The organism is Rhizobium atlanticum (assembly GCF_030182485.1).
In the GTDB taxonomy this organism is placed as follows: Bacteria; Pseudomonadota; Alphaproteobacteria; order Rhizobiales; family Rhizobiaceae; genus Rhizobium.
Map to the genome: position 1 here is coordinate 507,795 of NZ_JAQJCJ010000002.1, position 56,849 is coordinate 564,643.

The 56,849-nt window shown below is 61.6% G+C and carries 53 protein-coding genes and 1 tRNA gene (2 of these 54 cut by a window edge); 26 read left to right on the forward strand and 28 right to left on the reverse strand.

Annotation, left to right across the window (positions count from 1 at the left end; translation table 11 throughout):
* Positions 1-62: the final stretch of a lytic murein transglycosylase gene (locus PH551_RS04960; protein ID WP_285192077.1), read on the forward strand. Its footprint begins 1,177 nt before the window's first position; only the last 62 of its 1,239 coding nucleotides appear in the window; its start codon lies beyond the left edge, outside the window; its stop codon occupies positions 60-62.
* A gap of 6 nt (positions 63-68) precedes the next feature.
* Here PH551_RS04960 and PH551_RS04965 read toward each other — a convergent pair whose 3' ends face one another.
* Complete coding sequence (locus tag PH551_RS04965; RefSeq protein ID WP_285192078.1) at positions 69-524, reverse strand: GNAT family N-acetyltransferase; 456 nt, start codon at positions 522-524, stop codon at positions 69-71.
* Positions 525-532: 8 nt separating this feature from the next.
* Positions 533-2,212, reverse strand: a complete 1,680-nt coding sequence (locus PH551_RS04970) for an MFS transporter (RefSeq protein WP_285192079.1) — start codon at positions 2,210-2,212, stop codon at positions 533-535.
* A 196-nt stretch (positions 2,213-2,408) separates the two neighbouring features.
* Here PH551_RS04970 and rimP point away from each other — a divergent pair, with 196 nt between their 5' ends.
* The 10 genes from rimP to PH551_RS05020 all read left to right on the forward strand — a co-directional run bounded on the left by rimP (position 2,409) and on the right by PH551_RS05020 (position 14,674).
* Positions 2,409-3,014: a ribosome maturation factor RimP gene (rimP, locus tag PH551_RS04975; RefSeq protein ID WP_041678513.1), complete on the forward strand. Its 606-nt coding sequence runs from the start codon at positions 2,409-2,411 to the stop codon at positions 3,012-3,014.
* A 60-nt stretch (positions 3,015-3,074) separates the two neighbouring features.
* On the forward strand, positions 3,075-4,676 hold the full coding sequence (nusA, locus tag PH551_RS04980; protein WP_064800221.1) for a transcription termination factor NusA: 1,602 nt from the start codon (positions 3,075-3,077) through the stop codon (positions 4,674-4,676).
* A complete protein-coding gene (locus tag PH551_RS04985; RefSeq protein ID WP_176536342.1) occupies positions 4,673-5,365 on the forward strand; it encodes an RNA-binding protein in 693 nt (230 codons plus the stop codon). Before nusA ends, PH551_RS04985 begins: the two co-directional genes overlap by 4 nt.
* Before the next feature lie 102 nt (positions 5,366-5,467).
* A complete protein-coding gene (gene infB, locus PH551_RS04990) occupies positions 5,468-8,224 on the forward strand; it encodes a translation initiation factor IF-2 (protein ID WP_285192080.1) in 2,757 nt (918 codons plus the stop codon).
* A 150-nt stretch (positions 8,225-8,374) separates the two neighbouring features.
* The gene (gene rbfA, locus PH551_RS04995) at positions 8,375-8,779 is read left to right on the forward strand and encodes a 30S ribosome-binding factor RbfA (RefSeq protein ID WP_009993666.1); all 405 of its coding nucleotides are present in this window, start codon (positions 8,375-8,377) and stop codon (positions 8,777-8,779) included.
* A 12-nt stretch (positions 8,780-8,791) separates the two neighbouring features.
* A complete protein-coding gene (truB, locus tag PH551_RS05000; protein WP_285192081.1) occupies positions 8,792-9,724 on the forward strand; it encodes a tRNA pseudouridine(55) synthase TruB in 933 nt (310 codons plus the stop codon).
* A 99-nt stretch (positions 9,725-9,823) separates the two neighbouring features.
* Positions 9,824-10,675 (forward strand): alpha/beta fold hydrolase, encoded by an 852-nt coding sequence (locus PH551_RS05005; RefSeq protein ID WP_285192082.1) that lies wholly within the window; start codon positions 9,824-9,826, stop codon positions 10,673-10,675.
* A 150-nt stretch (positions 10,676-10,825) separates the two neighbouring features.
* Positions 10,826-11,095 (forward strand): 30S ribosomal protein S15, encoded by a 270-nt coding sequence (gene rpsO, locus PH551_RS05010; protein WP_009997779.1) that lies wholly within the window; start codon positions 10,826-10,828, stop codon positions 11,093-11,095.
* Positions 11,096-11,444: 349 nt separating this feature from the next.
* Positions 11,445-13,583, forward strand: coding sequence for a polyribonucleotide nucleotidyltransferase (gene pnp / locus PH551_RS05015; RefSeq protein WP_011423507.1), 2,139 nt, complete (start codon positions 11,445-11,447; stop codon positions 13,581-13,583).
* A gap of 74 nt (positions 13,584-13,657) precedes the next feature.
* The gene (locus tag PH551_RS05020) at positions 13,658-14,674 is read left to right on the forward strand and encodes a class I SAM-dependent methyltransferase (protein ID WP_285192083.1); all 1,017 of its coding nucleotides are present in this window, start codon (positions 13,658-13,660) and stop codon (positions 14,672-14,674) included.
* 91 nt (positions 14,675-14,765) lie between these two features.
* Here the strand turns inward: PH551_RS05020 and fabI are convergent, their stop codons facing one another.
* The 3 genes from fabI to fabA are packed head-to-tail and all read right to left on the reverse strand — an operon-like array spanning position 14,766 to position 17,371.
* Positions 14,766-15,572, reverse strand: coding sequence for an enoyl-ACP reductase FabI (gene fabI, locus PH551_RS05025; RefSeq protein WP_285192084.1), 807 nt, complete (start codon positions 15,570-15,572; stop codon positions 14,766-14,768).
* Between the two features lie 4 nt (positions 15,573-15,576).
* A complete protein-coding gene (fabB, locus tag PH551_RS05030; RefSeq protein ID WP_085776507.1) occupies positions 15,577-16,812 on the reverse strand; it encodes a beta-ketoacyl-ACP synthase I in 1,236 nt (411 codons plus the stop codon).
* A 43-nt stretch (positions 16,813-16,855) separates the two neighbouring features.
* Positions 16,856-17,371: a 3-hydroxyacyl-[acyl-carrier-protein] dehydratase FabA gene (gene fabA, locus PH551_RS05035; RefSeq protein ID WP_285192085.1), complete on the reverse strand. Its 516-nt coding sequence runs from the start codon at positions 17,369-17,371 to the stop codon at positions 16,856-16,858.
* 301 nt (positions 17,372-17,672) lie between these two features.
* On the opposite strand from fabA, the gene irrA reads away from it, so the two are divergent.
* Positions 17,673-18,092, forward strand: coding sequence for an iron response transcriptional regulator IrrA (gene irrA, locus PH551_RS05040; protein ID WP_085776506.1), 420 nt, complete (start codon positions 17,673-17,675; stop codon positions 18,090-18,092).
* Positions 18,093-18,107: 15 nt separating this feature from the next.
* On the opposite strand, the gene PH551_RS05045 is transcribed toward irrA, so the two are convergent.
* Positions 18,108-18,743, reverse strand: coding sequence for a trimeric intracellular cation channel family protein (locus PH551_RS05045; RefSeq protein WP_064805816.1), 636 nt, complete (start codon positions 18,741-18,743; stop codon positions 18,108-18,110).
* 178 nt (positions 18,744-18,921) lie between these two features.
* On the opposite strand from PH551_RS05045, the gene PH551_RS05050 reads away from it, so the two are divergent.
* The gene (locus PH551_RS05050) at positions 18,922-19,395 is read left to right on the forward strand and encodes a hypothetical protein (protein WP_285192086.1); all 474 of its coding nucleotides are present in this window, start codon (positions 18,922-18,924) and stop codon (positions 19,393-19,395) included.
* A gap of 2 nt (positions 19,396-19,397) precedes the next feature.
* Here PH551_RS05050 and PH551_RS05055 read toward each other — a convergent pair whose 3' ends face one another.
* Together PH551_RS05055 and PH551_RS05060 are read right to left on the reverse strand one after the other, a co-directional pair.
* A complete protein-coding gene (locus PH551_RS05055) occupies positions 19,398-20,186 on the reverse strand; it encodes a YdcF family protein (protein ID WP_285192087.1) in 789 nt (262 codons plus the stop codon).
* A 76-nt stretch (positions 20,187-20,262) separates the two neighbouring features.
* Positions 20,263-20,979: a YoaK family protein gene (locus PH551_RS05060; RefSeq protein WP_285192088.1), complete on the reverse strand. Its 717-nt coding sequence runs from the start codon at positions 20,977-20,979 to the stop codon at positions 20,263-20,265.
* Positions 20,980-21,204: 225 nt separating this feature from the next.
* On the opposite strand from PH551_RS05060, the gene PH551_RS05065 reads away from it, so the two are divergent.
* Positions 21,205-21,441: a DUF2798 domain-containing protein gene (locus PH551_RS05065; RefSeq protein WP_285192089.1), complete on the forward strand. Its 237-nt coding sequence runs from the start codon at positions 21,205-21,207 to the stop codon at positions 21,439-21,441.
* A 157-nt stretch (positions 21,442-21,598) separates the two neighbouring features.
* Here the strand turns inward: PH551_RS05065 and PH551_RS05070 are convergent, their stop codons facing one another.
* From PH551_RS05070 to PH551_RS05080, 3 genes are all read right to left on the reverse strand, one after another.
* Positions 21,599-21,862, reverse strand: coding sequence for a GIY-YIG nuclease family protein (locus PH551_RS05070; RefSeq protein WP_285192090.1), 264 nt, complete (start codon positions 21,860-21,862; stop codon positions 21,599-21,601).
* 101 nt (positions 21,863-21,963) lie between these two features.
* A tRNA-Ala gene (locus PH551_RS05075) sits at positions 21,964-22,039 on the reverse strand.
* A gap of 148 nt (positions 22,040-22,187) precedes the next feature.
* Complete coding sequence (locus PH551_RS05080) at positions 22,188-22,571, reverse strand: TIGR02300 family protein (protein ID WP_085776500.1); 384 nt, start codon at positions 22,569-22,571, stop codon at positions 22,188-22,190.
* Positions 22,572-22,958: 387 nt separating this feature from the next.
* On the opposite strand from PH551_RS05080, the gene cmk reads away from it, so the two are divergent.
* Both cmk and rpsA read left to right on the forward strand, forming a co-directional pair.
* A complete protein-coding gene (gene cmk / locus PH551_RS05085; protein ID WP_285192091.1) occupies positions 22,959-23,606 on the forward strand; it encodes a (d)CMP kinase in 648 nt (215 codons plus the stop codon).
* A 175-nt stretch (positions 23,607-23,781) separates the two neighbouring features.
* Complete coding sequence (gene rpsA, locus PH551_RS05090) at positions 23,782-25,485, forward strand: 30S ribosomal protein S1 (protein ID WP_285192092.1); 1,704 nt, start codon at positions 23,782-23,784, stop codon at positions 25,483-25,485.
* Between the two features lie 77 nt (positions 25,486-25,562).
* Here rpsA and PH551_RS05095 read toward each other — a convergent pair whose 3' ends face one another.
* The 3 genes from PH551_RS05095 to PH551_RS05105 form a co-directional block, all read right to left on the reverse strand.
* The gene (locus PH551_RS05095; protein WP_285192093.1) at positions 25,563-27,080 is read right to left on the reverse strand and encodes a hypothetical protein; all 1,518 of its coding nucleotides are present in this window, start codon (positions 27,078-27,080) and stop codon (positions 25,563-25,565) included.
* Between the two features lie 225 nt (positions 27,081-27,305).
* On the reverse strand, positions 27,306-27,932 hold the full coding sequence (locus tag PH551_RS05100) for a ribonuclease D (RefSeq protein WP_285192094.1): 627 nt from the start codon (positions 27,930-27,932) through the stop codon (positions 27,306-27,308).
* 84 nt (positions 27,933-28,016) lie between these two features.
* A complete protein-coding gene (locus tag PH551_RS05105) occupies positions 28,017-28,826 on the reverse strand; it encodes a MerR family transcriptional regulator (RefSeq protein WP_285192095.1) in 810 nt (269 codons plus the stop codon).
* 163 nt (positions 28,827-28,989) lie between these two features.
* Here PH551_RS05105 and PH551_RS05110 point away from each other — a divergent pair, with 163 nt between their 5' ends.
* A complete protein-coding gene (locus PH551_RS05110) occupies positions 28,990-30,270 on the forward strand; it encodes a 4-aminobutyrate--2-oxoglutarate transaminase (protein WP_285192096.1) in 1,281 nt (426 codons plus the stop codon).
* 40 nt (positions 30,271-30,310) lie between these two features.
* Positions 30,311-31,792, forward strand: coding sequence for an NAD-dependent succinate-semialdehyde dehydrogenase (locus tag PH551_RS05115; protein ID WP_184459816.1), 1,482 nt, complete (start codon positions 30,311-30,313; stop codon positions 31,790-31,792).
* Positions 31,793-31,838: 46 nt separating this feature from the next.
* Here the strand turns inward: PH551_RS05115 and PH551_RS05120 are convergent, their stop codons facing one another.
* A complete protein-coding gene (locus tag PH551_RS05120; RefSeq protein ID WP_285192097.1) occupies positions 31,839-32,048 on the reverse strand; it encodes a SlyX family protein in 210 nt (69 codons plus the stop codon).
* Between the two features lie 180 nt (positions 32,049-32,228).
* Here PH551_RS05120 and uxaC point away from each other — a divergent pair, with 180 nt between their 5' ends.
* Together uxaC and PH551_RS05130 are read left to right on the forward strand one after the other, a co-directional pair.
* On the forward strand, positions 32,229-33,644 hold the full coding sequence (gene uxaC / locus PH551_RS05125) for a glucuronate isomerase (RefSeq protein ID WP_285192098.1): 1,416 nt from the start codon (positions 32,229-32,231) through the stop codon (positions 33,642-33,644).
* The gene (locus PH551_RS05130; protein ID WP_285192099.1) at positions 33,641-35,098 is read left to right on the forward strand and encodes a mannitol dehydrogenase family protein; all 1,458 of its coding nucleotides are present in this window, start codon (positions 33,641-33,643) and stop codon (positions 35,096-35,098) included. The genes uxaC and PH551_RS05130 overlap by 4 nt, the downstream gene beginning before the upstream one ends.
* Before the next feature lie 263 nt (positions 35,099-35,361).
* Here PH551_RS05130 and PH551_RS05135 read toward each other — a convergent pair whose 3' ends face one another.
* From PH551_RS05135 to PH551_RS05165, 7 genes are all read right to left on the reverse strand, one after another.
* Positions 35,362-37,812, reverse strand: a complete 2,451-nt coding sequence (locus PH551_RS05135; protein WP_285192100.1) for a GcvT family protein — start codon at positions 37,810-37,812, stop codon at positions 35,362-35,364.
* Entirely contained in the window at positions 37,813-38,688 is an 876-nt protein-coding gene (locus PH551_RS05140) for a phosphotransferase (RefSeq protein WP_285192101.1), read from the reverse strand.
* Positions 38,689-38,801: 113 nt separating this feature from the next.
* Positions 38,802-39,878 carry an ABC transporter ATP-binding protein gene (locus tag PH551_RS05145; protein ID WP_085776487.1) on the reverse strand — a complete coding sequence of 359 codons (1,077 nt, stop codon included), beginning with the start codon at positions 39,876-39,878 and terminating at the stop codon, positions 38,802-38,804.
* A gap of 27 nt (positions 39,879-39,905) precedes the next feature.
* Complete coding sequence (locus tag PH551_RS05150) at positions 39,906-41,003, reverse strand: Gfo/Idh/MocA family protein (RefSeq protein ID WP_285192102.1); 1,098 nt, start codon at positions 41,001-41,003, stop codon at positions 39,906-39,908.
* Positions 41,003-41,890 carry a carbohydrate ABC transporter permease gene (locus tag PH551_RS05155; RefSeq protein WP_285192103.1) on the reverse strand — a complete coding sequence of 296 codons (888 nt, stop codon included), beginning with the start codon at positions 41,888-41,890 and terminating at the stop codon, positions 41,003-41,005. Before PH551_RS05155 ends, PH551_RS05150 begins: the two co-directional genes overlap by 1 nt.
* Entirely contained in the window at positions 41,883-42,842 is a 960-nt protein-coding gene (locus PH551_RS05160) for a carbohydrate ABC transporter permease (protein ID WP_285192104.1), read from the reverse strand. Before PH551_RS05160 ends, PH551_RS05155 begins: the two co-directional genes overlap by 8 nt.
* A 6-nt stretch (positions 42,843-42,848) precedes the next feature.
* Positions 42,849-44,135, reverse strand: coding sequence for an ABC transporter substrate-binding protein (locus PH551_RS05165; RefSeq protein ID WP_085776485.1), 1,287 nt, complete (start codon positions 44,133-44,135; stop codon positions 42,849-42,851).
* A 262-nt stretch (positions 44,136-44,397) separates the two neighbouring features.
* Here PH551_RS05165 and PH551_RS05170 point away from each other — a divergent pair, with 262 nt between their 5' ends.
* The 5 genes from PH551_RS05170 to PH551_RS05190 all read left to right on the forward strand — a co-directional run bounded on the left by PH551_RS05170 (position 44,398) and on the right by PH551_RS05190 (position 49,809).
* Positions 44,398-45,075 (forward strand): TetR/AcrR family transcriptional regulator, encoded by a 678-nt coding sequence (locus PH551_RS05170; RefSeq protein ID WP_097600476.1) that lies wholly within the window; start codon positions 44,398-44,400, stop codon positions 45,073-45,075.
* A gap of 130 nt (positions 45,076-45,205) precedes the next feature.
* Entirely contained in the window at positions 45,206-46,354 is a 1,149-nt protein-coding gene (locus tag PH551_RS05175) for a Gfo/Idh/MocA family protein (RefSeq protein WP_221113858.1), read from the forward strand.
* Positions 46,355-46,357: 3 nt separating this feature from the next.
* Positions 46,358-47,521: a dihydrodipicolinate synthase family protein gene (locus PH551_RS05180; protein ID WP_285192105.1), complete on the forward strand. Its 1,164-nt coding sequence runs from the start codon at positions 46,358-46,360 to the stop codon at positions 47,519-47,521.
* A gap of 30 nt (positions 47,522-47,551) precedes the next feature.
* Complete coding sequence (locus PH551_RS05185; protein ID WP_285192106.1) at positions 47,552-48,382, forward strand: sugar phosphate isomerase/epimerase family protein; 831 nt, start codon at positions 47,552-47,554, stop codon at positions 48,380-48,382.
* Between the two features lie 149 nt (positions 48,383-48,531).
* Complete coding sequence (locus PH551_RS05190; RefSeq protein WP_285192107.1) at positions 48,532-49,809, forward strand: Gfo/Idh/MocA family protein; 1,278 nt, start codon at positions 48,532-48,534, stop codon at positions 49,807-49,809.
* Between the two features lie 26 nt (positions 49,810-49,835).
* On the opposite strand, the gene PH551_RS05195 is transcribed toward PH551_RS05190, so the two are convergent.
* Genes PH551_RS05195 through PH551_RS05205 form a run of 3 tightly spaced genes read right to left on the reverse strand, consistent with a single transcriptional unit; the run spans position 49,836 to position 53,737 of the window.
* On the reverse strand, positions 49,836-50,846 hold the full coding sequence (locus PH551_RS05195; RefSeq protein ID WP_285192108.1) for a hydroxyacid dehydrogenase: 1,011 nt from the start codon (positions 50,844-50,846) through the stop codon (positions 49,836-49,838).
* On the reverse strand, positions 50,843-52,699 hold the full coding sequence (locus PH551_RS05200; protein WP_285192109.1) for a DUF2264 domain-containing protein: 1,857 nt from the start codon (positions 52,697-52,699) through the stop codon (positions 50,843-50,845). Before PH551_RS05200 ends, PH551_RS05195 begins: the two co-directional genes overlap by 4 nt.
* Positions 52,700-52,708: 9 nt before the next feature.
* A complete protein-coding gene (locus PH551_RS05205; protein WP_285192110.1) occupies positions 52,709-53,737 on the reverse strand; it encodes a LacI family DNA-binding transcriptional regulator in 1,029 nt (342 codons plus the stop codon).
* 146 nt (positions 53,738-53,883) lie between these two features.
* Here PH551_RS05205 and PH551_RS05210 point away from each other — a divergent pair, with 146 nt between their 5' ends.
* Positions 53,884-55,170, forward strand: coding sequence for an ABC transporter substrate-binding protein (locus tag PH551_RS05210; RefSeq protein ID WP_097600484.1), 1,287 nt, complete (start codon positions 53,884-53,886; stop codon positions 55,168-55,170).
* A gap of 146 nt (positions 55,171-55,316) precedes the next feature.
* Here the strand turns inward: PH551_RS05210 and PH551_RS05215 are convergent, their stop codons facing one another.
* The 3 genes in view from PH551_RS05215 to PH551_RS05225 are tightly spaced (at most 32 nt apart) and all read right to left on the reverse strand, a layout consistent with a single transcriptional unit that may run on beyond the window.
* Positions 55,317-56,288, reverse strand: a complete 972-nt coding sequence (locus tag PH551_RS05215; RefSeq protein WP_285192111.1) for a glycoside hydrolase family 26 protein — start codon at positions 56,286-56,288, stop codon at positions 55,317-55,319.
* A 3-nt stretch (positions 56,289-56,291) separates the two neighbouring features.
* On the reverse strand, positions 56,292-56,813 hold the full coding sequence (locus tag PH551_RS05220; RefSeq protein WP_285192112.1) for a DUF995 domain-containing protein: 522 nt from the start codon (positions 56,811-56,813) through the stop codon (positions 56,292-56,294).
* A 32-nt stretch (positions 56,814-56,845) separates the two neighbouring features.
* Positions 56,846-56,849 carry the final stretch of a glycosyltransferase family 2 protein gene (locus tag PH551_RS05225; RefSeq protein ID WP_285192113.1) on the reverse strand. 1,859 nt of this gene lie beyond the right edge of the window, so 4 of the gene's 1,863 nt are visible here — the last part of the coding sequence; its start codon lies beyond the right edge, outside the window; its stop codon occupies positions 56,846-56,848.

Genomic DNA, 56,849 nt, shown 5'->3' on the forward strand with positions numbered 1-56,849 from the left:
CAAAGAACGGCATGAAACCGACATGCTTTCCCGAAGCCGGCATGAAGGGCAAGCTGAAGTAGACGGATTCACAGGTTGCGCTTCAGTCCTTCGTGGCTGGCGACAAAACCGAGCTTCTCGTAGAAGCGGATCGAGTCTTTCCGTGTCTTGTCCGATGTCAGCTGCACGAGGCCGCAACCGCGCTCGACGCATTGGGCGACCGCCCATTCGATGAATTGCGCGCCGAGGCCGGCTGCCCGAAACTCTCTTGCGATACGCACGCTTTCGATCTGCCCGCGCCACATACCGGTTCGGGAGAGGCCGGGAAGAAAGCTCAGCTGCAGGCAGCCGACGACCTGGTCGGAGGCGTCGGTTGCGACAGCCAGCAACTGGTTGGCGTCCGCCTCGATCGCCGCGAAGGCCGAAAGATAACGCGCATCGACGGGATCGGAGACGATTTCCCTGGCGGCGCCGAGATCGTCATCGGCGAGAAGCCTTACGATGGCTGCGAGATCGGATAGACGGGCGAGCCTGAAACTGTACATGGCTGCTCTCAATGATGCAGATCGATCGGCGCTTTATGGAAGACATCATCGCCTGGCGGGATGGCCTGGCGCTCGATCATGCGGTGGACATGGGGCGGACCTTCGCCGCGATGGAGCGCGCGCAGCCTGTCGATGTTTTCAGCATCGGCCTGCGTGCGCCGCTGGTTGTGTCTGATGTACTCGACCCAGGTCGGCGTATGGTAGCTTTCCGTCCAGAGGCCAGGATTTTCGAGATCGCGCATCAGCGCCCAATGCCGGGCGCCGTCGCGGATGCGGATGCGGCGGCGCTCGCCCATCAGCGCCATGAATTCCGCCAGATCGTCGTCGGCGATCTCGTAATCGACCTGAATGACGATCGGGCCGCTGCGCGGGGTGATGTCGAGGCTTAAGGCCGGCGCGGTGAAGCGGTTCAGCGGATCGAGATTGAGCGAGGCGAAGGCCGGCATCGAAAACCGCAGCCCGATCGCAATGCCGAGCAGCAGTACGACCGACGCCATCAGCAGCGCATCGGCGACCCCATAGCGGTCCGCCGCAACACCCCAGAGCCAACTGCCACCGGCAATGCCGCCGAAGGTGACGGTCTGATAAAGCGACAGCGCGCGCCCGACCACCCAGCGCGGCGTCGACAGTTGGACGATGGTGTTGAAGAGCGAAAGTGCGGAGACCCAACAGGCGCCCGAAATGAGCAGCCCGGCTGATGTGAGGACGGCGCTCGGACTGATGGCGGCGATGACGGCGCTCAGCGCAAAGCCGGCAAAGGCGAGGCGGATGATCGTCTCGCTGGACAGCGCCTGGCGAATTCTTGCACTCAGCACCGCACCGCCGATCGCGCCGATACCGAAGGCGCCGAGCATGAAGCCATAAGTCAGCGGACCGCCAGCAACGAGATCAAGCGCGACGACCGGCAGCAGCGCCAGGATCGAGCTCGCGCCGACGCCGAAAACCAGTCCTCGCACGAGGACCTTTTCGAGATTGGGCGACATCGAGACGTAGCGCAGGCCGGCAAAGATGGCGCTGCCGAGCGCCTCCCTCGGCAGAGTCGAGACCGGTGTGCTCGGCCGCCAGCGCAGCAGGGCGTAGATCAGAGCGAGGTAACTCAGGGTGTTGACCGCGAAGGCCGCGGCAGCACCCGCAGCCGCCACAATGACGCCGCCGATCGCCGGGCCGACGCTGCGGGTGATGTTGAAACCCATGCTGTTCAGCGTGACCGCACCCGGCAGATCGGCGCGCGGCACCATATCGCCGACGGAGGCCTGCCAGGAGGGATTGTTAAGCGCTGTGCCGCAGCCGATCAGGAAGGTGAAGAAGAGCAGCAGCCAGGGCGTGATCCAGCCGAGAAGGGCTGACGCCGTAAGCAAGGCCGAAACCGTCAGCATCATGCACTGCGCCGTCAGCATGACCCGGCGGCGATCAAAATTATCGGCCAACGCCCCCGATACCAGCGAAAACAGCATGATCGGCAACGCCGTCGAGGTCTGCACCAGCGCGACCATATCCTCCGAAGCGGTGATCGTCGTCATCATCCAGGCAGCACCCACCGCCTGGATGAGGCCGCCAAAATTCGAGGAAAGGCTGGCAAACCAGATGGCACGGTAGGTATCGTGCCGCAACGGCGCCAGTGTCGCTGAGGTGTAGGCCACGATTTCTCCCGCTTTTGTTTTTGAGCCCCACAGGCAATATATGCGCAAGACGTTCGCTGGCCATAGGCTCGTTCGCCTTGCCGGAAGCGAAATCGCGGAATCGGTCGCAGACCTTGCAATTTCGGAAAAACCCGACTATATGGCTCTCAAATTCTTGATCGCTTGATGAAGAGTGGGCCGCAAGGACCCGCTCTTTTTTATTAGCTCGATCGCCCGAACAGCTTGAAATTGCGAGGAGCGCCGCTTGTCGGACATGACAAACGCAGACAACGAACTTGAGCCGCGGCTGATTACCGAAACCGGGCTCGACCAGCGTCTTGCCGATATCATCGAACCCGTTCTCGTCGGCATGGGCTTCCGGCTCATCCGCGTGCGCATGCTGAACCAGAACGGCGCGACGATGCAGGTGATGGCCGAGCGCAATGACGGCACGATGACGGTTCAGGACTGCGAAGAAGTCTCGATGGCGATTTCTCCCGTCCTCGATGTGGAAGATCCGATCGATAAAGAGTATCATCTTGAGGTGTCTTCGCCCGGCATCGACCGTCCGATGGTGCGGAAATCCGATTTCGTCCGCTGGCAAGGCCACCTTGTAAAGTGCGAGACGTCGATCATGATCGGCAACCGCAAACGCTTCCGCGGCAAGATCGTCGAAGCAGACGCCGATGGATTCACGCTCGAGCGTGACCAGGTCGCCTACGGGGAAGAGCAGAAGGTCATCATTCCCTTCACGGCGCTTAGCGATGCGAAGCTCATTCTGACCGACGATCTGATCCGCGATGCGCTGCGCGCCGACAAGCTGGCGAAAGCGCAGGCCGCCAACCAGAACGAAGCAGACGACCAGGAATAACCGATCAACAGACCGCTCCCAGGGACGGGAACCCTGGAGTAAAGACGGAGAAACAAGACAATGGCAGTCAGTGCGAACCGGCTCGAACTTCTGCAGATCGCAGATGCAGTGGCGCGCGAAAAAGTTATCGACCGGGAGATCGTGCTTGCCGCAATGGCCGATGCCATCCAGAAGGCGGCGCGCTCCCGTTACGGCACCGAATCCAACATCCGGGCCGACATCAATCCGAAGACCGGTGAAATCCGTCTGCAGCGCCTGCTCGAAGTGGTCGACAAGGCGGAGGATTATTCGACGCAGATCCCGCTGGAGCTTGCCCGCGACCGCAATCCGGACGCAGCCCTCGGGGATTTCATCGCCGATCCGCTGCCGCCGATGGATTTCGGCCGCATCGCCGCACAATCCGCCAAGCAGGTGATCGTGCAAAAGGTGCGTGAAGCCGAGCGCGACCGCCAGTTCGACGAATTCAAGGATCGCGTCGGCGAAATCGTCAACGGCACCGTCAAGCGCGTCGAATACGGCAACGTCATCGTCGATCTCGGCCGTGGTGAAGGCATCATCCGCCGCGACGAAATGATCCCGCGGGAGAACGTGCGCTATGGCGATCGCGTGCGTGCATACGTATATGATGTTCGTCGGGAGCAGCGTGGTCCGCAGATTTTCCTGTCTCGCACGCATCCGCAGTTCATGGTGAAGCTCTTCACCATGGAAGTGCCTGAGATCTACGACGGCATCATCCAGGTGAAGTCGGTCGCCCGTGATCCGGGCTCGCGCGCCAAGATCGCGGTGATTTCGAACGACTCGTCGATCGATCCGGTCGGCGCCTGCGTCGGTATGCGCGGCTCGCGCGTCCAGGCCGTCGTCGGCGAACTCCAGGGTGAGAAGATCGACATCATCCCCTGGAGCCAGGACCCGGCGACCTTCGTGGTCAACGCCCTGCAGCCGGCCGAAGTGGCCAAGGTCGTTCTCGACGAGGACGCCGAGCGCATCGAAGTCGTCGTTCCCGACGAGCAGCTGTCGCTTGCGATCGGCCGCCGCGGCCAGAACGTCCGCCTTGCTTCGCAGCTGACCGGCTGGGATATCGACATCATGACGGAGGCCGAGGAATCGGAACGCCGTCAGAAGGAATTCAACGAACGCACCAACCTGTTCATGGATTCGCTCGACGTCGACGAAATGGTCGGCCAGGTTCTGGCGTCCGAAGGCTTTGCCGCCGTCGAAGAACTGGCCTATGTCGATCTCGACGAGATTTCCTCGATCGACGGTTTCGACGAAGAGACCGCGCAGGAAATTCAGCAGCGCGCCCGCGAATTCCTCGAGCGTCTCGAAGCCGAGATGGACGAGAAGCGCAAGGCGCTCGGCGTTGAAGACGAACTGCGCCAGATCGACGGCATGACCGCCCAGATGATGGTGGCGCTCGGCGAGGACGGGATCAAGACGATCGAGGATTTCGCCGGTTGTGCGGCCGATGATCTCGTCGGCTGGAGCGAACGGAAGAACGGCGAAACGAAGAAGTTCGAAGGCCTGTTCTCGAAGTTCGATGTCTCGCGTGTCGAGGCCGAGCAAATGATCGTCCAGGCCCGCCTCGCGGCTGGCTGGATCACCGAAGAGGACCTGGCGAAGGGGACCGAAGAAGAGGTCACCGAAGCCGAACAGGAAGCATGATGACCGCGCATGAGCCGAACGTTCTTCCCGAGGACGACGATCTTGCAGGGTATGACGTGAACGGACGCATGTGCATCGTGACGCGCGAAAGCGGATCGCCGGAAGAGCTGATCCGCTTCGTCGCGGCTCCCGACGGAACCGTCGTCGCCGACCTGAAGCGCGAGCTTCCGGGACGCGGCTGCTGGGTGAAGGCCGACCGGTCGCTGGTCGACAGGGCGGTGGCGAAAAAGCTGTTCGCCCGGGCGCTGAAAGCGGAAGTGAAAGCGGCGGACGATCTCGGCGCAAGCGTCGACCGGCTGCTGGCTGCGCAATTGATGCAGATGATGAACATGGCGCGCAAGGCCGGCCAGTTCGTCAGCGGCGCCTCGAAAGTGGATGCCGCGGTCAGAAGTGGAGCAGCCCTTGCGGTGTTCCACGCAACTGACGCAGCGGATGATGGAGTGCGAAAAATCGACCAGGCCCGCAAGGCCTGGCACCTCGGAATGGAGACCGAGGAGGAGATACCTTCCTACCGTTTCTTCTCGGAGAGCGAAATGGAAGGCCTGATGGGCCAGAATGCTTTTATCCATGCCGCAGTGCTTGCAGGGCAGGCGGGTGAGGGTGTAGTGAAGCGCGCAAAGATGCTCGAACAGTACCGTATTGGCGGTCAGTCCCGGGCAGCGGGCGGCGCTGGCCGGCAAAAACAATGAGGCGGTCACCGGCATCGGCCGGTTTCATTCTCATTGATCGACAGTATTTGAACGACAGGGTCTGATCTAGTCATCGCTCCCTGTCCGAAGGAACGGGAACGAATGACCGATAGTAACGACGACAAGACACTCAGCGTAACGGGCAAGAAGACGCTCACCCTGAAACCATCGGGGATGAGCCAGGGTACCGTTCGCCAGGATATGGGTCGGGGTCGCACCAAGGCGGTCGTGGTCGAGACCCGCAAGCGGCGCCCGATGCGCCCGGAAGACGAAAAGCCGATCACGCCTGCGGCCCCCGCAGCCCCGGTTCGCGCAGCCGAACCGGCGCCGGCACCTGCTCAGGCGCGTCCGCAGCAGTCGACGCCGGCACCCCGGATTCATCAGCCCGGTGGCGGCCAAGCCAACCAGCGTCCGCAGCAGTCCTATCAGCAGCCGCGTCCGAACGATCGCCCGCGCCCTGTCGTGCTGAACCATCTGTCGCCTGAGGAAATGGATGCGCGCCGCCGTGCGCTCGCCGAATCCCAGGCGCGTGACGCCCAGGATGCGATCCGCCGCGCCGAGGAAGACAAGCGCCGCGCCGCCGAAGAGGCTGTCCGCAAGGCAGCCGAAGCGGAGGATGCCGCACGCAGGGCGGCCGAAGAGGCAGCCCGGCAGGCCGAAGCGGCTGCTGCTGCCGCCGAACCGGCAGCCGCTGCAGCCGCGCCGGCTCCGGCAGTGACCGAAGCCCGTCCGAGCACGCCGCGGCCGGCATCATCGGCTCCGGCTGCCCGCCGGCCTGATGGAGCAGCGCCCGCTGGCGCCCGTCCGACCCCCGGCGCCGCCACACCGGTCGGCGCCCGTGGCCGCCGCGATGATGATGGCGACGACGATCGGGGCGCCGCGCGCGGCGGTCCGGCCCGTGGCCGCATCGTCCGTCCGGAACCCGCAAAGCCGGTAACCACGCGTCCGAAGACGGATGACGAGCGCCGCCGCGGCAAGCTGACGATCACCACTGCCGATGTGGACGGCGAGGACGCCGGCCGCAGCCGTTCGCTTTCGGCGATGCGCCGCCGGCAGGAGAAGTTCCGCCGCAGCCAGATGCAGGAGACTCGCGAGAAGATTTCCCGCGAAGTCGTCCTGCCTGAGACCATCACCATTCAGGAACTGTCGCAGCGCATGTCCGAACGCGCCGTCGACGTCATCAAGTACCTGATGAAAGAAGGCCAGATGATGAAGCCGGGCGACGTCATCGACGCCGACCTTGCCGAACTCATCGCCGGCGAATTCGGCCATACCGTCAAGCGTGTCTCTGAATCCGACGTCGAACTCGGCATCTTTGACATCGCCGACGTTGAAGGCGACCGCGTTTCGCGTCCGCCCGTCGTCACCATCATGGGCCACGTCGACCACGGCAAGACCTCGCTGCTCGACGCCATCCGCCATGCCAACGTGGTTGCCGGCGAAGCCGGCGGCATCACGCAGCATATCGGCGCCTATCAGGTGGAGCAGAACGGCCAGAAGATCACCTTCATCGACACCCCCGGCCACGCCGCCTTCACGGCGATGCGTGCCCGCGGCGCGCAGGCGACCGACATCGCGATCCTCGTCGTGGCAGCTGACGACAGCGTCATGCCGCAGACGATCGAATCGATCAATCACGCCAAGGCAGCCGGTGTTCCGATCATCGTGGCGATCAACAAGATCGACAAGCACGAAGCCGATCCGCAGAAGGTGCGCAACCAGCTTCTGCAGCACGAAGTCTTCGTGGAATCGATGGGCGGCGAAACACTTGACGTCGAAGTGTCGGCCAAAACAGGCAAGAACCTCGACAAGCTGCTCGAAGCCGTTCTGCTGCAGGCGGAAATCCTTGACCTCAAGGCCAATCCGAACCGCACCGCGGAAGGCACCGTCATCGAAGCCCAGCTCGACCGCGGCCGCGGCTCGGTTGCCACGGTTCTCGTTCAGAACGGTACGCTGAAGCCCGGCCAGATCATCGTCGCAGGCGACGTCTGGGGCCGTGTGCGCGCCCTCGTCAACGACAAGGGCGAGCATATGAAGGAAGCGCCGCCGGCGATGCCCGTCGAAGTGCTTGGCCTTTCCGGCACGCCGCAGGCGGGTGACAAGTTCGCCGTGGTCGAGAGCGAAAGCCGCGCCCGCGAAATCTCGGAATACCGCCAGCGTCTTGCCCGGGACAAGGCGGCCGCCCGCCAGTCGGGACAGCGCGGTTCGCTGGAACAGATGATGACGCAGATGCAGAGCACCGGCATCAAGGAGTTCCCGCTCGTCATCAAGGGCGACGTGCAGGGTTCGATCGAAGCGATTGCCGGCGCGCTGGAAAAGCTTGGCACCGACGAGGTCCGTGCCCGCATCGTCCATTCGGGCGCAGGCGGCATCACGGAGTCGGATATTTCGCTCGCCGAAGCCTCGAACGCGGCCATCATCGGCTTCAACGTTCGCGCCAATGCGCAGGCGCGCCAGTTCGCCGAACGCCAGGGCATCGAGATCCGCTACTACAACATCATCTACGACCTCGTGGATGACGTGAAGGCAGCGATGTCGGGCCTGCTGTCGCCGGAACGGCGCGAGACCTTCATCGGCAATGCCGAGATCCTGGAGGTGTTCAACATCACCAAGGTCGGCAAGGTCGCAGGCTGCCGTGTCGTCGAAGGCAAGGTCGAGCGCGGGGCGGGCGTCCGCCTTATCCGCAACGACGTTGTCGTTCACGAAGGCAAGCTCAAGACCCTCAAGCGCTTCAAGGACGAAGTCTCCGAAGTGCCGATGGGCCAGGAGTGCGGCATGGCCTTCGAAAACTACGAAGACATGCGCGTCGGCGACGTCATCGAGTGCTTCCGCGTCGAACATATCACGCGCACGCTCTAATCCTCTGCGTTCCAGCAGCTTGACAAAAGCCATCCGCTCTCCGGCGGGTGGCTTTTCTACCTGCCGGCTTGACCTTTTCAGCCAAAAGAGTCATGGACGCTCTCCTTTGACGGGTTCGATTCCCAGCCGCATCGGCAAACAGAGATAACAATGACCAGACCAACATCCTCCGCGCCTTCGCAGCGCATGCTGCGCGTTGGCGAACAGGTCCGCGCCGCGATCACCCAGGTGCTGCAGCGCGGCGAAGTGCGTGACGACATCATCGAGGCGACCGTGATTTCGATCTCCGAAGTGCGCATGTCGCCCGATCTCAAGATAGCCACGGCTTATGTGACACCGCTCGGCGTTTCCGACCACAGCATCGTCATCGAGGCATTGAACCGCCATGCGAAGTTCATCCGCGGCCGGCTCGGGCCGCAGCTTCGGCAGATGAAATACATGCCGGAGGTGCGCTTCCGGGACGACACCAGCTTCGACAACTACAAGAAGATCGACGAGCTCTTGCGTTCGCCCGAGGTGAGCCGAGATCTCGACGGCGACAACGACGAACAATAATAGAAGAGACTGATGTCCAAACCACGCAAACCCAAGGGCCGGCCGATTTCCGGCTGGCTGATTCTCGACAAGCCGGTGGATTTCGGCTCGACGGAAGCCGTTTCCAAGATCAAGTGGCTCTACAAGGCGCAGAAGGCCGGCCATGCCGGCACGCTCGATCCGCTCGCCTCCGGCATGCTGCCGATCGCGCTCGGCGACGCGACCAAGACGGTTCCCTATGTAATGGACGGCCGCAAGATCTATGAATTCACGGTGAGCTGGGGAGAGGAGCGCGCGACCGACGACCTCGAAGGCGAGGTCACGCAGACATCCGACAAGCGTCCGACCGAACAGCAGATCCGCGACATCCTGCCAAAATATATTGGCACGATCAGCCAGGTCCCGCCGCAGTTTTCCGCCATCAAGATAGCGGGTGAACGCGCATACGACCTGGCGCGCGAAGGGGAAACCGTCGAGATCCCCTCGCGCGAGGTGGAGATCTTCCGGCTGACCCTGCTTGCCTGCCCGGACGCCAATACCGCGCATTTCGAAGTGGAATGCGGCAAGGGCACCTATGTCAGGGCGCTGGCCCGCGATTTCGGCCGCGAGCTCGGCTGCTACGGCCATATATCAGGGCTGCGGCGCACCTTTGTCGCGCCCTTTTCGGAAGACGCCATGGTGCCGCTCGCAAACCTCGTGGCACTCGAAGCGATCGAGGATATGGACGAGCGGCTTGCCGCCCTCGACGCGCTGCTCATCGACACCTGCGAAGCATTGTCGGCCCTGCCTCATCTCGTCATCAACGAAGATCAGGCGCACCGGCTGAAGATGGGCAATCCGATCCTGGTGCGCGGCCGCGATGCGCCGATTGCTGAAAGCGAAGCCTATGCGACGGCACGCGGCAGGCTGATCGCGATCGGCGAAATCGGCCAGGGCGAGTTTCGACCGAAGCGGGTTTTCGCCTGAGTCCGTTACCACTGACGATTGTCAGGCGCTAGCGATGCGATATCTTCCTTTCGGGCCATAGCGCCCGAGGGGCCATGGTGGCCCGACAAGGGGATGAAAATGCGCGCAACCGCTATCGGAGTACTGACGTTCTTTTCGATGTTCCTGACCATCGCCGGCGCTCAATCCGCCGAGCGCTGGGCCGAGCTGCCGGCCTTTCCTTCGATGCCCGCGGCGACGACGAGCGGCGTGGCCGATGTGAACGACATCAAGATGTATTATGCCGAATATGGTGAAGGCGAACCGATCCTCTTCATCCATGGCGGCCTTGGAAATGCCGACGTCTGGGGTCACCAGATCGCCGATTTCGCCAGGGATCACCTGGTCATCGTCGCCGACAGCCGCGGCCATGGCCGCTCGACGCGCAGCCAGCAGCCTTTCGGCTACGATCTGATGACATCGGATTACGTGGCCCTTCTCGACCATCTGAAGATCGGCAAGGTGACGCTGGTGGGATGGTCGGACGGCGGCATCATCGGCATCGACATGGCAATGAAACATCCGGAGAAACTGACTCGCGTCATCGCCCAGGCGGCCAACGTCACGACCGATGGCGTCAAGGCCGACGTCTTGAAGAACAAGACCTTCAGCCACTACATCGAGGTTGCCGGTGACCAGTACAGAAAGCTTTCGCCGACGCCGACCGAATACAAAGCCTTCTTCAGACAGATCTCCAAGATGTGGGAGACCCAGCCGGCCTGGACAGCCGCCGATCTTGCGAAGATCTCGGTTCCAGTCACGCTTGCGATTGGCGATCACGATGAAGCCGTCAAGCTCGACCACACGGAAATGATGGCAAAGGAGATACCGGGCGCCAAACTTGTGATCCTTAGGGATGCGAGCCATTTCGCCATGCTGCAGGATCCTGCCGGTTACAACGGGATGATCCGGGATGCGATGGCCGGCCGTTGAAGCCGCCGGGAATACTCCCTCTTTCCATCGCTGCGTATTTGGTTTATAGGCAGCGCCAGCGTCAGGTCCGCCTGCTCGCATTCACGGCCAAAGCTGGACGGCATCCCGGCTTTTGGCGACCTCTTCTCCTCTCATAGAAAGGAACATCCGATGTCGATCACTGCTGAGCGCAAGGCTGCGCTGATCAAGGAATATGCGACTGCCGAAGGCGATACCGGTTCTCCGGAAGTCCAGGTCGCAATCCTGACCGAACGCATCAACAACCTGACCGAACACTTCAAGGACCACAAGAAGGATAACCATTCCCGCCGTGGCCTGCTGACGATGGTTTCGAGCCGCCGCTCGCTTCTTGATTATCTCAAGAAGAAGGATGAAGGCCGTTATTCCAAGCTGATCAACAGCCTGGGTATCCGCCGCTAAAATTGTCCGGCGGGCGCTTTTAAGCGTCCGCCGGATCTGTTTCGGGACGACGTTCCCGATGAAATGTTCCGCCCGCACCCTATCTCAAGCGGTGGAACGACCGGCAGGCCCGGATGGGCCGGTTCTGCCAAACCAACCGCTGACCTGTCATGGGGCAGGATTGCCGGATGCTTTCGGCCAAAGCTCTCCAGGCTTTGGCCCAAGTTTCTCAGGAACTCTCAAGTTCGGGAAACTGCCGATGAAAAGCCTCCCGTTGTCTTGCCCGTGATACGTCACATTGATTGCGGTCGACTGTGCGCTGCGCCCTGATATCGGCGATGGCGCGCGCTCCCGCATTGAAGGACAAGATATGTTTGATACACACACAGTGGAAATCGAGTGGGCCGGCCGCCCGTTGAAGCTCGAAACCGGCAAGATCGCCCGTCAGGCCGACGGTGCGGTTCTCGCCACTTATGGCGAGACCGTCGTTCTTGCCACCGTCGTCTCGGCCAAGGCGCCGAAGCCCGGGCAGGACTTCTTTCCGCTGACCGTCAACTACCAGGAAAAGACCTACGCGGCCGGCAAGATTCCCGGCGGCTATTTCAAGCGTGAAGGCCGTCCGAGCGAAAACGAAACGCTCGTCTCCCGCCTGATCGACCGCCCGATCCGCCCGCTCTTCCCGGAAGGCTACAAGAACGACACGCAGGTCGTCGTCACCGTCGTCCAACACGACCTTGAAAACAATCCCGACATCTTGTCCATGATCGCCTCTTCGGCGGCGCTGACGCTTTCGGGCGTTCCTTTCATGGGCCCGGTCGGCGGCGCGCGCGTCGGCTACATCAATGGCGAATATGTTCTCAACCCGCATCTCGACGAGATGGATGAGTCGAGCCTCGACCTGGTCGTCGCCGGCACCTACGACGCCGTGCTGATGGTCGAGTCCGAAGCCAAGGAACTGCCCGAAGACGTCATGCTCGGCGCCGTCATGTTCGGCCACAAGGGCTTCCAGCCGGTTCTCGACGCGATCATCAAACTCGCCGAAGTCGCCGCCAAGGAGCCGCGCGACTTCCAGCCGGAAGACTATTCCGAGCTCGAAGGCGAGATGCTGAAGCATTTCGAAGCAGAACTCCGCGAAGCTTACAAGATCACCCAGAAGGCCGATCGCTACGCCGCCGTCGACGCCGTCAAGGCAAAGGTCAAGGCGCATTTCCTCCCCGAGGAAGGCGAAGCCAAGTATACGGCCGAGGAAGTCGGCGCGATCTTCAAGCACCTGCAGGCCAAGATCGTCCGCTGGAACATTCTGGACACCAAGAGCCGCATCGACGGCCGCGATCTTGAAACCGTTCGTCCGATCGTTTCCGAAGTCGGCCTTCTGCCGCGCACGCACGGTTCGGCGCTCTTCACGCGCGGCGAAACGCAGGCGATCGTGGTTGCCACGCTCGGCACCGGCGAAGATGAGCAGTATGTCGACAGCCTGACCGGCATGTACAAGGAGCGCTTCCTGCTCCATTACAACTTCCCCCCCTTCTCGGTTGGTGAGACCGGGCGCATGGGCTCCCCAGGTCGCCGCGAGATCGGCCACGGCAAGCTCGCATGGCGCGCGATCCGTCCGATGCTGCCGTCGGCTGAGCAGTTCCCCTACACGCTGCGCGTGGTTTCCGAGATCACCGAATCCAACGGCTCGTCGTCGATGGCAACCGTCTGCGGCACGTCGCTGGCGCTGATGGATGCAGGCGTCCCGCTCGCCAAGCCGGTTGCCGGTATCGCCATGGGCCTGATCCTCGAGGGCGATCGCTTCGCCGTCCTCTCCGACATTCTCGGTGATGAAGACCACCTCGGCGACATGGACTTCAAGGTTGCCGGCACGGCCGATGGCATCACTTCGCTGCAGATGGACATCAAGATCGCAGGCATCACCGAAGAGATCATGAAGGTCGCTCTCGGCCAGGCCAAGGGCGGTCGCGCCCATATCCTCGGCGAAATGGCCAAGGCCATCACCGAAAGCCGCGGCCAGCTCGGCGAATTCGCTCCGCGCATCGAAGTCATGAACATCCCGGTCGACAAGATCCGCGAAGTCATCGGCTCCGGTGGCAAGGTCATCCGCGAAATCGTCGAAAAGACCGGCGCGAAGATCAACATCGAGGACGACGGCACCGTCAAGATCGCCTCCTCTTCCGGCAAGGAGATCGAAGCGGCCCGCAAGTGGATCCACTCGATCGTCGCCGAGCCTGAAATCGGCCAGATCTACGAAGGCACTGTCGTCAAGACCGCCGACTTTGGCGCTTTCGTCAACTTCTTCGGCGCCCGCGACGGCCTCGTCCACATCTCGCAGCTCGCTTCCGAGCGCGTCGCCAAGACGACTGATGTCGTCAAGGAAGGCGACAAGGTCTGGGTCAAGCTGCTCGGCTTCGACGAACGCGGCAAGGTTCGCCTGTCGATGAAGGTCGTCGACCAGGCTACTGGCCAGGAGATTCCGAACGAGAAGAAGAAGGAAGAAGCGGCCGAATAAGCCGCCTCTGCCAGCTTCAATTCCGGGCGCGGAATCTTCCGCGCCCTTTTTCTATTCTAAATGAGACGATATCCATGAGCCGCGAAACGCTGAAGACCCTTTTCCATCCCTTTGCCAGCGGCACAATCGCGGCGCCCGGCGAAGGCGAGCGTGTGCTCTTCCTCGGCGCCGAGGCCGGGTTTGCGCTGCCGGAAGGCTTCGCCGCCTCGCTCAGCGCCGTCCAGGGCTTCCGGCCGCTCTACCGCCAGCTGCTGGCGCAGCGGATCGAAGCGACGCCTGAAATCAACGGCGAGGATTATGACGCAGCACTCGTGCTCTGCACCAAGCACAAGGGCGAGAACGAGGCCAACCTCGCCGCCGCAATCGCCCGCACGCGAGCCGGCGGGCTGATCGTCGTCGCCGGCGCCAAGGAAGACGGCATCCAGCCGTTGCGCAAGCGGATGGAAGGTTTCGGCTTCGCCATCGACCATATGCCGAAATATCATGGCGTCGCCTTCTGGTTCGGCCGGCCGGCCAATGCCGACGACGTCATCTCGAAACTGGCAAAGGCGCCGGTGCGCGTCGACAATCGCTTCCATGCGACGGCCGGCATGTTCTCGCACGACCGGATCGATGCCGGATCGGAACTGCTCGCTTCGCGCCTGCCGCAGGATTTTGCCGGCGACGTTGCCGATTTCGGCGCCGGATGGGGTTATCTCTCGGTCGAGATGGCGCAGAGATCGCGCGGACTGGCCCGCCTTGACCTCTACGAGGCCAATCACGCGGCCCTGGAGGCCGCGCGGGATAATCTGGCGGAGAACTGCCCGAACGCGCCGGTGCGCTTCTTCTGGCATGATCTGGCGGGCGAGCCGATCAAGGACAAGTACGATCTCGTGATCATGAACCCGCCCTTCCACGAGGGCCATGCGGCCGAGCCATCGCTTGGCCAGGCGATGATCAAGACAGCCGCCTCCGCCCTTCGCGGCGGCGGCCGGCTGATGCTCGTCGCCAATCGCGGCCTGCCCTATGAGCCGGTTCTGGCGGCGAACTTCAGGGAAAGCGGCGAAACCTGCCGCAATGCACGTTTCAAGGTGCTGTGGGCGAAGAAATAAGGCTCAAGCCGCATTTGAGCCGACTTGCAGGGAAAACAAAAAGGCCGTGCGCAGGATCTGCACCCGGCCTTCGAATTTCAATCAGCTGCGTTTATTCCACGTCCGCCGTACGCAGGGCATCCAGTGTCGGCATCGAGGTGATGTTGAAGCCGGCATCGACGAAGTGGATTTCGCCGGTGACGCCGGCTGAGAGATCGGAGAGCAGGTAGAGCGCCGAACTGCCGACCTGATCGATGGTCACGGTCTTGCGCAGCGGCGCATTACGCTGGTTCCAGGACAGGATCGCGCGTGCGTCCGATATGCCGGCGCCGGCAAGCGTGCGGATCGGGCCCGCGGAAATTGCGTTGACGCGGATGCCGCGCGGGCCGTAGTCGGCAGCGAGATAACGCACCGAAGCCTCGAGCGCCGCCTTGGCGACGCCCATGACATTGTAATTCGGAATGACGCGCGTCGAGCCGTTATAGGTCAGCGTCAGCATCGCGCCACTGCCTTCCATCAGCGGGGCGCAGCGCTTGGCGATCTCGGTGAAGGAGAAGCAGGAGATGACCATGGTGCGGCTGAAATTCTCCCGCGTCGTATCGGCGTAGAGGCCCTTCAGCTCGTTCTTGTCGGAGAAGCCGATGGCATGGACGATAAAATCGAGCTTGCCCCAGCGCTCGCCGAGTGCGTCTACGACGGCATCGACGGACGCAATGTCCTCGACGTCGCAAGGCAGCACGAAATCCGAGCCGACTTCGGCGGCCAGCGGCCGGACGCGCTTGCCGAGCGCATCGCCCTGATAGGTGAAGGCGAGGTCCGCACCCTGCGCGGCGAGCGCTTTTGAAATCCCCCAGGCAATCGAATGGTTGTTTGCGACGCCCATGATGAGGCCGCGCTTACCCTGCATGATTCCAGTCATGTTGTTATCCGTTGTAGCGCTGGAAGACGAGCGTGGCGTTCGTCCCGCCGAAGCCGAAGGAATTAGAGAGAGCGATATCGATCTTCGCATCGTCGATACGCTTGCGCACGATCGGCACGCCTTCGAATTCGGGATCGAGCTCGGTGATATGGGCGCTTTCGCCGATGAAGCCTTGCTGCATCATCAGCAGGGAATAGATCGATTCCTGCACGCCGGCCGCACCCAGCGAATGGCCGGTCAGCGATTTGGTCGATTGGATATGGGGGATCTTGGCGCCGCCGAATACCTCGCGGATGGCGCCGATTTCCTTGCTGTCGCCGACCGGAGTCGAGGTGCCGTGAGTGTTGATATAGTCAACATCGCCTTTGACGGTGGAAAGCGCCTGGCGCATGCAGCGGATAGCGCCCTCGCCCGAGGGCGCGACCATGTCGTAACCATCGGAGGTCGCGCCGTAGCCGACGATTTCGGCATAAATTTTGGCGCCGCGGGCCTTGGCGCGCTCCAGCTCCTCCAGCACCAGCACACCGGCGCCGCCGGCGATGACGAAACCGTCGCGGTTGACGTCATAGGCGCGCGAGGCAGTCTCGGGCGTATCGTTATATTTGGAGGACATGGCGCCCATGGCATCGAAGAGATTGGACATCGTCCAGTCGAGATCCTCGTGGCCGCCGGCAAACATCACGTCCTGCTTGCCCCACTGGATCATTTCAGTGGCGTTGCCGATGCAATGGGCGGAGGTCGAGCAGGCCGACGAGATCGAATAATTGACGCCGTGGATCTTGAACCAGGTGGCAAGTGTGGCCGAAGCGGTGGAGGACATCGCCTTCGGCACGGCGAAGGGACCAATGCGCTTCGGGCTGTTGTTCTTGGTGGTGATCTCGGCCGCCTCGATCAACGTGCGGGTGGACGGTCCGCCGGATCCCATGATGATGCCGGTGCGCTCGTTCTGGGCATAGTCCTTCTCTTCCAGGCCGGAATCGGCGATCGCCTGCTTCATGGCGACATGGTTCCAGGCGCCGCCCTGCGACAGGAAGCGCATGGCGCGGCGATCGACCAGTTCGGCAAGTTCCGCCGGGCCGAGCTTCGGGCTGCCCCAGACTTGGCACTTGAAGCCGTGTTCGGCGAAATCGTTGGAAAAGGAAATGCCCGACTTTGCCTGGCGCAAGGATTCGGTGACTTCGGCCGCATCGCTTCCGATCGAGGAAACGATACCCAGACCCGTGACAACTACCCGTCTCATCTGATCAAACCTTTGTTGTTTTCGTCAGCCGCTCGAAATGCCGTCAGGCGGTCTTGTCTTTCGATAGACCGACGCGAAGGTCGGACGCCTGGTATATGGTCTCGCCATCCGCCTTCAGCCAGCCGTCGGCCGTGCCGAGCACGAGGCGACCGCGCATGACGCGCTTGAAGTCGATGCCGTATTCGATCAGCTTGGTATGCGGCCGGACCATGCCCTTGAATTTCACTTCGCCGGTTGAAAGCGCCATGCCGCGACCTTCCTCGCCGAGCCAGCCCAGAAAGAAACCGGTCAGCTGCCACATGCCGTCGAGGCCGAGGCAGCCCGGCATAATCGGATTGCCTTCGAAATGGCAGGGAAAATACCAGTCGTCGGGGCGTACGTCGTATTCGGCCCTGAGATAACCCTTGTCGAAGGCGCCGCCTGTTTCGGAGATGTCCGTGATGCGGTGAACCATCAGCATGGGCGGCAGCGGCAGCTGCGCATTACCGGGTCCGAACAGCTCGCCATGGGCGCAAGCGATGAGTTCTTCATACGAGAAGCTGGACTGTCTGGTGTTCATAAAATTTCTTTTTCCCCCCGCGTGAAGCCGATGGATGTGAACGTGTAGTCCAAGTTCTTCAGAAAATGAAGCACAAGCAAGGCAGCTTCATTCATCGGTTTGGACCAGGCTTACGCCATTATTTGGTGGTCGCATACAGGAAGGCCAGAGCTGCGACCAGACCTATTTGCATCAAAAGCCCGTTTTTGCCGCGTTTATCAGGCTCCTGTCCCCACTGAACTATTGAAAGGCTCCGATGCAAAAGTTATACCGCTTGAAGAAACATGATTGCTTTATGCAGGAATAATCGGAGTTCGTGTTGATGACGGGTACACTCCCGATCGCAATAGAGGTAAGGCTGCGCGGCGCGGGCCTGCGCCCTACACGCCAGCGCGTCGCGCTCGGCGACCTCCTGTTTGCCAAGGGCGACCGGCATTTGACCGTCGAGGAACTGCATGAGGAGGCGGTTGCCGCTGGCGTGCCGGTTTCGCTGGCGACCGTCTACAATACGCTGCACCAGTTCACCGAAGCCGGTCTCATCCGCGTTCTCGCCGTCGAGAGCGCCAAGACCTATTTCGACACCAATGTTTCCGACCACCATCATTTCTTCATCGAAGGCCATAATGAGGTGCTCGACATTCCCGTCAGCAACCTGACGATCGGCAATCTGCCGGAGCCGCCCGAAGGCATGGAGATCGCTCATGTCGACGTGGTGATCCGCCTGCGGGCCAAGCAAGGCTGACGGCACCTAAAAGATTCACATCACATCGTCTGGATGCCGACCGGGCTTATGTTTGTAGATCGGGAAGGTCCAACCGAACCAAAGAGCGCCGCCGCGAACAGCAAAGGCCGCCACGACACCGCAGCCCGAGGCCAGATAGAGCGGCATCCCCAGCGCGTTGGCGAGCGTAAACACGCCGGCGCCGATCAGCGCCGCCGTCACATAGATTTCCGGCCGCAACAGCACCGAAGGCTCGTTTGCCATCAGATCGCGCAGGATGCCGCCGAAGGTTGCCGTCAATGTACCGGTGACGATCGCGATGGTCGGCGAGCCGGTGGCGGCAAGGCCCTTGGCCGCGCCGAGCACGCAATAGGCGGCAAGACCGATCGCATCCAGCCAGATCAGCAGGCGATAACGCGATTCCAGCAGGTGGGCGGTGAAGAAGACAATCACGCCCATGATGCAGCAGACGAGGATATAGGCGGGGTTCAATACCCAGAAGACCGGCACGCGGCCGAGCACGATGTCGCGCACCGTGCCGCCGCCGGTTCCCGTCACCATGGCGAAAAACAGAAAGCCGATCAGATCGAGCTGCTTGCGTGAAGCGGCGAGCGCGCCTGTCGCGGCAAACAGCGCAATACCGGCATAATCGAGATAGACAAGCAAGGACATGCGGACCCCGGGACCGGCGAACAGTTTCCGGAAAGAACCATGGCGGCAAGGGCGGCGCAAGGCGGCGCGGCCATAAAGCATCGGTCTTTATTCGATGCATGTCACTATCCAGAAACTGCTGCACAGTTTTGGGCGGCATGCATGGACTACGGAGCCTTTGTCCAAAAGAGGAAAGCTTGTGAAAACGCTGGTGCTCGCCGTTCTCAACATCGTCCTGTTGCTTGCCATGCCGGTTGCCGCGCTTGCCCAGCAATCGCTGATCTCCGATCCCGAGATCTACGAGAAGAAGCATTTCCAGGAACAGTGCAAGGCGGCCGAATTCGCTGACGGCTTCATCACCCGGCAGGACATCAACAATGACGGGCTGATCGACGCCGTGGTCAATGAAGGCCAGCTGACCTGCGACGGGCAGAAGGGGCCGCAATGCAACGACGACGGCTGCACCTATAACTTCTATCTGCAGGTCGCAGAAGGCGGTTATTTCATGATCGCGACGGCGCAGATCTACAGCTACGACTTCGTCCAACGCTTCGGCAACATGGTGCTGGCGATGAAGATGCATCCGCGTTTCTGCGACCGCACCGAAGGCGATCCCTGCATCGTGACCGCGCGTGTGCGCGGCACGAAATTCGTCACCATCTCGAAGAAATAAGCTTAGCGCGGATAAAGCTCCGACGTCCGGCCGGCGAGATAGTAGCCGACCAGGCCGTACCATTCGCGGATCGCCGTTGCCATATTCTGGGCATTAAGGTTGGGCTGGGTGAAATCCAGGCTCAGACGAACCTGCCCGTCGGTCCGATAGTCGGTCGGCCAGGGCACGATGTCGATGCCGAGCTTGCGGAAGATGCCGACGGAACGCGGCATATGGAAGCCCGAGGTGATCAGCAGGCAATTGGAAAGCCCCTGGCTCGTCAGGAATTCCTTGGTATTGATGGCATTTTCGAAGGTTGTACGCGATTGCCGCTCCTCGATCAGGCGATCCCTAGCGATGCCGAAGAGCGGGAAGAAGCGCTCGGATGCCGCCGCATCGCCTTCGTAGATGCCTGAGAGTGAGCCGTCGCCGCCCGAGATCAGGATGCGCGACTGCGGAAATTTCTGCGCGAGCCGCAGGGCTTCGACGAAGCGGTCGGCCGCAGTGTTGAATTCAATGCCGTGACGCGCCGTATTCACCTCGTTTTCGAAGGCGCCGCCGAGCACGATCATGCATTGCAGGCTATCAGGGTCGGCTGCAGGTTTTGGAAACCGCTGCTCGAGATCCTGCATCAGAAGGTTTCCGGCCGTGGTGTAGAGCGTGACGAAGAGGATGACGACTGAAGCCATCGCGCTGAGAATGCTCAAGCTGCGCCAGCGCAGGAGGCTGGCGGCAAAGGCGAAGAAGACAAGAATGAATGCAAGCGACAGAGGCTGGGCAAGAATCCAGACAAGCTTCGAAATAACGAACAAGACCTACTCCCTTGAAGATCGGCGGCGGTCCTTCCTATCCGATTCGACGGTAGCAGGAATGCGACGGGTCCTATCTCTAGCGCAGGGCGCCCGTGTGGTGCGGCGCGAGCTTCTGGTTGAAGCGCCGCTGAAGCGGCCGGGGAATGAACATTGTGGCAAGCGCCAGCGCCATGGCAAAGATGGAGACCAGCCACAAGGCATGGGCGCCGCTCAGCCGCGTCATGACCGCACCGGCGATGGCGCCGAGCACCATGCCGCCCCAGGGCACGATCTGGATCGTCCATTCGATACGGCGATCGCCGATGATCCAGCGGCCGATGCCGCGGCCGAAACGCGACAGCGCGCCTGTCACATAAGTCAGGCCGATCGGCAGGCCTTCGATATGTTCGACGGCGGCGTTCACCATGCCCATGGATAAAACGATCATGTAGAACCGCGCGAGCATCAGGCCCTCAGCCGTCGTCATCGAAGCAAGCGCCAGAAGAGCGCCGACGCAGCCGAGCACGACGAAGATGCGCCGCTCGGAGACATGGGCGATGACGATGCCGGCCGCATTGCCGAGCACGAAAACGAGAATGGCGGAGATCAGCACCGCCGCATGATAAAGATTGCCCTGGCTCAAGGCGAGTGCGGCGCGCGTCGTATTCCCCGTCATGAAGGAGACGAAATCGCCGGTCAGCAGCAGCCCGGTCGCATCGGTCATGCCGGCCAGAAACGAAATTGAACCGACGAGGGCGAGCCCGGTCAGAGTTCGTCGTGTACGAATGATACGGCGGCGTCTTGCTCTGGTCATTGGTCGAAGGTCCTGAAGCCGAATCACTGAGATTCTTGCACGAAGGATAAGTCCTCTTCTTGAGGAATTGGCAAAGGATTGGCCGGGCGCTTGCACGGCCGCATTTTTTCGGCGATAAAACGGCGTCGCTTCAGACCGAAGCTCCGTAAGCGTTTACGTCAATCAACGCGCAACCCGCCGGTCGGCGCTGCGCGATTGTTCGATCGGCATCTTACGGAGATTAAAATGCCCAAAGGCAAACTCCCCAAGCGTTACAACTCGATCGTCATGCCGCTCATCCTCTCGCTGCTGATGACATCCGTCGTCTCGGCGATCAGCATCGTCAGAGCACAAGGCCTCACCATGGCTGCACTTGCCATGTGGCCATCCGCCTGGGCTCTCTCTTGGGCAATCGCCTTTCCCGTGCTGCTCCTGGTGCTGCCGGTGGTGAAGCGGTTGACGGCAGCGATCGTGGAGGCTTGAGACGAAAGACGCCGGCAGGCTGTGGGGGCGGTCTGCCGGAGTTGGCGGGCTGGGTTAAAGTCTTTTCTTTGCGAATGCGCCATGCATATCGCGTGGCCCGGCTTTCGGTTTTCCCACGCGCCGGCGCATATTGGGAGTCAATCTTCCGGTTGGCGAATCAGTTTGAATTCACGTTCGGCTGGACTAATCTCTTGCCGGCAAAAGCCCTGCCGGAATGCGATTTCAAGTATTTTTCGAATTCAAGAGCTTTGTGCTTGTCAGGAAAGGCGCAATACCAGAGCAACTTCCATGGTGCGAACTTCGCGGTATGGGCGGATTTGCCGGAATTATGAGCCAAAAGGCGCTGCTTCAGATCTGTGGTACACCCGGTGTATTCCTGATCGGGAAAATCGGCGCTTCGGAGAATATAGACATACCACATCAGCGTTTCAGCCCGTCGTCGCCCTTCGGGCTATGCCGGGCACTGCTTCGGCCTAACGGTTCCTCGCGGCTGCGCCACGCGAAGCCCGTAAGGGCGAAGCGTGGTGGAGCTAAGCGGGATCGAACCGCTGACCTCTTGCATGCCATGCAAGCGCTCTCCCAGCTGAGCTATAGCCCCATCAAGGCGGTCCGGCGTGGCCGGTCCTGGGATGCTCCGGAGGGCGTTTCCTCTGGAGTGGCGGCTTCTTACTTGCGGTTTTCGCAGATGGCAAGCCTAAAAAATCCGACCCGGAAATTTTTTGTCATCCGGGCCGGCATTTGTTCGATCAGACTTCGTCTTCGTCGCCGGTCACGCCGATGATGTCGCTCATGTCGTCGTCATCGTCGTCTTCGTCAGGCGTGAGGAAGGTGTCGTCATCGTCGTCGCCTTCGATTTCGACATCGTCATCGCCGATATCAGGGATGTCGTCGCCGCCGGCGGCGTCATCGGCATCCTCGAGCGAAACCAGTTCGACTTCGGTGTTTTCGGTATCGACTTCCGCGACCTCGTCTTCTTCGGCAACATCAGCGATCGCCGAGGTTTCCTCGAAGAAGGACAGGGGATAGGACTTGCCGGTATAAGGGGAAACGATCGGATCCCGGTTCAGATCATAAAACTTCTTGCCGGTTTCCGGATCGGTGCGCTTGGTTCCAAGTTCCGCTTTCGCCACTATAAGCCTCGTGAGAATGGCCGAATCCGCGATTCGGCAAAATGCCGTGCAAGCCGGCGTTCCATCGGAATTTATAAGCCGGTCCCCTTAATCGCTGTGGCTTCCCATGTCAAAGCCAAACTTTATCATCTCCGTGCGGCCGTTTTCGCCGGCTGGCGGATGACCGCTGACGGCGTTTGTGGTAACGAGCCGCGGCGGTAGAAGAAGCGGACGAAGGCAGCAGCCGGCCAGGCCGACGCTTCAGAAGAAATGCGCTGCAGTTACAGAGGATTACGCGATGCATGGCTCTGCGCCGCAGCCCGCCGCCAGCTTCCAGCTGTTCCAGCCGCATCCGCGCAGGATGACCCCTTCGGCGCCTCGCGGCGCATCATTGCAGGATTGATCCCCATGGCTACAAAGAGTTTCACCATCGCCATTGACGGTCCGGCGGCGGCCGGCAAGGGGACGCTTTCGCGTCTTATCGCTGCACGATACGGCTTTCACCATCTCGACACGGGCCTGACTTACCGCGCGACCGCCAAGGCGCTGCTCGATGCCGGCCTGCCGCTCGACGACGAGGCGGTGGCGGAAAAGATCGCGCGGGAGGTTGAACTTGCCGGGCTGGATCGCGATATACTTTCCCGACACGAGATCGGCGAAGCCGCCTCGAAAATCGCTGTCATGCCGGCGGTGCGCCGGGCCCTGGTCGAGGCGCAGCGTCGGTTTGCGGCAAAGACGCCGGGCACGGTGCTCGACGGACGCGATATCGGCACGGTCGTATGCCCGGATGCGCCGGTCAAGCTCTATGTGACGGCGTCGCCGGAGGTGCGCGCCAGACGGCGTTACGATGAGATCCTCGGCAAGGGGGCGACGGCGGATTTCGATGCGATTTTCGATGACGTCAAGCGGCGCGACGAACGCGACATGGGACGGGCCGACAGCCCTTTGAAACCAGCCGATGATGCGCACTTGCTTGATACGTCGGAAATGAGTATAGAGGCCGCGTTCCAAGCCGCTCAATCGATCATCGATGCGGTCTTGAGCCGAAATGCCTAAATTCAAGCGATTTTGCATGCTCAGACGCATGGATCGCTTTAATGCAGCCTGAAATTCCGTCCAAGCGCCGGATTGCCTTCGTGAAAGAGGGCGGACTGGGTTCAGGCCCATTCAACTCGAACCAACCGGCGCATACGTGGGCCTTGAAGCTATCGAAGGCCACGCAGGAGATTTTATGTCAGTAGCAACTCCCTCTCGCGAGGATTTCGCGGCCCTTCTCGAAGAGTCCTTTGCCAAGAACGATCTGGCTGAAGGCTATGTCACCAAGGGTATCGTCACGGGCATCGAAAAGGATGTCGCCGTTGTCGACGTCGGCCTCAAGGTCGAAGGCCGCATCGCGCTCAAGGAATTCGGCGCACGCGCCAAGGACGGTTCGCTGAAGGTCGGCGACGAAGTCGAAGTCTATGTCGAGCGCATCGAAAACGCGCTTGGTGAAGCCGTTCTGTCGCGCGAGAAGGCTCGCCGCGAAGAAAGCTGGATCAAGCTCGAAGCCAAGTTCGAAGCCGGCGAGCGCGTCGAAGGCGTGATCTTCAACCAGGTCAAGGGCGGCTTCACCGTCGACCTCGACGGCGCGATCGCCTTCCTGCCGCGTTCGCAGGTCGACATCCGCCCGATCCGCGACGTCACGCCGCTGATGCACAACCCGCAGCCCTTCGAAATCCTCAAGATGGACAAGCGCCGCGGCAACATCGTGGTTTCGCGCCGTACGGTTCTCGAAGAGTCCCGTGCCGAGCAGCGTTCTGAAATCGTTCAGAACCTCGAAGAAGGTCAGGTTGTTGACGGCGTCGTCAAGAACATCACCGATTACGGTGCGTTCGTCGACCTCGGCGGCATCGACGGCCTGCTGCACGTCACCGACATGGCATGGCGCCGTGTGAACCATCCGTCGGAAATCCTGAACATCGGCCAGCAGGTCAAGGTTCAGATCATCCGTATCAACCAGGAAACCCACCGCATCTCGCTCGGCATGAAGCAGCTCGAGAGCGATCCGTGGGATGGCATCCAGGCGAAATATCCGGAAGGCAAGAAGATTTCCGGTACCGTCACGAACATTACCGATTACGGTGCGTTCGTCGAGCTGGAGCCGGGCATCGAAGGCCTGATCCACATCTCGGAAATGTCCTGGACCAAGAAGAACGTTCACCCCGGCAAGATCCTGTCCACGAGCCAGGAAGTCGAAGTCGTCGTTCTCGAAGTCGATCCGTCCAAGCGCCGTATTTCGCTCGGCCTCAAGCAGACGCTGGAAAACCCGTGGGCAGCATTCGCCCGCAGCCATCCGGCCGGCACTGAAGTCGAAGGCGAAGTCAAGAACAAGACCGAATTCGGCCTGTTCATCGGCCTCGACGGCGATGTCGACGGCATGGTGCACCTCTCCGACCTCGACTGGAATCGTCCGGGCGAGCAGGTCATCGAGGAGTACAACAAGGGTGACGTCGTCAAGGCTGTCGTTCTCGACGTCGATGTCGAGAAGGAACGCATCTCGCTCGGCATCAAGCAGCTCGGCAAGGACTCGGTTGGTGAAGCAGCAGCTTCGGGCGACCTACGCAAGAACGCCGTTGTTTCCTGCGAAGTCATCGCCATCAACGACGGCGGCATCGAAGTGAAGCTCGTCAGTCACGAGGATATCACTTCCTTCATCCGTCGCGCCGATCTCGCCCGCGACCGCGACGAGCAGCGCCCTGAGCGCTTCTCGGTCGGCCAGATCGTCGACGCCCGCGTCACCAACTTCTCCAAGAAGGACCGCAAGATCATGCTGTCCATCAAGGCTCTGGAGATTGCGGAAGAGAAGGAAGCCGTCGCTCAGTTCGGTTCGTCCGACTCGGGCGCTTCGCTCGGCGACATCCTGGGCGCAGCCCTGAAGAACCGCGGCGGCGAATAAGCCCCGCAGTCACGTCTGAAATATGGAACCCGCCGGAGCGATCCGGCGGGTTTTCTATTTTCAGGTAATGAAAACCGCTATTCCCAGCCGACCATGCGCTGATAGAGCGCGTAGACCGGATCGGCTGCCGTGTCGGGCCGATACGCCGACGGCTCGGCATCGATCATCCTCGGCGTCCTGCGCTCGGGTGCCGCTTCCGCCCCGTCAGCATCGGGCTCGGCATCCTCACCGCCGGATTTCGCCTGCTGCTCGTCCTGCGGCGCACCGTCCTGGTGATGGTGATGCTGGTGACTGGTTTCACCGGCCCTTTCGTTCGACGGCGTATCCTTGGCGAACTGATAGGGCAGCTGGGCATAGGCAAAGCCCTCCGGCACCCTGGCCGCGAGCGGCACATAGGAGGCCTCGGCCATCTCGGGAAGCGGCATCGGTCGCGGCTGTGCGGCAATTTCTTTCGGCTGTCGGAGGACCACAGCCGTGGCCCCGGTTTCCATCGGCGACGGGTGGGGCGTTGCGGACTGTCGAGCGCCGGCGGCCAGATCTGGCGGCTGTCTCGTCAAGGTCTCCTTCGCTTCGCTGATGATGGCCTCGTCGAGAATGGCATCCACCTCCACCGCCGCCTCGACAGCACCATCCTCCATCACGTTTTCCAAGTCCTGCTCGCGGATGATGGTGACGATCATCTCGGAGACCTCTTCGGTCATCGAGGCGACGATTCCCGTCCAGTTCCGGGGAATGACAGGATCGGCTTTTTCCGACGTTGCGCGAGGCTGAATGACCGGCAGCTGCGTCACCTCGGCCGTGTCGTCACCTGGCTCCGCCGGCCCCGATTGCCTAGCTTCGACCTTCGGGGCAACCTCTGCTTTTGTCGCCGAAGCGGAGTGAATCCGGTTTTCAGGCTGCGAAATTTCAGGATCAGCGGCTTCCACGGTTGCGGCGGTCACCGCTTCCTCGGTTGCCGCAAGCAGGGCGGTCTCGAACAATTTGCCGGCTGGTTCGGTTCGCTTTTCCGCCGGCTGGCGGATCGTGGCGGGCAGGCTGTCTTCATGCAGCTGGATCTCGGGCCGGGCTTCGGCACGCATCGGCGACGCGTCGTTCTGACCATAGGAGCGGACAACGGCACGGGCGGCAAGATCGCGATCCTTGTAACGCACCATTTCCAGATAGGCGATGATACGCGCCGCCTCAGGCCCCGCCGGGTTCTTCAGGGCTTCGGCGATCATCCGGAGCGGCAGGTTGTGACCTTGCTCGTTCAGCTGGCGTTCGACCTCATCGATTCTGGCGGCCGGCAGCCGCTGAATGGCGTCGGCAAGCCGAGAGGCGAAGGCCAGATTGGTCTCGTCTTCACGGCGATCGAGGGAAATGGAACGGCCGGCCGCATCGATGACATCGAAAAGGGCTTCGACCATACGCTCGCGTGCCGCAAGGAGCAGGATATTGAGCTTGCCGGCAATGGCGGAATTCAGGTCGGCGGCTTCGACCGCGTTGACGGGCGCGGGGGCAATCACCGAACGCTCAAGACCGCCGGCAACGATCGCCGCAGTCTGGCCCTGAGATGAAAAGCTTGCATTGGACGCTGCACGAACGGGGGTCAACATGGCATGCCCTTTCGTAAAGTGACGATGAAAGCAGGCTCTATGAAAGGACCGCGCTCATCCGGTCCCTTGCATCCCGAGCAGATCCTCCTGTCCGCATGACGCAAGCGGCGCCATCGAATGCCTAAAAATTAAATCGAATATTAAGAAACAGAGATTAACCAATCGCTAACGCCCGCGGACCAGTTCATCCGCGGCTGCGGACAGTGGAGACTGACGGCAATTCGCTTAGCTGTGAGCGAAGATATCGGCCTCTTCCCAGCCGAGAAGGTCGAGCTTGGCGCGGGTCGGCAGGAATGCGAAGCAGGCCGTAGCGTGGTCGAAGCGGCCGTCGCGGATCAGGCGGGCCGTCAGCTTGTCGCGAAGCGCGTGCAGATAAAGCACGTCGGATGCGGCATATTCGAGCTGGGCCGGCGACAGTGTCTCGGCCGCCCAATCGGAAGATTGCTGCGCCTTGGAGACGTCGACATCGAGCATCTCCTTGAGATTGTCCTTGAGGCCGTGGCGATCGGTGTAGGTGCGGCAGAGGCGCGAGGCGATCTTGGTGCAGAACACCGGGTTCGTCGTGACGCCGAAAGTATGGAAGAGCACGGCGATATCGAAGCGGCCGTAATGAAATATCTTCTGGTGCGTGGGATCTTCGAGCAGAGCGACGAGATTGGGGGCCTCTGTCTGGCCGGCGGCAATGCGGATGATGTCGGCGGTGCCGTCGCCCGGAGAAAGCTGGACGACGCAGAGACGATCCCGCCGCGGCACCAGGCCCAGCGTCTCGGTATCGATCGCGATCGCGCCGGTGTAGCGGGCCGCATCGGTCGCGGAAATATCGCCTTCGTGATAACGGATGGTGGCGGCCATGAGACTGTCTTTCGTTCGGATATTCTCCACTCGCGCTATAGCGCAAAGGCACACATTGCGAAACTGCTTCCTGCTGCGGCTGGTTCAGAATGTCGGCGGCGTGTTGATCCAGAGGAGCACGGTTTCGCCATCGTGGCGGTTGCGCCAGGAATGGTAGCGGCGGCTTTCGAAGTACAGTGAATCGCCCGGGCCGAGATCGAAGAACTGGTCGCTGTCGAGCACCAGTTCCAGCCGGCCGGACAGGACATGCATGAATTCCTCGCCTTCGTGGCGATAGGCGCCTTCGCTGGCAGCGCCGGGCGCCAGCACGAAACGGTGGCAATCCATCATCCTTCGGCCTTCGGCAAGCAGCTGCACCGTAACCCCGGGGGTCGTTTCCGGCCAGGTGCGCCACTCGCCGGCGCGTATCACTGCCGGCACCTCCTCGCTTTCCGCGCCGGAGAGGCGGGAGACGGTGGTGGCGTAATATTCGGCGAGGTCGTGAAGCGTCTTGAATCCGACGCCTTGCGAGGTGCGCTCCAGCGTCGAGAGCGTCGAAGCGGTGATGCCGATATCACCGGCGACCTGATCAAGCGTTTTGCCCGCGGCGTGGCGGAGGCTCCGCAATTTACGGCCGAGGCCGGAATCCTGGCCGGGTTCGGCACCGTCGGCGGAAGGTTCCTCGCTCTCCAGCGCCTCGCGAATGGCGGCGGGATTGAGACCGCGCTCGGCCCGATACCAGGAGATGCGCTTCAGCCGCGCCACGTCTTCGGCGCTGTATTGGCGATGGCCGGTTTCGGAGCGGCCGGGAACGACCAGACCCTGGCTTTCCCAGAGGCGCAACGTCGAGGCGGAGACGCCCGCCAGCCGCGCGGCCTCCGCCACCTTGTAGCGCACAGGCCCGTTGTCACTCATCAGCCAATACCCCGATTCTCGTTGCGCGAGCATTCATCAAATCGCGTGATGTTTGAAGCAAAAAATGCCGCTTGTTTTCTTGCAGAAAAAATGTAGGAATTTCCAGAGCATCTTACAGAACTTATGTAAGATAAATCCAAAAACGTCAAACGGGAGCAGATCGATGACCGCGACACACCTTACCGACCGGAAGAATGCCGCGATTTCGCGCGGTGTCGGCATGACCACCCAGATCTATGCGGACCGCGCAGAGAATGCCGAAATCTGGGACAAGGAGGGCCGCCGCTATATCGATTTCGCCGCCGGCATCGCCGTGCTCAACACCGGTCACCGCCATCCCAGGGTTATCGCAGCCGTCAAGGAGCAACTCGACCACTTTACCCACACCTGCCATCAGGTCGTGCCCTACGAGAACTACGTCAGCCTTGCCGAACGGTTGAACGCGCTGTTGCCCGGCAATTTCCAGAAGAAGACGATCTTCGTCACCACTGGCGCCGAGGCGGTCGAGAATGCCGTCAAGATCGCACGCGCGGCAACCGGCCGCTCGGCCGTCATCGCCTTCAGCGGCGGTTTCCATGGCCGCACCTTCATGGGCATGGCGCTGACCGGCAAGGTCGTGCCCTACAAGGTCGGCTTCGGCGCGATGTCCGGCGACGTGTTCCATGTTCCTTTCCCGGTAGAACTTCACGGCGTCTCCGTCGACCAATCGCTCGCAGCGCTGAAGAAACTCTTCGCCGCCGATGTCGATCCGCAGCGCGTCGCCGCCATTATCCTCGAGCCGGTGCAGGGCGAAGGCGGATTCTATCCGGCGCCCGTGGCTTTCATGAAAGCACTGCGCGAACTCTGCGACCAGCACGGCATCCTCTTGATCGCTGACGAGGTGCAGACCGGTTTTGCCCGCACCGGCAGAATGTTCGCGATGGAACATCACGAGGTGGCCGCCGACCTGACGACGATGGCGAAAAGCCTTGCCGGCGGCTTCCCACTTGCTGCCGTCACCGGCCGCGCCGAAGTCATGGACGCGCCGGGACCGGGCGGGCTCGGCGGCACATACGGCGGCAACCCGCTCGGCATCGCAGCTGCCCATGCCGTCCTCGACGTCATCGCGGACGAAGACCTCTGCAGTCGCGCCAACCAGCTCGGCGGACGGCTGAAGCAGCGGCTTGAATCCTTGCGCGAGAAGGTGCCGGAGATTGCCGATATTCGCGGACCTGGCTTCATGAACGCCGTCGAATTCAATGACCGGACGACGGGATTGCCGAGTGCTGACTTCGCCAACAAGGTGCGGCTGACAGCGCTCGACAAGGGGCTGATCCTGCTCACCTGCGGCGTCCATGGCAACGTCATCCGCTTCCTCGCGCCGATCACCATTCAGGACGAGGTCTTTGGCGAGGCGCTCGACATTCTCGAGACGTCAATGCTGGAAGCAAGCACGGGCAAGTGACCGCATCGAAACCGCACTCAATCCCCAATGAGGATATGACATGGCTTTCACCACCGCACTGACAAAGCACGTTCCTTTCTCTTCTCCCTTGCTTCGCGACGCCGGCTACATCAACGGCGTCTGGACATCAGGCAATGCTGCTGGAACTTTCGACGTGCTCAACCCGGCAACCGGCGAGCTGCTCGCCTCCCTGCCCGATATGGGCGCAGCCGAAACGCGAACGGCGATCGATGCGGCCCATGCCGCCCAGCCGGCCTGGGCTGCCCGCCCGGCCAAGGAGCGCAGCGTCATCCTGCGCAAATGGTTCGACCTGATCGTCGCCAATGCCGACGAACTCGCGGCGATCCTGACGGCCGAAATGGGCAAGCCCTTCCCGGAAGCACGCGGCGAGATCCTTTACGCCGCCGCCTATATCGAATGGTATGCGGAAGAGGCCAAGCGCATTTACGGGGAGACGATCCCGGCGCCTTCCAACGATAAACGCATGATCGTCATCAAGCAGCCGGTCGGCGTCGTCGGCACGATCACGCCGTGGAATTTCCCGGCGGCGATGATTGCCCGCAAGATCGCGCCGGCGCTTGCCGTCGGCTGCACTGTCGTGTCGAAGCCGGCCGAGCAGACGCCGCTGACGGCGATTGCCCTTGCCGTGCTCGCCGAACAGGCCGGCATTCCCGCCGGCGTCTTCAATCTCATTGTCGGGCTCGATGGCCCGGCGATCGGCCGCGAGCTCTGCGGCAACGAAAAAGTGCGCAAAATCAGCTTCACCGGTTCGACCGAGGTCGGCCGTATCCTGATGCGACAATGTGCCGACCAGATCAAGAAGGTGAGCCTGGAGCTCGGCGGCAATGCGCCGTTCATCGTCTTTGATGATGCTGATCTCGACGCCGCAGTGGAGGGCGCGATCGCCTCCAAATATCGCAATGCAGGGCAGACCTGCGTTTGCGCCAACCGCCTCTATATCCAATCAAACGTCTATGACGCCTTTGCCGCCAAGCTCGCCGCCAAAGTCGCCGCAATGTCGGTTGGCGACGGGTTCAAGCCGGGTGTCGAGATCGGGCCGCTGATCGACGAGCAGGGGCTCGCCAAGGTGGAGGACCATGTCGGCGACGCGCTTGCCAAGGGCGCCAATGTTCTGACCGGCGGCAAGCGCCTCGACGGCACCGGCACCTTCTTTGCGCCGACAGTGCTGACCGGCGTGACCCGCGGTATGACGGTGGCGCGCGAGGAAACCTTCGGGCCGGTAGCGCCGCTCTTCCGCTTCGAGACGGCCGAGGACGTCATTGCTCAGGCCAACGACACGGAATTCGGCCTGGCCGCCTATTTCTATGCCGGCGACCTTAAGAAGGTCTGGCGCGTGGCGGAGGCGCTGGAATATGGCATGATCGGCATCAATACCGGCCTGATGTCGTCCGAGACAGCGCCTTTCGGCGGCATCAAGCAATCCGGCCTCGGCCGCGAGGGCTCCCGCCACGGCGCCGACGATTATCTGGAGATGAAATATCTCTGCATTGGCGGCGTCTGATCCGTCGCCCTAACAGGACAAGCACGCGGCATTGCGCCGCGTGCTGTCAATAATGCGGCGGGCGGGTAATTGCCGGCGCGTCCAGCGACTGTTCCTCGAGCGACAGGAACCGTTCGGTCAGCCGGTCGAGCTTGGTGCGCATCTGCTCGACGCTCTTCCATTGTTCGGCGAGCTGATCGGAAAGCTCCTCGATCGTCTTTGCCTGATGCGCCAGCATTTCCTCCAGCCGGGTGATGCGGTTGGTCTCGTCGGACATCGATCCTCCTTTGCCGACACCGGCAGAACAGATGGCTCTCCCAAAGCGGAAATAGGCCGCCGCGTCAATGTTTTCGATCCTCGGCGCAGCCATGCGCAAAACTGAACCGTTTGGTTACTAAAAGACCTTGCCGTGCCTGATGTTGTGGGATAGGCCCTAATCCATCAGGGAGGAATACTGATGGATGCAGGCAACGGCTTTCTTCATCCGGACCGGCTCTTTCCGGCCGATCCGGCGACACGGACGATCGCGCGCGACCTCTACGAGACGGTGCGCAATCTTCCGATCGTCAGCCCGCACGGGCACACCGAACCATCCTGGTTCGCCGACGACAAGCCCTTTGAAGACGCGGCTTCGTTGCTGGTCATTCCCGATCACTATCTCTTCCGCATGCTGCACAGCGTCGGCGTCACCCTGGACGAGCTCGGTGTTCCCAGGCTCGACGGCAAGCCGGTGGCTCAGGGGCGGGCAATCTGGCGGGCCTTTGCCAGACATTACCATCTCTTCCGCGGAACGCCCTCGAGCCTCTGGGTCGATCATGCAATGTCGGCCGTGCTCGGCTGCACCGAGCCGCTGACGGCTGATAATGCCGACGCGCTCTACGATCACATCAATGCCCAGCTCGCCCGTCCCGAATTCCGCCCGCGGGCGCTGCATCAGCGATTCGGCATCGAAACGATCGCGACGACGGAAGGCGCGCTCGACCCGCTTGTCCATCACCAGAAAATGGCGGCGGAGGGCTGGATCGGCAAGGTCCGGACCACTTACCGGCCGGACAGCGTCACCGATCCCGATGCCGTCGGCTTCCGCGACAATCTCGTCAAATTCGGAGAGATCACCGGCGCCGATGTGACGCGCTGGGACGGCCTGATCGAGGCGCATCGGCGTCGGCGCGCCTATTTCCGCCAGTTCGGCGCAACGGCGACCGATCACGGCGTGCCCACGGCTTTCACCGCCGATCTGCCGCTTGCCGAAAAGCAGGCGCTGCTCGACAAGGCGTTAAAGGGCCCGCTTTCGGCTGTTGACGCCGAGCTCTTCCGCGGCCAGATGATGACCGAAATGGCCGGTCTTTCGGCCGAGGACGGCATGGTAGTGCAGATCCATGCGGGCTCGAGACGCAATACCGACAGCGGGCTCTTTGCCACCCGCGGCCCCAATATGGGCGCCGATATCCCTACACGCACAGACTGGGTCGGCGGCCTCAATGCGCTGCTTTCCAAATATGGCCATGCGCCGGGCCTGCGCATCTTGCTGTTCACGCTCGACGAGACGACCTATGCGCGGGAGCTGGCGCCGATGGCGGGCCATTGGCCCTGCCTGATGGTGGGCCCGCCCTGGTGGTTCCATGACAGCCCGCTCGGGATTCGCCGCTATCTCGACCAGGTGGTCGAGACTGCCGGTTTCGCCAATATGGCTGGTTTCAACGACGACACGCGCGCGCTGCTGTCGATCCCGGCCCGCCATGACGTCTGGCGGCGCGAAGTCTGCCGCTTCCTCGCTGGGCTCGCCGCCGAGCACCGGATTTCCAGGAAGGAAGCCGAGATTGTCGCGCGCGAACTCTCCTATGACAATGCAAAGAAGGCCTATAAGCTGTGAGCGATAGACTGCAGAACGTGACCGGCCTTGCGCCGACGGCGAAGCTTCCCGCCTATGACAGGAATGCGCTGAAGGCCGGCATCCTACATCTCGGCCCGGGCGCCTTCTTCCGCGCCCATTTCGCACCCTTCACGGATGCTGCGCTTGCGGCCGCAGGCGGCGACTGGGGCATCGAGGTGGCGAGCCTGCGCACGCCCGACGTCGCGGATAATCTCTCCGCCCAGAACGGCCTCTATACGATGCTGATCCGCGACACGTCGGGCACGACGGCCGAAGTGATCGGCTCGATCCTGAAGGCGCATGTTGCGCCCCGCGATCCGGCCGGACTGCTGGCACGGCTCGAGGATCCCGCCATCCGCATCGTCAGCATGACGGTCACGGAAAAAGCCTATGGCTTCGATCCCGCAACCGGCGGCCTCGACCTCAAACATCCCGACATCGTCGCCGACCTCGCCAACCGGCATGCGCCGCGCGGCGTCATCGGTTATCTCGTCGAAGGCCTCGCACGCCGCCGGCAAAAGGGCATCGCGCCCTTCACGCCGCTCAGCTGCGACAACCTGCCGAGCAACGGCGCGGTACTGAAACGCCTCGTGCTGGAATTCACCTCGCGCATCGATGCCGATCTCCATCGCTGGATCGAGACTAATGTCCCCTTCCCCTCGACGATGGTCGACCGTATCACGCCGGCAAGCACCGAGGCGACCTATGCCGATGCGGAGCGGCTGACGGGCCGCACCGACTTGGCGGCGATCGAGACCGAGCCCTTCACCCAATGGGTCATCGAAGATCATTTCGCCAATGGTCGGCCGGCTTGGGAAAAAGTGCGCGGCGCACTGATGGTCGAGGAAGTCTCGGCCTACGAAAAAATGAAGCTCAGGATGCTGAACGGCGCCCATTCGCTGCTTGCCTACCTCGGTTATATCGGCGGCTATGAATTCATCCGCGACGTGATGGACGATGCCGGTCTCGCCGCCCTTGCCTATCGCCATATGCATGCGGCGGCGCGTACCCTCGATGCGGTCCCCGGCATCAATCTCGATGACTACGCGAATGAATTGATAGCGCGCTTTGCAAATAAGGCGATTGCGCATCGCACCTATCAGATCGCCATGGACGGCACGCAGAAACTGCCGCAACGGCTGCTGGAGCCGGCATGCGAGGCGCTGGCTCTTGGCGACCGGGCGGAGACCTACGCGATCGCCGTCGCGGCATGGATGCGTTATGCGATCGGCGAGCATGGAAATGGCGAGCGCTATGAGCTGCGCGATCCCCGCGCCGCTGAGATCGCCGCCCTGATTGCTGATGTCCCCCGCACCGGACCGGCGATTTCGGCGGCGCTCTTCACCCTCCCCGGCCTTTTCCCGGCGGCTTTGACGGGCCATCGGGCGTGGACGCAGGATGTGTCGGATAAGCTGGAGATTCTGATCCAGGATGATCGGCTGCCGCTGTTTTAAGGCTTGAGCCTTTCGGGAAAGAGAGGGTGTGCCGTGTGACACCCCCTCTGCCCTGCCGGGCATCTCCCCCACAAGGAGGGAGATCGGCTGGGCGCGATGGCTTCCCCAACCACCTCAGGCCCAAACAACTCAAGCATTGTGGTTGTCGGTGCCCGTTTGAGAGGGAGCGATGGTCAAGCCTCTTGCCGATTTCCACCCTTGTGGGGGAGATGGCCGGCAGGCCAGAGGGGGTGCCACACGATACACCCTCTCCTTGAGTCAGCTCAGCCCTTCACCCGCGCCATATCGGGATCGTAAAGCGGCGCCAGCGACACCTTGCAGGGAATGCGTTGCCTCGCGACGTCGAGCTCATAAGTGCCGGAGAGAACGAAATCCTCCGTCACGCCTTCCAGGTTGCGAACGTAGCCGTAACCGATCGCCTTCCCAAGCGTATAACCGAAGCCGCCGCTCGAGAGCCAGCCGACACGCTTGCCGTCGCGATAAATGGTTTCGCGGCCGAGCAGCACTGTATTGGGATCGTCGGGAACGAAGCAGCCAAGGCGCTTTTTCACGCCGTCCTTCAGCTGCCGCTCGATCGCCCCGCGACCGCGGAAGGGGATGTTCTTGCGGATCTTCACCGCCCAGCCGAGGCCGGCTTCGACAGGCGTGTGATCGGGCCCGATATCGGATCCCCAGGCGCGATACCCCTTTTCCAGCCGGCAGCTCTCGATGGCGCGATAGCCGGCATTGACAAGGCCGAATTCGCCGCCTGATGCCATCAGCACGTCATAGACCGTGGTGGCATATTCGACTGGGACATGCAGCTCGTAGCCGAGTTCGCCGACATAGGTAATGCGCAGCGCGCGCACCGGACAGCCCGATATGCCGATGGTCCTCACCTGGCCGAAGGGGAAGGCCGCATTGGAGACATCGCCGCCGGTCACGTTTTCGAGCACCGCTCGCGCATTCGGCCCCATCAGCGACAGAACGGAATAGGCTGACGTGACGTCGACAAGTTCGGCATGTATCTCGTCCGGAATATTGCGTGCGATCCAATCGAAGTCGTGGGTGGCAAAACCCGTGCCGGTGACGATGTAATATTCGTTCTCGGCGATACGGGCGACGGTCAGATCGCATTCGATGCCACCCCTGTCGTTCAGCATCTGGGTGTAGACGAGCGATCCCACAGGTTTTGCGACATCGTTGGAAGCGATCCAGGAGAGTGCTGCCTCGGCATCCCTGCCCTTCAGCACGAATTTGGCAAAGGAGGTCTGGTCGAAGATGACCGCCGCTTCGCGCACCGCCTTATGCTCGCGGCCGACGGCCTCGAACCAGTTCTGACGGCCATAGCTGTACATATCCCTTGGCTCTTCATTGGCGAAGAGATCGGCAAACCAGTTCGGCCGCTCCCAGCCGAGCTTCTCGCCGAAACAGGCGCCCTGTGCCTTCAGCCGGTCATAGAGCGGCGATTTGCGACAGGGGCGGCCGCTCGAATGCTCCTCGAACGGCCAGGCCATGGTGTAGTGTTTGCCATAGGCTTCGAGCGTGCGGGTGCGCACCCAGTCGGTATCGAAATGCGGGCGTCCAAAACGGCGGATGTCGACCGGCCAGAGATCATAGGGCGGTTCGCCCTTCGTCACCCATTCGGCCAGCGCCATGCCGGCGCCGCCGGCAGACGCGATGCCGAAGGCGTTGAAGCCGGCGCCGACGAAGAAATTCTTCAGCTCCGGCGCCTCGCCCAGAATGAAGTTGCCATCCGGCGTGAAGCTTTCCGGGCCGTTCAAGAGCTGCTTGACGCCGACTTTCTCCAGCGCCGGAACACGGCCGAGCGCCTGCTCCATGATCTGCTCGAAATGCTCAAAATTGCTGTCCAGCAGCGTGTAGTGGAAACCCTCGGGGATCCCATCTTTCGCCCAGGCAATCGGGTTCGGCTCATAGCCGCCCATAACGATACCACCGACCTCCTCCTTGTAATAGGTCAGGCGATCGGGATCACGCAGCGTCGGCAGGTTAGAAGGCACACCGAAGGATTCGGTGATGATATATTGGTGCTCGACGGAGACCAGCGGCACGTTGACGCCGAAGCGGGCGGCGAAGGCGCGTGTCCATTGACCGGCACAGACGACGACCCGCTCGCATTCGATGCGCCCCTCAGCGGTGATGACGGCACGGATCTTTCCCTTGTCGATGTCGAGATCGAGAACCTCGGTATCCTCGAAAATCGAGACGCCTGATATACGGGCGCCTTTTGCCAACGCCTGGGTGATGTCGGAGGGGTTGGCCTGACCGTCGGTTGGGAGAAAGGCGGCGCCGACGAGATCGTCAATCGTCATCAGCGGCCAGAGATCGAAGGCTTCTTGCGGCGTCAGCAACTGCATGTCGAGGCCGAAGGACTGCGCCGTGGTCGCCTGGCGCCTAACCTCCGTCCAGCGCTCCTCATTGCAGGCAAGCCGCAGGCCGCCATTCATCTTCCAGCCGGTGCCGAGGCCGGTTTCCGCCTCCAGCCGCTTGTAGAGATCGACGGAGTAACCGAGCAACTGGGTGATGTTGGCGCTCGTGCGCAGCTGGCCGACGAGACCGGCAGCATGAAAGGTGGTGCCGGAGGTGAGCTTCTTGCGTTCGAGCAGGACGGTATCGGTCCAGCCGAGCTTGCCGAGATGATAAGCTGTCGAGCAGCCGATGATGCCGCCGCCGATGACCACGGCCTTTGCCGTCTTCGGTAATTGTCTCGTCATTTATTGATCCCGTTCAAAGGCTTGGTAGGCGCGCTCGAAACGAGCGAGATTCTCGGCCGTATAGGCGGCATAGTCGAAATCGATCGTGGAATGGATTTCCGAAATCATGCTCCAGAACGTCTCGCGCAGCAGCGAGGCGCATTTCATCGCGGCGTATCGTCTGATCAGCTCATCGGCTGGCGGCCGGTCGAAATAGATTTCCAGCATCAGCCGCTCGGCCGATCCCGGCAGTTCGTTGTTGGAGGCCAATCCACCAAGATCGAAAAGCGGCGTGTTGAAGCCCGCATAATCCCAGTCGATCAGCCAAAGCCGCTTGCCGTCATCGAGAAAATTGGCTGCCAGCAGGTCATTGTGGCCGAAGGCGATGTCGAAAGGTCCTGCCGCTGCTTCCAGCGTCTCGGCCTTGGCGAGGAGTTTCGCAAGCAAGGGAAGGTAGGCGCTGCCTGCCGCTTTCAGGTTGGCGGCATAATCGCGGATGACGTGGAAGACCCAGAAGATCATCGCCGGGCCGCGGAAATGCCGGGCGATATCGTGGTGACAGGCACGCACCAGCGGGACCACCCGGGCAAGCATGCCAGGCGCCCTGATATCCTCCGGCAAGAGCGCCCTCGCCTCGATATATTCGAGCACCAGCACGCCAGGCGAATGGTGAATGACGGCAGGCGACAGGCCGGCGGCATGTGCGGCGCGGCTGGCGGCAAGCTCGTTCTGGCGGCTGATGTGATGGATCGGAATGTCGGTGCCCAATCTCACCACGCAACGCGCGACGGCATCGCTGACCAGATAGTTCCTGTTGGTGATGCCGCCTGCTATCGGCGATATTTCGATCGAGCCCTGCCAGATGCCAAGCGCATGAATCCTATCCTCAGGCGTCATGCTCACCCCTCCTTGCGGCCCCTTCCGAAATGATGGGACAGAGCAGGATCGGCTGTCAAGCAGCGGCGGCAGCGCCACGCATCCTTCCGGACTCGCGGGAGCGCTCCCGAGAGTCAGATCGTTTTACCGGCGGCGTCGAATACGTGGCAGCGGGCGGGATCGAAGAAGGTCTTCACATTGGCGCCCCGCTCGACCTTCTGCTGGCCGTCAAGGGCGATCGTCAAGAGCTGCCCATCCGGCGTCGTGGTGTAGAGCATGGTGGCGCCGCCAAGATTTTCGACGAGATCGACATTGACGGTCGAGAGCGTGATCGCACCCTCTGCAAGCGAAAGATGTTCGGGACGAATGCCGAATGTGACCTCCTGGCCGGCCTCGCCTTTCAGCCGGCGCGGCAGGCGGACGGAGTTGCCGCAGACGTGAATGCTGGTTTCGGCCTCGCCGACCTTTTCGATGCGGGCCTTGAGGAAATTCATCTTCGGGCTGCCGATGAATCCTGCGACGAAGCGGTTGGCCGGGTTGTTGTAGAGATCAAGCGGCGCGCCGACCTGCTCGATGCGGCCTGAATTCAACACGACGATCTTGTCTGCCATGGTCATGGCTTCGACCTGGTCATGGGTGACGTAGATCATGGTGTTGCCGAGCTGCCTATGCAGGCGGGAGATCTCGACACGCATCTGCACGCGCAGTTCGGCATCGAGGTTGGACAGCGGTTCGTCGAACAGGAAGATGCGTGGTTCCCGCACGATGGCGCGGCCGATCGCCACGCGCTGGCGCTGGCCGCCGGAGAGCGCTTTCGGCTTCCGCTCAAGGAGCTTCTCGATCTGCAGGATCTCGGCGGCGCGCTTTACTTTCGGCTGGATCTCGGCCTTCTTGTACCCCGCCGTCTCCAGACCGAAGGCGAGGTTCTTGTAAACCGACATATGCGGATAGAGCGCGTAGGACTGGAAGACCATGGCGATGCCGCGCTTGGCGGGCGCCACCTCGTTCATGCGTTCGCTGTCGAGCAGCAGCGCGCCGCCCGAGATCTCCTCGAGGCCGGCGATCATCCGCAGAAGGGTGGATTTCCCGCAGCCCGAGGGGCCGACGAAAACGACGAATTCGCCGGGATCGATCGTCAGGTCGATGCCATGGATCACATCCATTGCGCCGTAGCGCTTCTCGACCTTCTGAAGAACGACACTGGTTGCCATCTTCTCAAAACCCCTCTCTTTTACAGGTTACTTCGTTCTTGCGCGCCAATCGGCGTATTTCGGACTGTCGGGACCGACCGGCAGCGGCACTTCGGCGCCGCTGTCGGAAGACTGGTAGATGGCGGTGACGAGTTCGAGCGCACGGCGCGCATCCTTCGTAGTCACCGGCAGGGGTCCAGTGCCGCTGAGGAAGGCGTGGAACTGACCCATCTGGGTGGTGAAGCGCGGCGCAACGGGCTGCCAGTCGCCGACCACGCGATCGATCTTTTCCTGAACGTCGTCATTGGCGGCGATGATCTTCCAGGGATCCTTGCCCGGCGTATAGGGTTCGTGCGTGCTTTCGAAGGTGACATTCTCGAAATGCAGTCTCAGCCGGCTGATCTGTTCCTGCGAGCCGAGCGTGCAGGACAGCGAGACGAAGGCGCCGTTTTCCATCAGCAGGCTGGCGGAGGCACAATCCTCGACCTCGATATCATTGACGCGGGTGGCGACGCGGCCGAAGACCCTTGCCGCCGGACCCATCAAATGCATTAGCATGTCGTGCAGGTGCAGGGCATGGGTGACGAGTACGCCGCCGAGTTCGGTCGCCCATTTGCCGCGCCAGGGCACGGCATAATATTCGGGCTTGCGCAGCCAGAAGGTTTCCACGGAAGCCGTATAGGGCTTGCCGGCAATGCCGGCATCGATGATCCGTTTGGCCTTCTGGATGCCGTCGCCGTAGCGGTACTGGAAGATCGGCATCAGCACGCCTTTGGCGGTCTTTTCCGCTTCCATGATGGTATCGACGCTGGCGAGCGAGCCCGTCAGCGGCTTTTCGCAGACAACATGCTTGCCGGCACCGAGAGCGGCGACCACCTGCTCCAGATGAATGCCGGGAGGGGTGCAGATATCGATGATGTCGATCGTTTCGTCGGCCAGCAGCGTCTCGAAAGAGGTGGTGCGGCGTTCGATGCCGAACTCGTCGCCGACGGCGGCCATGCGTTCTTCGTTCAGATCGCAGATCGCCGCCACCTTGAACTTATCGGAATGCGGCAGATAGCCTTCGACGATATGCGAACGGCCAATGCCGCAGCCGACGATCGCGACGGTCTTGATGCTCATGTCACTCTTTTCCATCGCCGCCATCAGCGTTTCATGCCGGTCGTGGCGATGCCTTCGATCAGCAGGCGCTGGAAGAACAGGAAGAAGAAGAACACCGGCACCAGCGTCAGGGTCGACATGGCGAAGAGACCGCCCCAATCCGAAGCGCTGGTGGAATCCACGAAGGTGCGCAGACCGAGCTGGATCGTGTAGGTGTTCATGTCGTTCAGATAGATCAGAGGTCCGAAGAAATCGTCCCAGGTCCAGATGAAGGAGAAGATGGCGGCCGTTGCCAACACCGGCAGCGACAGCGGCAGCATGATCTTCCAATAGATCCGCCAGGCGCTGCAGCCGTCCATCATCGCTGCCTCGTCGAGTTCGCGCGGGATGCCGCGGAAGAACTGCACCATCAGGAAGATGAAGAAGGCGTCGCTTGCCAGAAACTTCGGCACGACGAGCGGCAGGATGGTGTTGACCCAGCCAAGGTTGAGGAACAGCACATATTGCGGAATCAGCGTCACGTGATAGGGGATCATCAGCGTGCCGAGCATGATCGCGAACCAGAAGTTCCGGCCGGCAAAACGTAATCTGGCAAAGGCGAAGGCCGTCAGCGAGCAGGCGATGACATTGCCTGCCACGACCAGCAGCGAGATGACGAGCGAATTCCAGAAGAATCGGCCGAAGCTGACATCGAGGCCGACCCACCCGCGCGCATAGGACGAAAAATCGATCGACGACGGAATGAGCGAAGTCGACGAGAATATCTCGGTTTCCGGCCTGACCGAAGCCGAAACCATCCACAGCAACGGATAGACCATGAGCAGCGAAGCGGCGATCAGCAGGGAGTGGACAATGAGCGACCCGGGCAGGCTGCGTTTGGTGATATCGGATGGCGGCCTGGCCGCAGTCACGGAAGCGGTCATCTCAGTCATCGTAGTGCACCCAATAACGCGAGCTCAGGAAGGAAAATGCGGTGAAGATCGCGATGATAACCACCAGGATCCAGGCAAGGGCAGAGGCATAGCCCATGCGGAAATTGCCGAAGGCCTCCTGATAGAGGTAGAGCGTGTAGAACAGTGTCGAGTTGATCGGGCCGCCGGTGCCGCCCGATATGATGAAGGCGGGCGTGAAGGCCTTGAAGGCTTCGATCGTCTGCACGACAGCGTTGAAGAAGATCACCGGCGTCAGAAGCGGCAGCGTGATCTTGTAGAACTGCCGGAATTTCGAGGCGCCGTCGAGGCTGGCCGCCTCATACATGTCTTGCGGGATCTGGCGCAGGCCGGCGAGAAAGATGATCATCGGCGAACCGAACTGCCAGACGGACAGCGCGACCAGCGTATAGATCGAATAGTTCGGATGCGAGATCCAGCTCGGCCCTTCGATGCCAATCTGGGCGAGGGCGGCGTTGACGAGGCCGTCGCTGGCGAAAAGCTGGCGCCAGAGCACGGCGATCGCGACGCTGCCGCCGAGCAGCGACGGCAGATAGAAGATGGCACGGTAGATAGGCAGACCGCGCAGGCCGCGGTTCAGGGCCATGGCGACCAGCAAGGCAAAGGTGAGCTTGAACGGCACCGAAAAGACGACATAGGTCAGGGTGACGTGCATGGCGGCCGAGAATTTCGGATCCGCCGTGGCGATGCGCACGTAATTCGCCATTCCCACCCACCGCGGCGACTGCAGCATGTCGAAGTCGGTGAAGGAGAGGTAGAGCGAAATCAGGGCCGGCCCGAGCGTCAGCCCGAAAAAGCCGATGAGCCACGGAAGGAGGAAGAGATAGCCGGGAGCATTGGCATTCCAAAGACGCCTGAAGCGTCCTTCGGCCACGGCCCCCTGATATCTTTCCACTGTTACGGCCCCTGCGGGCGTGCGCATCGCATTGCTCATACGGGATCAGCCTCGTGCGAGAATCTGCGTAATTTCAGTGACGAGCTGCTTGCCGCCGTCGGAGGGAGAGAGCTGTCCGAAACCGACCTGTTCGGCAATGTTGCGCAGCATCAACTCGCCTTCGCCGGCACCGGCCGGGGGCGGCGGCGGCAATTTGCCGGCGAGATCGCCAAGGCCGCTGACATAGGCCAAGGCAACCTTGCCGTTGTCATCGAGCTTCGCCGCGACGACCTCGCGCATGGCGGCCGATTCCGGAATGCCGCGCTCGACATCCAGTAGCAGCACAGCCTCGGGGTTCTTGACGAAGAAGTTGATGTAATCAACCGCCTGATCGATCGACTTCGACTGCGCCGAGACCGAGAAGAACATCGAAGGCTTGCGATAATGGCCGCCCTTCGAATCCGGCTTGATGCGCATGTAGTTGGTGAGCGCCAGCTTGTCCTTGTTCATGGCCTGATAGGCGACGAACTGGTTGGAATGGGCAAAACCGGCGGCAGCCTTGCCGAGCGACACCGTGTTGGTTTCGATATCGTTCTTGTCGAGAGCCTGGATATCGGCAGGTACGCAGGCGCCGGCCGCACGGAACTTGGCCCACATGTCGTACCATTCCGATGCGTCGTCCACGTCGAAGGCGATCTTGCCGTCGGCGGTATAGAGCGCCTTGCCGCGCTGGCGCAGCCAGTTTTCGAACAGCGGTTCACCGCCGCTGCCGTCGGCGAGGCCGAACATGCCCTTGCGTTTGCCCGCCTTCGTAATTTCCGCACCCATGCGGGCGAATTCATCCCAGGTGGTCGCCTGCGTCGGCAGATCGACGCCGGCCTCTTTGAAGGCCGTTGTGTTCAGCACCGTTGCAGCCGAATTGGCGCCCAGGCTGACTCCATAGAGATGGCCGTCGACGCTGCCGCCTTCGATCTGCGCCTTGTCGAAATCGTCGAGATTGAGCTTGGCCGGCATGTAGGATTCGAGCGGCGCGAGCGCGCCGCGCCGGGCGTATTGAACGATGTAGCGATAGTCCATCTGAATGACGTCGGGCGCATTGCGGCCGGCAACCTGGGTCGCCAGACGCGGCCAGTAATCGCCCCAGCCAAGGAATTCGCCGGTAATCGAGGTGCCCGGATTCTTCGATTGATAGAGCTGCGACACCTTGTTGGTGCGGTCGGCGCGAGGCTGCGAGCCCCACCATAGGAGACGCAAGCGCGTTTCCTGTGCCAAGGCGCTGGTTCCGAGCGCCGAGAGCGACAGAAGCGCTGCGCTTCCTGCAACGAAATTACGTCTGCTAACACGTAGAGTCATGTTTTCCTCCTCCAAAGGGAAGCGCCTCCACACGCTTCCAATTTAGTTTTGCTTGCGCAAATAACTAATTGGTTACAAGCTACGAGCAAAGCGGCAAGCCTGTCAAGCGGTGTCGGTCAGAGCATGATGCCGAAAGCGCTGGAGGTCACGGCGACATCATGCTTTCAGCATTCCGCTCCAGCGGGCCGCCCTTCCAAATTCGGTTTTTACAATTTCGAACCGAAGGCTTATGAGCACAACACGTGAAGACAGGGGTGGAGCGATGAACGACAGCGGGGGAAACAGGGACAAGAAGCAGACGCGGCGACCGTCCACGGAGCGGACGGCGCAACGCGATCCGGAGCGGACGCGCGCCGCGATCCTTGAAGCGGCAACCCGGGAATTTGCCGAAAACGGCATGGGCGGAGCCCGCGTCGACGCCATCGCCGAACGCGCCGGCACCAACAAACGCATGCTCTACCATTATTTCGGCGACAAGGAGCAGCTCTATCTCAAGGTGCTCGAAGAGGCCTATGTCGGCATCCGCACGGCCGAGCGCGCGCTGCATATCGGCGACCGCAGCCCCGAAGAAGGCATCGGCGAACTCGCGCTCTTCACTTGGCGTTATTTCCTCCAGCACCCGGAATTCCTGAGCCTGCTCGGCACCGAAAACCTGCACCGCGCCCGGTGGCTGCGCCAATCCGTCCGGCTCAAGGAGCTGCATTCGCATCTGATCGGCGAGCTTTCCCAAGTGCTCGAGAAGGGAAAGAAACAAGGCGTCTTCATCGAGACCGCCGATCCCCTGCACGTCTATCTGACGATTGCCTCGCTGGGTTATTTCTACCTTTCCAACCAGTACACGCTTTCGACGATCTTCGGCCGCGACCTGATCGAGCCAGCCAATCTCAGTGCCTGGGAGAGGCATATCGTCCATGTCACCCTTGCCTCGATCCGGCGCTGATACCGAAAGCAGGATTTGACTATTGACAGGCTCGCCGCTCTTCTGCCATCAAGTAACCGTTTAGTTACCGGCTTGGGAGAGCCGGGCCAGGACGCCCGCTCCCACCGCAAAAGATTGCAGGGAGGAAAACATGGCACGCTTGGGGATCATCTTGCACGGCGTCACCGGCCGCATGGGTTACAACCAGCACTTGGTGCGCTCAATCCTGGCCTTCCGCGACCAGGGCGGCATCACGCTGAAATCGGGCGAGAGACTCGAGATCGACCCGATCATCGTCGGCCGCAACGGCGCCAAGATGGAAGAGCTGGCGAAGAAGCATAACATCAAACGCTGGTCGACCGATCTCGATGCTGCGCTCGCCAATTCCGACGACACGATCTTCTTCGATGCCGGCACGACGCTGATGCGCGCCGAGCTTCTGTCCAAGGCTCTCGACGCCGGCAAGCACGTCTATTGCGAAAAGCCGATTTCCGACGATCTGCAGGTGGCGATCGATCTCGCCCGCAAGGCACGGCGCTCCGGCCTCAAGCATGGCGTTGTGCAGGACAAGCTTTTCCTGCCGGGCCTGCGCAAGCTGGCGCTGCTGAAGGATTCCGGCTTTTTCGGCAAGATCCTTTCGGTGCGCGGCGAATTCGGCTACTGGGTTTTCGAAGGCGATTGGGGCGTACCCGCCCAGCGCCCCTCCTGGAACTACCGCAAGGGCGACGGCGGCGGCATCATCCTCGATATGCTCTGCCACTGGCGCTACGTGCTCGACAACCTGTTCGGCGAAGTAAAGGCTGTCTCCTGCCTCGGCGCCACCCATATTCCCCGGCGCATCGACGAGCAGGGCAGGCCCTATGATTGCGACACGGACGATGCCGCCTATGCGACTTTCGAACTGGAGGGCGGAGCGATCGCGCAGATCAACTCTTCCTGGGCGGTGCGCGTGCGCCGCGACGATCTCGTCACCTTCCAGGTCGACGGCACCCATGGTTCTGCCGTCGCCGGCCTGACGAAATGCTGGAGCCAGCATCGCGTCAACACGCCGAAGCCGGTGTGGAACCCCGATCAGCCGCAGACAATCGACTTCTACAAGACCTGGGACGAGGTTCCCGATACGCAGGCCTTCGACAACGGCTTCAAGGCGCAGTGGGAAATGTTCATCCGCCATGTCGTCGAAGATGCGCCGTGGCCCTATGGGCTGGAAGCCGGCGCCAAGGGCGTGCAGCTTGCCGAGCTCGGCCTGAAATCCTGGGCCGAGCGCCGCTGGCTCGACGTTCCCGCGCTGGAGTTTTGAGCCGTGACGACGATCAATCTCCCCCTCGACGGCAAGATCGTTCCCTATACGCTGACCGGCACACCGATCGAGCTGAAGAGACGCGACGCGAAGAGCTTCCCGCGCATCGCCTTTGCCGCCGCCCATGTCGTTGCCGATCCGCTTGCCGACAACGATCCCTGGCTGACGCCGGCGATCGACTGGGAGCGGACGCTGGCCTTCCGCCACCGGCTCTGGGATCTCGGCCTCGGCGTTGCCGAAGCGATGGATACGGCGCAACGCGGCATGGGCCTCGGCTGGCCGGAGGCGCGCGACCTCATCCGCCGGGCACTTGCCGAAGCGGCCGGCCGTAAGGACGCATTGATCGCCTGCGGCGCCGGCACCGATCATCTGTCGCCTGGTCCCGACGTGACCATCGACACGATCATCAAGGCCTATGAGGAGCAGATCGAAACGGTAGAGGCGGCCGGCGGCCGCATCATCCTGATGGCTAGCCGGGCGCTCGCCGTCGCGGCAAGAGGGCCGGACGACTATATCAGGGTCTATGACCGCATCCTGCGTCAGGTCAGGGAACCCGTCATCATCCACTGGCTGGGAGAAATGTTCGACCCGGCGCTTGAGGGATACTGGGGCAATGGCGACCACCTGAAGGCGATGGCAACCTGCCTTGAGGTGATCGAAGCTCATGCCGCCAAGGTGGACGGCATCAAGATCTCGCTGCTTTCCAAGGAGAAGGAAGTGACGATGCGCCGGCAGTTGCCCAAAGACGTGCGCATGTATACCGGCGACGACTTCAACTATGCCGAGTTGATCGCTGGCGACGAACAGGGTCATTCGGATGCGCTGCTCGGCATCTTCGACGCGATTGCGCCGGCGGCTTCGGCCGCTCTCGACGCGCTCGGCCGCAAGAGCAACCACGAGTTCTTCGATCTGCTGGAGCCGACCGTGCCGCTGTCGCGCCACATCTTCAAGGCGCCGACCCGCTTCTACAAGACCGGTGTCGTCTTCCTCGCCTATCTCAACGGGTTGCAGGATCATTTCACGATGGTTGGCGGCCAGCAGAGTACGCGTTCGCTGACGCATCTGGCTGAACTTTTCCGCCTGGCCGACAAGGCCCGCGTTCTTGCCGATCCGGAACTCGCGACTGATCGCATGAAACAGGTGCTTGCCGTCCACGGCGTTCACTGAGAGCCGGTGCGGCAATGGGAGAGAAATGACATGCAGGTCGAAGGACTTTCGATCAATCTGGCGACGATCCGCGAGCAATGCGGCTTTGCCGAAGCCGTCGATACCTGCCTGAAGCACGGCATCACATCGATCGCACCCTGGCGCGACCAGGTCGCCAAGGCGGGTCTCGACGAAGCAGTGCGGATCGTCAGGTCGAACGGCATCAAACTGACCGGCCTTTGCCGCGGCGGCTTCTTTCCGGCGGCAACCGAGGCCGACTGGCAGAAGAACCTCGATGACAACAGACGGGCCATCGACGAGGCGGCGGCCTTTTCCGCCGATTGCCTCGTGCTCGTCGTCGGCGGCCTGCCGGGTGCTTCGAAAGATATCGTCACGGCTCGTCAAATGGTATTCGACGGCATTGCCGCCGTGCTGCCGCATGCGCAGGCTGCCGGCGTGAAACTTGCGATCGAGCCGCTGCACCCGATGTATGCCGCCGACCGGGCCTGCGTGAACACGCTCGGCCAGGCGCTCGACATGTGCGAGCCGCTCGGCGAGGATGTCGGCGTTGCGATCGACGTCTACCATGTCTGGTGGGATCCCGATCTTGCCAACCAGATTGCCCGCGCCGGACGCATGAACCGTATCTTCGCCCATCACATCTGCGACTGGCTGGCGCCGACGAAGGACATGCTACTCGATCGCGGCATGATGGGCGATGGCGTCATCGACCTGAAGGGCATAAGACGGATGATCGAAGCCGCCGGTTTCTTCGGCGAGCAGGAAGTGGAGATCTTTTCGGCCGAAGACTGGTGGAAGCGTCCGGCCGACGAGGTGATCGCCACTTGCGTCGCGCGCTTCCGGAGCTGCTGCCAGATCTGATTCTTGAGCATTTCCGTTTTTCTTCGAAACACGAAAATGCTCTATCTCTTCGTTTTTACGCAATTCCGGACGCAAAAACCGCTGCACACTTTTGCTGGAATTGCTCTGAAATCCCATTGTTTCATCACGTATGAAAGAGGAGTCATTCGATGGAGAAACGCCGTTTTGCCCTGATCGGCACCGGTAACCGCGGCACCACCATGTGGGGCAAGGACCTGCTTGCCGGCTGGCGCGAGCATGTCGATCTCACAGCCATCGTCGAAAAGAACGCGCTTCGCGGCGAGCGCGCCCGCACCATGATCGGCAGCAATGCGCCGCTTTATGACAACATCGATTCCATGCTTGCCGAGCAGAGGCCGGATCTCGCCATCGTCTGCACGCCCGACCATACACATGACGATATCATCGTTCGGGCGCTGGAATCCGGCATCGACGTCATCACCGAGAAGCCGATGACCACCTCGATCGAGAAAATTCGCCGGATTCTCGACGCCGAGAAGCGCACCGGCCGGCGGGTCGACGTCTCCTTCAACTATCGCTATGCGCCGACAGCTGCGAAGATCAAGGAGCTTCTGAATGCCTGCGAGATCGGCCGGGTGACCTCGGTCGATTTTCACTGGTATCTCAACACCAAGCACGGCGCCGACTACTTCCGCCGCTGGCATGCCTATACGGAAAATTCCGGCAGCCTGTTCGTTCACAAGGCCACCCATCATTTCGATCTGCTGAACTGGTATCTCGACAGCGATCCCGAGGCAGTCACCTCTTTCGCCGATCTGCAGAACTACGGTCGCAAGGGTCCTTTTCGCGGGCCACGCTGCAAGCTCTGTCCGCATGCGCAGGAATGCGACTACTATCTCGATCTCGAAAAGGATCCGTTCCTCGATCAGCTTTACGAGGATCCTTCGAAGATCGACGGCTATTTCCGGGACGGCTGCGTCTTCCGCGAGGATATTGACATCCCCGACACGATGGTCGTGTCCATCCGCTACCGCAACAACGTCCATGTCTCCTATTCGCTGAATACCTTCCAGCCGATCGAGGGCCATCACCTCGCCTTCAACGGTACCAAGGGACGCATCGAGCTTCGCCAGCATGAGGCTCAGCCTTGGGAAGTGCCGAAGGAAGACACGATCCTTCTCATTCGCAATTTCCCGAATGGGAAGGAGGCGGTGGAGCGCATCGTCGTGCCGCATTTCACAGGCGGCCATTACGGCGGCGACGACCGGATGCGCAACATGATCTTCAAGCCTGACATGGAAGATCGGCTCAGCCAGCGCGCCGGCACACGGGCGGGCGCCATGTCCGTGCTCTGCGGCATTGCCGCGCTGACGAGCTCGCGCACCGGCAAGGTGGTCGATATCGCCGAACTGATGCCCGAGCTCGCCAATGACGGTTCGCCTAATTCGTTGAGAACACCGCGCTGACCGCATGGCCAGCGTGATGGCGCGCGTCAGGCGATGTTTTCGAGATCGTGCCGGCGGATCTGGTAGAGCAACGGCCGGCCTGTTGTAAAACGCTCGACCTCGTCCGCCGCCATCGCGCCGAGACGCGCCCGTTCCAGGCCGATGGCGCCGGCAATATGCGGTGTCAGGAAAACATTCGGAAGATCGTAGAAGATCGAACCCGCCTCCGGAATTTCCGGATCGGTGACGTCGATGACCGCGTCGATGCGGCCGGTTTTCAGCTCCGACAGCAGGGCGGCTTCATCGATGAGAATGCCGCGCGCGGTGTTGATGAGCGTTGCCCCATCCTTCATCAGCGACAGTCTTCGCGCATCGATCATATGCCGCGTCGACGGCAGTGATGGCGCGTGCAGGGAAACGATATCCGCGCGCCGCATCAACTCGTCGAGATCGACCTTTTCCGCTCCCAGTCCGGCTGCTTCGGCCGCTCCGAGCATTGGATCGAACAGCAGCACCCTGTAGTCGAAGGGTCTCAGGAGTTCGATCACCCGCCGGCCGATCCGCGAGGCGCCTATAATGCCGAGGGTGCGGCCATAATTGCCGATTGCCTCCCGCTGCATCGGATAGGTCCGATCACGGTTACGGTCGCCGACGTAAAGGTCGCGGAAACGGAAGGCGCGTTTGCCGGCAAAGAGGATCGCGGCGAGCGTGAATTCGGCAACGGGCACCGCATTGGCCTCGGCCGCGTGGCTCACCGCTATACCGGCTTCGAAGATGGCCTCGTCGATGATGCCCTTCACCGTGCCCGCCGCATGGACGACGAGACGAAGCCGCGGCGCAGCGGCGAGAATTTCAGAGCCGATATAGGGCGCTCCCCAGCCGGTGATCAGGATCTCCGCTTCTGGAAGCAGGCGTCTTGCCCGCGCGTCGTCCAGCCGCTGCAGCGGCTCGAGATCGAGCAGACGGCCGAGCGTGTCGAGCCGGCGCAGGATCTCGTCGGGCAGGACATGTTCCGTGCGCGACGGTTCCATGGCAAGGACGATGGCCGGGCGGCTCATGGCATCTGACCCGGCGCTTCGATGGCGCTGACGGTTACGCCCTTTTCCCGCACCAGCGCCTCCAGCGCCGTAATATCAGGCGCTTTCGGCGGCCGCGCCCAGGCCGAGGAAACGGCAGCGGGATCTTCGAGCGCCAGCACCGCCGTCACCAGGATGGTCTCACCTGCCGGGATCTGACCGCGCAGTTGCGGCACGATGGTCTTGGCGACGATTACATTGGTATTGGGCTGGGCCTTCTGCGCGAGTCCGGCGCGTTTGATCGACGATCCCAAGTCGAGAATGCCGGTGAAATCGGCTTCGCCGATCGCATAGGCAGCGCCATCCGAAGCCGACAGCGTGTCCAGCTCGAAATCCCGGCGGGCGATGGCGAAGCCGCCTTCGGCGACCCTCAGCGGCCGGGCCGCCCTGATCCGGTGGAGGCGGATATGCCAGGGGGTCGCGGGCGCGAGCCAGCTCTCGACGCTGACATCGGGGGAAGGTGACCATTTCGCATAAAGCACGTCGCCCGCGAGTTTTGCCTGTTCATTCGTCTCTCGCACGCGGTAGTGCAGGCCGTCTTCGCTGAAAGCCAGCATCGAATCGAAGGCGGCGAGGGCAAAGCCGCGCTCATCGGATTCGACGCTGAAGCCATAGCGGGTGGAATAGGCGAATTTGGCGTATTTTTCCGTGCCGAAACGCATCTGCAAGTTTTCCTGGCCGGAAGACAATGCGACGACATCGCTGCCCGCCCGCATGATCACCATGCCGGGATGGCGCTGGGGAACGACTGCCGACGTCTGCTGCGGCGGCTTTTCTTCAGCGGTCCAGAACGGGTGGTCCTCCGAGATCGCAAGCGGCAGAAAAGCCTTCAAGGCCCAATAGGGCGAGCCGGCGGAATTATAGCTCTCCGACATCAAGAGGTTTGGATAGCCGAAACCGATCGACAGCACGCCGTCGCGGTCGGCAATCGGCTTGTCCCTCCACCAGCGCAGATGCTGCAGGCAGAGATGCTTGACCTCACCCCAGGGCAAAGCCTCGACATCGGCAAAGGCGAGCGCTGACCAGAAGCCGGCGCAGGCAAAACGATAAGTCAGGCTGCGGCCGAACGGAATCGTCGCCCCGTCGGCGGCAAACCAGTGGCGGAAATCCCGGGCGAAAAGGATCGCGCGCTCGCGGTAGCGCTTGGCGTAATCGTCATCGACGAGCTTCGAATAGATCAGGCCATAAAATTGCATGGCGAAGGGGATGTAATGGTCGATGCGGCGCACGTTGCCGTCGCGATACCAGCCGTCGCCGATATAGAAGCCTTCGAGTTCGTGCAGATATTGTCGCGTCAGGCTGCGGTCGAATTCGGTGCCGAGACGATCGAGGGCGATATCGACGAAGATGCGGAAAAATTTCCAGTTGTTATCAGCATAGTCGAACTGCCTGGCATGTTTGAGATAGGCGACGACATTGCTGCGGGCGCGCGCATCGAGCGGCTCCCAGATCTCTTCCGGCACCAGCGCCAGGGCAAAGCCGAGGGCAGCAAGCTCGACCATCCGCTGATCCCGGCCATTGACTGTTCCCCAATATTCGGGATGGGCAGGGTCGGTGCCGTTTGCCAGACCTTCGGCAAAACGATGCCAATGGGCGAAGTCGCCGCCGCCGGCGCCAAAAGGCGCCAAGCCCCAGAGCGGCCGGGCAAAGCCCTCGAGATCGGCGGCTGCCCGGTCGAAATGGGCGGCGGCGCCACTGAGCCTGACGCGGGCATTGCCCTTGGAAAAACAGGGAAGCAGCGGATCGAAGAGAGCGAGCAGCGCGCGGCTCATGTCGGCGCGGGTTTCAAGCGGATTGCAGGCAAGCGGATTGGCGCTGGCGGGATCGTAAGTCATCGACACCTCTTACTGGTTCTCGGCATTGGCAACGGTCCCCCCCGAAACGGGAACGACCGCCTGGCAGATCTGGCGCGCAGCCGCTGTCCTGTTGCGGAACCGGGACAGCATCAGGGATACGGCTTCCCGCCCGAGAGCGGCACGATCGACGCGCATGGTGGAAAGCCGCGGATTGGTCATCAATGCGCAGGGCAGATCATCAAAGCCGATGATCGCGAAATCCTCCGGCACCCGCAGGCCGGCCTCAGTGACAGCTTCGAGAACGCCAACGGCAATGAAATCATTCATGCAGAAAGCCGCTGTGAAGCCGGCATTCTCGGCAAGGACCGCCGCCGTGCTTTCATGAGCCTCGCGGCTTGCGCTGCCCTGGAGCGCCAGCGAAATGAATCTCCCTTCGGCGCCGGGGACGGCGGCGATCGCCGCCTCGAAGCCGCGAATGCGTTCCCGAATCGTATGGCGGTGAGAACCGCTCAGATGCAGGATGCGGCGGTGGCCAGCGCTTGTCAGCCGACTGGTGGCTTCGTAGGCACCAAAGAAGTTAGCCGGAGAAACACCGTCGAACTGCATCCTGGGATCAGTGCCGTTGACAAGCACGGTCGGTGTTGTGCTGGCCTGCAGCCAGTCGCGCAAGGCTTCGTTGGGATCGATACCGACGAGAAAGAGGCCCTCGGCCTCCGCAGCCCGCATATAATCACGTACGGCATCCGGCGTGATACGATCCTCGCGGGCTAGGCGAATTTCAAATGGCATTCCCGCCTCGGCGGCTCCAGTGCGCAAGCCGTCGACGATCGCTTCGTAGAAGACGCTGAGCCCGCCCGTGATGCCATCGCTGGCGATGAGCGCCAGCCCGCCGGCAACGGCCTCGGCGGTAGGCCTGACGGGATAACCGTGGTCAGCCGCAACCTTCAAGATATGACGGCGGACGCTTTCGCTGATGCCCGGCTCATTGGCAAGCACGCGCGACACCGTGGAGACGGAGACGCCGGCCAGAGTGGCTATGTCGGCCTGGCGCGGCCGCTTCGTTTTATGCTCGTTCATACAGCAAACATTATGCAAATAATGCAAATTTGCAAGATATTGATTAATTCTTGCAATAGAAATATTTTTGCTTACTCTATCCGGCGAGTGTCCCGACACGCCGTTGGAGGATGGCAGAGGACATATTGGGAACAAGGAGGAATATGATGCATCTCAATCGCCGTTCATTCCTAGTGAGTTCGGCCGGCGCCGCCGCCGGCTTTGCCTTTGGCGCGGGAAGCGCTATCCCGGCCTTTGCCGAGGAGGCGCAGCTGCGCGCCATGTGGTGGGGATCCAACGACCGTGCCAAACGCACGCTCGATGTCGCCAAGCTCTATCAGTCGAAGACACCCGGCGTCACGATCGTCGGCGAATCGCTTTCCGGCGAAGGCTACTGGACGAAGCTCGCCACGCAGATGGCCGGCCGGGCCATTCCGGACGTTTTGCAGCTCGAGCCGGGAACAATCTCCGATTATTCCAAGCGCGGCGCCTGCCTGCCGCTCGACGAATTCGTCCCTTCGACGCTGAAGGTCAACAGCTTCGGCCCCGACATGCTGAAACTGACCACCGTCGACGGCAAACTCTATGGCGTCGGCCTCGGCCTCAACTCGTTTTCGATGTTCTTCGACACGGTCGAATTCGAAAAGGCGGGCATTCCGCTGCCGACGACAGATCTTACCTGGGATGAATATGCCAAGCTTGCCGTAGAACTCGCCAAGTCCTCGGGCAAGGGCGGTGGCCCCTATGGGGCGCGTTACAACTATGTGTTCGACGCGTGGCTGCGCCAGCGCGGCAAAAGCGTCTTTGCCAAGGAAAGCGTCGGGCTCGGCTTCGCGGCCGATGATGCCAGGGAGTGGTTCGACTATTGGGAGAAGCTGCGCAAGGCGGGGGGCACCGTTGCCGCCGACGTCCAGACGCTCGATCAGAACACCATTGACACCAATTGCCTCGGTCTCGGCAAATCGGTGATCGGCATGGCCTATTCCAACCAGATGATCGGCTATCAGCTGATCATCAAGAACAAACTCGGCATCACCATGCTGCCGCGCGAAAAGAAGGGCGGCCCTTCCGGACATTATTATCGCCCGGCGCTGATCTGGAGTATCGGCGCGACCACAAAGCATGGCGAAGCGGCCGCGAAATTCATCGACTTCTTCGTCAACGACATCGAAGCCGGCAAGATTCTCGGCGTTGAGCGCGGCGTGCCGATGTCGCCAGCCGTGCGTGAAGCCATTCTGCCGCAGCTCAACCCGACAGAGCAGGAAACGGTCAAATACGTCAACATGCTCAAGGATCAGGTCGGTGAATATCCGCCGCCGGTGCCGATGGGTGCGACCCAATTCGACCAACGCGTGCTGCGCCCGATCTGCGACGAACTCGCCTTCGAGCGGACTTCGCCCGCCGACGCAGCGACCCGGCTCGTCGAAGAGGGTAAGGCAACGCTTAAGGGATGATCGCTTGCCCGATATGAAAGGAGGGCCCGCAGACGCCCGCGGGCTTCTCTGACGCACGGCTGAAGCGCGTGTGGACCTTGATTGCGTGCTTCAGCTTGCTTCTTCCAACCTCGCCCTCGCAAACCGCGGCATGCGCGACATGGCGCTTAGTTAGCGGCCAGGCTTTTCACCACGCGCCAGTCAGGCCGGCCGAGATTGAACGGCCAGGCATGCACCTCCTGATCATTGAAATAGACCACTTCCTGAAGGTTCGGGAAGGCGCTCTGTTTCAACGTCGCGGTTTCGATCCACGGCCCCATATAGGCGTCGCCGCCTTCGTAGCCGAGCTCTGCGACCCAGATGGGCTTTCCATAGCCGGCGACAAGATCATAGCCCTGCTTCAGCGCTTCTGAGAAGGTCCGGTGCTTGTTGTAGGCAAGCTCGTCGTAGCGCTCCAGCCCGAAAACCGAGAGCCCGATAAGATCGACATAATCGTCGCCGGGATAATAGTCCTGCAGGCCGGGCACACCCTTCGGCGACCACATTGTCTCGGTGCCGGGCGCCTCGTCGCGAACGATGTCCATCATGCGTCTGTAGGCGGCGATGAAGTCTTGCGGGTTCCAGCCGGCCCACGAAAACCGCCCGGATTTGTCTTCCATTTCCTGTCCCCAGCGGATGATCACGGGGCTTTTCAGCTGGGATATCATCTGCGCGATCGCCCGCATGTTGACATCGTAGTCGCCGCGCAGAACCTTTGCGCGAAGCTCGCCAGAAGTCAGCCGCCGTTCAACGTCCCAGGACCAAGGCTCCACCGTTATCAGCAGGTTGCGGCCCCTGGCCAACGCATAGGCATCCGCAACGCGCAGCGTCTCCAGGTCAACGTCTTCCCAAGGCAGGAACAGGGCTTCGGTCGAGACATTGGCCTGGGCGCCGAAATCCCCATGTGGGTCGTAGGCACCGAACTTGATGCCGTCGGCGTGAACGACCGGGCGTTTGTCGATGATCGTCCGCGCGCTCGCCGCCGGGTTCGGCGCAATGCCCGCATATTGCGCCTCGCTTCGGCCCGGCAACTCCGCGACGCACAACAGCAGCAGCGCGATCGCGGCGGTCGAGAGGTGATTTTTCGTCAGCTTCTTCATGGCTCACCCTCCTTTTCGGGCTATTTCCTGATTCAGCAGAAACTGCTTCAGGTCATACGCCTTGGCGCTGACGGTATCTGCGGAGACGAGTTTGCGGAATTCGTCATCCTGGCGCACAGAAGAATGGCGGAAGATGTACCAATTGCCGTCCGGCTGGCGGCGCTGGTAGATCGTGTTGCCGATCTTGCGATGACCGAAACAGGTGCTGGCGCGCGCTGCTCCCTCGGCGTTCGTCCAGGTCGCGCGCATGCAGAGCTGACCGAAATCGTCGACCACCCACCTGCCTTCGGCGAAGGACTGCTTTCCCTTATCATTCACCCAGGCGACGAACCGCCGGCCATCATCGAAGAACCGGCCTCCGCCTGTGTCCCAGGTCCAGGTCCTGTCACCGTAGATCCGGTAAAGCTCATAGGCGCTGAGCGGCGTCGGCGCCTCGGTCTTGGCGGCCTCGGCACCCTGCGCTGCCAACGGCAAACACAGGCTGAGAGCAACGACTACTCCATACAGTCTCGACCCGATACGCATTGCATCTCCTCTCATCGGCCGGTGCCGCCGGCTCAC

Excerpts from the sequence above, each read along its gene's own strand:
- PH551_RS04965 (WP_285192078.1), bottom strand. The coding sequence starts at position 524 with ATGTACAGTTTCAGGCTCGCCCGTCTATCCGATCTCGCAGCCATCGTA.
- nusA (WP_064800221.1), top strand. The coding sequence starts at position 3,075 with ATGGCAGTCAGTGCGAACCGGCTCGAACTTCTGCAGATCGCAGATGCA.
- PH551_RS04985 (WP_176536342.1), top strand. The coding sequence starts at position 4,673 with ATGATGACCGCGCATGAGCCGAACGTTCTTCCCGAGGACGACGATCTT.
- infB (WP_285192080.1), top strand. The coding sequence starts at position 5,468 with ATGACCGATAGTAACGACGACAAGACACTCAGCGTAACGGGCAAGAAG.
- rbfA (WP_009993666.1), top strand. The coding sequence starts at position 8,375 with ATGACCAGACCAACATCCTCCGCGCCTTCGCAGCGCATGCTGCGCGTT.
- truB (WP_285192081.1), top strand. The coding sequence starts at position 8,792 with ATGTCCAAACCACGCAAACCCAAGGGCCGGCCGATTTCCGGCTGGCTG.
- PH551_RS05005 (WP_285192082.1), top strand. The coding sequence starts at position 9,824 with ATGCGCGCAACCGCTATCGGAGTACTGACGTTCTTTTCGATGTTCCTG.
- rpsO (WP_009997779.1), top strand. The coding sequence starts at position 10,826 with ATGTCGATCACTGCTGAGCGCAAGGCTGCGCTGATCAAGGAATATGCG.
- pnp (WP_011423507.1), top strand. The coding sequence starts at position 11,445 with ATGTTTGATACACACACAGTGGAAATCGAGTGGGCCGGCCGCCCGTTG.
- PH551_RS05020 (WP_285192083.1), top strand. The coding sequence starts at position 13,658 with ATGAGCCGCGAAACGCTGAAGACCCTTTTCCATCCCTTTGCCAGCGGC.
- fabI (WP_285192084.1), bottom strand. The coding sequence starts at position 15,572 with ATGACTGGAATCATGCAGGGTAAGCGCGGCCTCATCATGGGCGTCGCA.
- fabB (WP_085776507.1), bottom strand. The coding sequence starts at position 16,812 with ATGAGACGGGTAGTTGTCACGGGTCTGGGTATCGTTTCCTCGATCGGA.
- fabA (WP_285192085.1), bottom strand. The coding sequence starts at position 17,371 with ATGAACACCAGACAGTCCAGCTTCTCGTATGAAGAACTCATCGCTTGC.
- irrA (WP_085776506.1), top strand. The coding sequence starts at position 17,673 with ATGACGGGTACACTCCCGATCGCAATAGAGGTAAGGCTGCGCGGCGCG.
- PH551_RS05045 (WP_064805816.1), bottom strand. The coding sequence starts at position 18,743 with ATGTCCTTGCTTGTCTATCTCGATTATGCCGGTATTGCGCTGTTTGCC.
- PH551_RS05060 (WP_285192088.1), bottom strand. The coding sequence starts at position 20,979 with ATGACCAGAGCAAGACGCCGCCGTATCATTCGTACACGACGAACTCTG.
- PH551_RS05065 (WP_285192089.1), top strand. The coding sequence starts at position 21,205 with ATGCCCAAAGGCAAACTCCCCAAGCGTTACAACTCGATCGTCATGCCG.
- PH551_RS05070 (WP_285192090.1), bottom strand. The coding sequence starts at position 21,862 with ATGTGGTATGTCTATATTCTCCGAAGCGCCGATTTTCCCGATCAGGAA.
- cmk (WP_285192091.1), top strand. The coding sequence starts at position 22,959 with ATGGCTACAAAGAGTTTCACCATCGCCATTGACGGTCCGGCGGCGGCC.
- rpsA (WP_285192092.1), top strand. The coding sequence starts at position 23,782 with ATGTCAGTAGCAACTCCCTCTCGCGAGGATTTCGCGGCCCTTCTCGAA.
- PH551_RS05095 (WP_285192093.1), bottom strand. The coding sequence starts at position 27,080 with ATGTTGACCCCCGTTCGTGCAGCGTCCAATGCAAGCTTTTCATCTCAG.
- PH551_RS05100 (WP_285192094.1), bottom strand. The coding sequence starts at position 27,932 with ATGGCCGCCACCATCCGTTATCACGAAGGCGATATTTCCGCGACCGAT.
- PH551_RS05105 (WP_285192095.1), bottom strand. The coding sequence starts at position 28,826 with ATGAGTGACAACGGGCCTGTGCGCTACAAGGTGGCGGAGGCCGCGCGG.
- PH551_RS05110 (WP_285192096.1), top strand. The coding sequence starts at position 28,990 with ATGACCGCGACACACCTTACCGACCGGAAGAATGCCGCGATTTCGCGC.
- PH551_RS05115 (WP_184459816.1), top strand. The coding sequence starts at position 30,311 with ATGGCTTTCACCACCGCACTGACAAAGCACGTTCCTTTCTCTTCTCCC.
- PH551_RS05120 (WP_285192097.1), bottom strand. The coding sequence starts at position 32,048 with ATGTCCGACGAGACCAACCGCATCACCCGGCTGGAGGAAATGCTGGCG.
- uxaC (WP_285192098.1), top strand. The coding sequence starts at position 32,229 with ATGGATGCAGGCAACGGCTTTCTTCATCCGGACCGGCTCTTTCCGGCC.
- PH551_RS05135 (WP_285192100.1), bottom strand. The coding sequence starts at position 37,812 with ATGACGAGACAATTACCGAAGACGGCAAAGGCCGTGGTCATCGGCGGC.
- PH551_RS05140 (WP_285192101.1), bottom strand. The coding sequence starts at position 38,688 with ATGACGCCTGAGGATAGGATTCATGCGCTTGGCATCTGGCAGGGCTCG.
- PH551_RS05145 (WP_085776487.1), bottom strand. The coding sequence starts at position 39,878 with ATGGCAACCAGTGTCGTTCTTCAGAAGGTCGAGAAGCGCTACGGCGCA.
- PH551_RS05150 (WP_285192102.1), bottom strand. The coding sequence starts at position 41,003 with ATGGCGGCGATGGAAAAGAGTGACATGAGCATCAAGACCGTCGCGATC.
- PH551_RS05155 (WP_285192103.1), bottom strand. The coding sequence starts at position 41,890 with ATGACTGAGATGACCGCTTCCGTGACTGCGGCCAGGCCGCCATCCGAT.
- PH551_RS05160 (WP_285192104.1), bottom strand. The coding sequence starts at position 42,842 with ATGAGCAATGCGATGCGCACGCCCGCAGGGGCCGTAACAGTGGAAAGA.
- PH551_RS05165 (WP_085776485.1), bottom strand. The coding sequence starts at position 44,135 with ATGACTCTACGTGTTAGCAGACGTAATTTCGTTGCAGGAAGCGCAGCG.
- PH551_RS05170 (WP_097600476.1), top strand. The coding sequence starts at position 44,398 with ATGAACGACAGCGGGGGAAACAGGGACAAGAAGCAGACGCGGCGACCG.
- PH551_RS05175 (WP_221113858.1), top strand. The coding sequence starts at position 45,206 with ATGGCACGCTTGGGGATCATCTTGCACGGCGTCACCGGCCGCATGGGT.
- PH551_RS05185 (WP_285192106.1), top strand. The coding sequence starts at position 47,552 with ATGCAGGTCGAAGGACTTTCGATCAATCTGGCGACGATCCGCGAGCAA.
- PH551_RS05190 (WP_285192107.1), top strand. The coding sequence starts at position 48,532 with ATGGAGAAACGCCGTTTTGCCCTGATCGGCACCGGTAACCGCGGCACC.
- PH551_RS05195 (WP_285192108.1), bottom strand. The coding sequence starts at position 50,846 with ATGAGCCGCCCGGCCATCGTCCTTGCCATGGAACCGTCGCGCACGGAA.
- PH551_RS05200 (WP_285192109.1), bottom strand. The coding sequence starts at position 52,699 with ATGACTTACGATCCCGCCAGCGCCAATCCGCTTGCCTGCAATCCGCTT.
- PH551_RS05205 (WP_285192110.1), bottom strand. The coding sequence starts at position 53,737 with ATGAACGAGCATAAAACGAAGCGGCCGCGCCAGGCCGACATAGCCACT.
- PH551_RS05210 (WP_097600484.1), top strand. The coding sequence starts at position 53,884 with ATGCATCTCAATCGCCGTTCATTCCTAGTGAGTTCGGCCGGCGCCGCC.
- PH551_RS05215 (WP_285192111.1), bottom strand. The coding sequence starts at position 56,288 with ATGAAGAAGCTGACGAAAAATCACCTCTCGACCGCCGCGATCGCGCTG.
- PH551_RS05220 (WP_285192112.1), bottom strand. The coding sequence starts at position 56,813 with ATGCGTATCGGGTCGAGACTGTATGGAGTAGTCGTTGCTCTCAGCCTG.